The organism is Paenibacillus sp. P5_B5 (assembly GCF_056400365.1).
The window spans coordinates 114634-170500 of record NZ_JBFULK010000003.1 but is presented as its reverse complement, the minus strand read 5'-3'; the positions used below and the strand labels follow the sequence as shown (position 1 = coordinate 170500).

The following is a 55867-nucleotide window of genomic DNA, read 5'->3' as shown; positions in this document are numbered from 1 at the left end:
GTTAGTTTCTTTGTCTGATTCTCCAACTCTTTTACTCTTCTCTCTAACTTCTCAATATTTTCTAACACTAGTAAAACCTCCTCGTCATATTTCTTCAATCCATAATCATCGATAATTTTAATCAACTTAGCGGCATACTTTGGATCTGTTGCATATCCACTTGCCTGCAGCATCTCAGCTTGTTGATACGGTGACTGTGCCGACCGTACACGATCATAACGCTTGAACTTAAACAATATGTCCTGATCACGGAAGCAATCCTCAACACTGTCATACACCCTCCAGTTAGCAGACACGTTATCATGGCGTATGCCGTCATACACTTCCCAAGTTTTTGTGTATACACTGCGTCCATCCCAGTATGCTGTTGTTCCAAGGCTTCCTACTTTATATCCCACAATGTTATTCCATGGGTGTATTGTCCAGCCTGTTTCATGTGCAGCTTGAGCAATTCGAAGTGAAGGAAAGATGAATGATCCATCAAGCCGAAGGTTGACCGCAATGGGCGCGATCCGAGCAATGAAATCTGTTGGTTTCATTATGCAGTTCCCTCCCTATCCTTCGCTTCCTTTCTTTTAAGTGCGCGATCAAGCTTAGATTCAATTTCACTTTTTACCCAGTCTGCAATTTTAGTCATAATCCAATCTGGTATCCATCTTCCCCACCCAGCTCGAATTGCATTTGCAGTCGATGATTGAATGGTGTGGTATAGCAATCCTGCTGCTAACAGTCCAAATAGGACAGGTGGCAAATTAAATGCCATATCCAGTAAATGACCACCCGCTGGTAGGGCTAACATAAAGAACGAGCGAAATACTCCGTCAATGCCATACTCTGAAGCGTACGAATTATCTTTTTTCGATGCCCGGCTACCTGATATCCAATCCAATGCAATAAAAAATATCAGAGCAAGCATTAAATACAACACGATGTTACCTTGACCATACAAGAACTCAAACGACGGAACCAAGAAGGCCCCCAAAAATGCTGGTTGCATTACCTTTTCAACGTTCATTCCCATACCCCCTATAAATTAGTTAAATAAAATACAAAGAGCCGCCATCAAGGGCGACTCTCTTCAACACATGCATTTGTAATTTCATATTTCTTAAGCAATTCAATAAACGCCAGATCTGAGCAAGCTTCATCAGGAAAATCATAATCAGGATCATGCTCATAATATGAAGGATCGTCATAAACCGATTCCTCATAATCATAACTACGACCACTAGGACCACCTGACATTAATAATAAGTTTGCAATAATTAGTGCAAGTACAGTTAATACTATGCCTGTCCGCATGCTCATAAAACCACTCACTTTCGTAAGCCTCTAGCAGCCATTTCATTCATAGCCGCGTCAAGTTGATCTAATCTCTTGCGTTTTTCCTCAGGAGTCATAGTTGCACTGTCTCTAGCTCCTTTATATTGTTTCATCATCTCATCAATCTGTTTCTTTGCACTCTTAAGTGCGCCGTAGTCAGGATCGTTAAACTCCTCATCATTACGATCAGCTGAAGCTTTCTTTTTGCTGAGTTTGTCCCACTTATCATAGAAGTCTTCACGAACTTGACCTCCACCTGCAGTGTTAACAGTGAATGCTTTAACAAGAGGTTGCTCTGACCATTTCTTCTCCGGTAGAGGAATGTCACGCCCTCCCTTACCTGCATTAATAAGTGCGTCAATGCCACTTATAGCATATTGTCCAAGTCCAGCTGTATAACCTTTAAGTGTATTATCTATGATTCGAGGACTAGCCGCGTTTGTTTCTCCAAGACCCAATGCCGCGGCCGCTTGACCAAGACCTTTAGAGACTTCACTAGTATAAGTTCCATATTGGTCCTTTTTCTCAAATCTTTGTTCTGCTTGAGGTACTATAGGAGCTTTACGAAAAAAAGAATGGTTAGTGATTGCTTCCAATAATGGAGTTAGTGCTGTGAACAATACTGGTGGTGTAAGTGACTCAGCAACCGTACTTCCGTACCGTTTAAATGCTTCAGGATCGTTTTCATTCAACCAGCGCAATGATCGTTCTGTACCAGTTGAAAATAACATTCCTACTTCAAAAGGTTTAGGAATACGAAAGAATTCACCATCAGGACCAGGAACAATAAAAAAGCTGTCTTTCTGCCATTGAGGAATGTTGTCGTACACTTTCTTTTGGTCTTCTGGAAGGCTATTAACCCAATAGTACAATCCAATTGATGGAAGTACAAGTGATGTAAATGCACGTGTTACAAACGATGCTGGGTTGTCTTTAAACGATCGTACCATCTTGTCTGTTCCTTGCAGTGAAGCATTAAGAAAAGCAGTCGCTTTATTCCACTGTCTTGTTGCACTACCGGCTCGATTAAAATCCATTAAATCTCTAGATGTGTAAGCAGCTTCTTCTAGGCTACCTGTTTTCTTAAGTGTTTTATTAAAAGACCCAACCTTCGTTGCAAACTCTGATATCTCAGCACCCTTGCGAAGTACATTTACAGTTGATTTTAGCGGTGTATACAGACTGATTAGTTTAGCTAATTCCTTAGGGCTAGTAATGACATTCAACGTTTTATCTTTCAAACTATTCTTGAATACTTCTTTCAATGCTTCACGGTTAGCGTCGCGATCTAAAGACATCATAGTCCCCATTGCTCCACCGGAGTTAATAAACTTGTCAAAGGTATCTGTTTTTCCGATTACATGCCCCAGACCTTTAAAGAAATCAATTGGATTAAACCCGTACTTTGTACTGTTAATGGTAGCCCCTACAACATCACGAAAAGCGTTACGAATCATAAACTCAGGTGTAAGTGTTGCTCCTGCTCTCAAAACTCCTGCCATACCACCTAAGAACTTAATAAGTGAGTTTGTAGACTCATTATCAAGTGACAGCATTGCATTGTACAATTCAGGATCTCTGATCTTAAATTGATTCTTCTCACCATCTATAGATACTGAAATAATGTGGTCTTGAAGATCGCGGCCGCCTGTACCAAGATGCTCAACCCATGCACCTGCTCCTTCGATCTTTGCTAAATCAGCTAATTGTAAGCCTACTTTATTCTTAGCGGCAGCGTTCATAATCAAAAAAGTATTATTTATCATACCTTCAAAAGAGTTAATGATAGATTTTGTAGAACCTTCCTCTGACATTCGTTTTAAAGGATTGGTTAGATTAGCAAAACCACTTGATATACCATTGCTTCCTTTTTTATAACCAGCAACTCCATCATCATTTAAGGCTCTAAAAAATGGAACATAATTTGGATATTTCTTTTTCATTTCTTCAACACTTTTGGCAGTATAAATTTCTGCATCTACCAATAAATCAAGTAAGGAATTATTATATTTTATAATCTTCTGTTGAGCATGCAGTACTTCAGGGATTTTATCAAGCCTATTAAAAACTGAAACAATATGATTATCATCAAATGGAACTCGTTTCCCCATTTTTTTCAGGTCTACTGCATGTTTAACTGCCAAATAAGTTGCGAATTCCTTTTCAGTAATTCCTAACTCCTGTAGAGGTTTTACTATTTCAGTTAATCCATCAGAAACTTTATTACCATTGGAATCAATTATTCCTCGTGTAACAGCCATCTTTGCGCGTTCGTTAACTCCACGACTAAGACGAGCCATTTTATAAATTGAATCCTTACCGACACCTACAGATCCCTTAAGTGCTTTTTCAGCTATCAGAAGAGGATTCAATTCATCAAAAGATCTTGTATACCATTCATTTTTGTTAAACTTTTTCTTTGGAGCTCCACCATCGAAATCAATTAATCCTACAGCCTGGTTAAAATCACCTTGAGTAATCCACGTATCCATATCCTTTTGAGTAGCTTGTAAGCCTTTTTTTATCTTTGAAGGTAACGATTTTACTATGTGTCTACTAAACTCAGGAGCAAGCAACATAGCACGTTCTGGATCTGTAAAATACAACCTAAAATACTCAGCTATGCCTTCATCATGCAGTTGGCTTGGATGGTAGGCTGCAATATCGACCTCTCCAACCTCTTTAAGAAGATTATTAAGCTCTACTTGGTGTAATTGATCTTTAAGTTTGTATTTATTATCTAGAAAATGACCAACTTCATGAGATATTGTTTGTAGATCCTCTGCCATCTTTGTGCGGACAACTTTATTTTGAGTATGAAATTGACCAAGAACAGCTTTATCCTTTGTTGCCATGTGACCTGAATCAATAATAACACCAAGATTCTTTTTGATGTTTTCGACCACCTGAATGCGAGAAATAGTTCTTTCAGACTGATCAGCTGCATTTCTGAATGGAATATGATTACCAGAATAAGTTTGAACATTATCAGGGATAACAGTATCGGAACGTTTCTGCATAGCCTGTATTCCATCTGGAAGTAGCTTGCCTAATTTGTTCTTCTCTCCTTCTAAAGTCATAACAGCTGTCTCTAATTCAGCTTTGGTTACATTATCGACCTGAGACATGCTTTCACGTATCCCATTTAGTTCGTTTTCTATCTCTTGTAGTTCATTCGGTTTCCAAGCAGGCATTTTTCCTGTTTCCGTCTGGAATCCTTTCTTCACATGCTGATCAGCCAAAATACGCAAATCCTTATCAGTTGGCATTCGTCTATTTTGGGAATAGAACTCTTGAAGCCATGGTGGATTGTTAGAGACACTTCCATATCTGCCGACAACGTTTCCAGTTAAGTCATCCTTAATAATCCCTGCTTTATCTGCACTTCGACGATTAGTTACAGACTCTTTAAGATACTGATATTGATCTTCGATTGCTTGAGTTAGTTGCTGTTGGTATCCCTCACTACGCCGATAATTAGCAGCAAGATCATTACCCGATGAAGTAATTTCAGGCTGACTTGGCATTTGCATTTCTCTCGCAGGTGAACTTCCAGCCTTATATAAAGCTTCTTCGCCAACTAAATCTGGTTTCTTTAAAAACTCATCAATCGCATCTTTGAACGCTTTCTTATCTTGGATTTTCGTTGCCATATTTCCAATACCATGCCCAACTGCACCAACTAAAGGACCTGCAATAGCTCCCATAACTCCATCCATTGCCATGTTCTTAGCAATCTGCGCTGTGCTATCTTCACCCTGTAGCAATGAATAAGGCGCAGCATACGCCGCGCCAGTTATAGCTTCTTTAACGGATTCTTGAGCCATCTTCCCTGCAAGTTTTTCAGACATGTGAATACCCTGTGTATTAAGCAAAGGATTTAGTTTCTGAGCAACTTTCTGCCCTGCATTACTAATGGCCTGTTCTGCCCTTGATCCAGCCTTAGTAGCCAGTAATGATCCCATCCCCTTATACACCGCTGTAGGACCACCGCCGCCGCTAGGATTAAATAAATATCCACCCATATGACCTGTAACATCTGCTATTTTATTAATAGTTTCATTTTCAGAACCTCTCGGCTGCCATTCCTGCATTTTCACTTTCATACCAGGGTTACCTTTAAGATCAGTTGTAGGCATTACAGAAGATACAGCCGAATGTGCCGTTCTCCCGATAACCCCATCACTTAAACCTACCTTATCTTGTATCCATTCAATACCTCTTCCAACTGGAGCAAGTATTTTTTGAGCTATATTACCATCTTCCATACGATCCAATAAATCATCATTGTAATTACTTGATGTGTTAGAATTTACGGAAACATTTGAATCGGTAGCCATTGGCTTAAGATGCTCAGGCATTTTGCCATTTTTGATGTTCATCATAGTATCAAGTGGTGACTGAATGTTGGTCTTTGAAACAAAGTCAGATATTTCTTTCTTATGGTTATCAATTCGAAATTCACTGAAAGTAGGAAATGATTTAGATTGTGGTTTCTGCTGTTCTTTGCGGAAGTCCTCAAAATTCTTAATTCCAGCCAATTCTAATCACTCCTAATTTATAAATTTCTCATCAATCCACTTCATCAAGTCCCGATAATCTGAATCACTGAACTGATCTCTTACTGAATTTGCATAAGATTTAGCTTCTTGATTTGTTACATTTGAACTCTTTGACATTTCATTTTTTGTTGCCGATAGGTTTTCGTACGAATCTTTACTAGGTATTTGCGTTTCCTTCGGTTTGCTTGAGCTACCATAGTAAGAAGGATTACTAGGATCTTTAGACCAATCAAACTTGTTCTGATCCAGCTGCTGAGCCTTATTTTTAAATGCCATTTCAGATACAAATTGAGATTGTTGTTGATTAAGTTTCGACCAATCAAGTCCCATCTGTTGAGAGAACTGCTTAACGCTTTGATCAAAGGATTTATCTTTAAATGTGTTTTCCCATAACTGCTGTGCCTTAGTAAAATCAAACTGCTGAGTTTTAAACGTATTATCCCATTGACGCTGTGCTTCTTGGGTGGTAAATTGTTTTTCTCGGAATTGATTGTCTTGCTGTCTTTGATCTTGTTGAGCATTAAATTGCTTGCCTGCAAGAGTCTGAATCCCATTACGCATATATCCAGTTCGATCTGCCCAATCCATATTTTGGCCCCAGTCTTGCTGTTGCCCCGCTAGAGTTCTCTGGTTATTGTAATTCCCAGTCAACTGTCCTTGTTGTAATCCAAGATTCTGTTGTCCCATATACTCGCTGAATAATTGTTCTCGAATACGATCAGCGCGGTCTTGATCACGATTTACAAGAGCCTGTGCCATCTCTGCAATCTTTGCCTGCTTAGAAGCTTCCATATCAGCAGCTTGACCTTGTGAAGCTAATGCAATCTTATTAAGCTGATCCTGCTGCAATCCAGAGTGTGAGCCGCCTATCTTAGAAGCTCGTTCGCCTGCATTCATTTCATTCTGATACTGATTATTTTTAAGATTCTGGAGCGCTCTAGCGAATAATGGATCAAGCTGACCGCTAACCTGCTTTGATGCATCATCAAATGAGATTGTAGGTGTTTCAGGTGGAGACCATGATGACCCACCTCCACCTCCACCTCCACCTCCGCCATATGAGATAGGTGAAGGTGGCATAGGTTGCTGTTTTTCCATTCCCATTGTGTGTACACCTTTGATTGAATCATAAGAACCACCATTGCCAATAGAATTACGAATTGCATTTGCTTGTTGATTCAATTGACCTTGTAACTGTTTATTTCCAGATGCAGCCTGCCATTGCATTCCTAAATCGGCTATCTGTTTATGTTTATCATTAGTTGGATCGAAATTAGATATATTCGACCCATAAGCAGGCTTTTTTGTTGCTGAACCAACAACTGCCATAATGCACCTCCTGACAAATACAAATAACCCCCGAGGTTCGAGGGCATAAAAAATACACCTTAATAGGTGTTCTTGATGTTAAGCTTATTCATCCTTATCCGTTAAGCTACTACTCCGCTATTGATGATAATGTAATCCTCCACAGCTTGCTTGTACTCTGGATTCGTCACATCGTCCAATTCAAACGGTCTTTGCTTCAATGGATTCATACCACCATTCATAATACGCTCAGCCAAAATACGCACAACTACTTCATTTACCATTATAGTAACCCTCCTACTTTTTCATTTTCTTGTAATAGCAATTGATCTTCTAAAGCTTTAATCGTTTCCTCTGGTGTTGGAACACTTTCAATCCATTGAGTAATGACAATACGTTCAGAAACAGGTGCGGATTTAGGTTTACTAACATCAATATGATAAATTACAGCTCTCTTAAAATTGTTCTCATTGTATCCAAAGGGAAGATCCATAAAGTCAATTGATAAAGGTCTTAATCCTTCCTGTAGATCGCCATGCATTTCATTTAATGTACCATTTAGAGGTTCACCATTTCCTGAATCAAAAATTATTCTCATTCCATATTCCATATTTAAAAATCACCACTTTCTTTATTCATATGCCCACCATGTATACTGAGCTTCTCGTTGAGATGTTGCATACCCTGCTGGTAGAAAAAATTCTGTTTCATTAACCCTCAGTGGAGAGATTGATTTAAAGAACTCACTTCCAACGATTGTTGAAAAATCTGGATCAAAATTTTCTTTGTAAAGTATAAAACTATCATCAGATTCAAGATAGGCAATTATAACACTTGGTTTAAAAGCTAATCCCTTAACATTAATTGAGTAATTTGTTATTACAACACCACTTTTCCTTGTAAAATTAGATTCAAAATAGCTGCTCTTAACAGTACCTGTTGCAAACTTTTTCCCTGTAGATACATTTGCAATTTTACCCATTAGAACATCTAAGCTTTCAGATCCATTTGCTGCTGTACCTTTTGCAGTTAGGTTAGCTGCACCTTTATTTTTAGCATTTTGGATATGCGCGTTAACTTGAGCAAACGTATTTCCACTTGTAGCAGGTAAGCCAACAACGGAAATAGTCCCATTTTTACCGTCATTGGCAAACGTAAAAAGCTCAGATAATGCACCTTCAACATCAGTTGCTGTAAACTTATTAGCTGCATCAGTAATCGTCACTATATCGGCTGATGTTTTGATATACACTTGATCCCATTCATTATTAGCTGGGTTACGTTCATTGATCTCGATTTTTTTAAGAGTCATGTTCTCACCTCACAATGTTCTATACCAGAAATCACCTGGATTATTTACTATAGGCTCATTACCTACGCTTATATTTTTCTTGTTGTTCCAATTAATTTTGTCCGTTTGTGTGACATGTACATCTACATTAGATAGATGCCCATTTACCGTTGATGATTCAGCTTTATTTGTTAGTTGTTGATCAACATAGATTTTATCTGCTTTTCCAGATATAGCAGAAGTAGTAATGAAACCAATGTCATTCGATAACTGACTAACTTTACTTGGAATAGTTGGTTTACCTAGTAAATCACTGTACTGTCCACTAAAATCAGACTTGGCATCCCATCTTGCCTTTGATAATTCATCCACATGAATATTAGGATCAACTATATGGATATCTACCTCATCAACCACTTTTAAATCAACGCTCAAGGATGTACCCGTATAATCTAACTTTTCTAGAATGGATAAATTACTATGATAATGACCATCTGAGTATCCTGACTCAATAGAATTTATCCTTCTTTCGTGATCGGTTACTTGAGTAAATTCGACAGGATGTGAATGATCTTTATCAGCCTTTCCTGCAAATTGCGTGCTTGCATCCGTCTTTTTTAAATATGCTCCATCATGATTATGATCGAAAGGCGCATAAATCAAATTGTGAGAATGGTTTAATGCTGCATAATTACCATCATGATTGTGATCTAGATGGGCATAAGCCAAATCGTGATCATGAGTTATCGATGCATATATTGAGTTGTGATCGTGATCGAAGTCAATAATATCTGCTTTTTGATGTGAGTGATCAGCTGCAGGATACATAGTTGGTTTCCCAGTTACCTCGCCCCAATCAACACGTAGATCATTTGCTCCAATTAAGATATAACTCGATGTTTCATTATCCCAAAAATAAATTTCCCCTTTATGAGATCCTGTGAGTACTTGGTAATACTCTTTATCCTTAGTAGCTGGTAAATCCTCAAATGTAGCAATGGGAAATATCTTTGCAGACGCATTAACCATCTGTTTTAATTCTTCATCAAATAGACTGAAATCGATCCTTCTTCCACCTATCATAACAACACCTTACCCCAAAGCTTCCCTGCCTTTTTATTTACAGGCTCTTGAGAAGAAATATTTAGTAGACCATTTATTTCATCAGCTCCACCATTTTGATGCGTTATTGCGTGTTCCCCCGTAAGTCCAAGACGCTCAAAGTACTTGAATGTAATCTCAGCTCCATTACCTTCTGGTACTGTGAGGACTATGCTAGTTGTTGAGCTTTCAATAAGCCCTCCACTTTTCTGTGAACGGTGTAATGTATCATTTACGATAGCTTCAATTCTATTTTCCCCAATAACATAATTACCAGAAAATAATTCAAATCTCTGATATCCCTCTAAAGTCAAAGTGCCTTGATGCGTTTGTCCAGCTGCATCACGATAAGTGAATGTTCCATCACCATTATTGGAGCTAATAATAGTGAACACTTCGTATTTAATTATCGTATCTCCTGTACGCATATAAGCTGATATTTCTTCCTTGGTATGATAACGATTATCATGATTATGAACAGCTAAATTACTCAATTGTGTATTTGCTGAATTGAGCTGTTGGTATACCGTAGTTCCACTTAGTTGCGATAAAAATGCTGATCCAATTTTCTCAGCACCACTAGAACCAGGCAAAGAATTTGATAAACCACTAATCTCACCTTCTGTACTTAGTAAACGGTCATCATGAGCATTATGAGCACTAATAAGAAGATTCAATTCGGCATTTACGTCATCTGACTTAATTCTCGTTCTGGGTTTAAAATTAAATAATCTTTGAATTTTTCCCATGTCCGATCTCCTTACTTTGCCTTTTTGAGCTTGTATAAGATATTAATTTGATACAGAATCAATGGCTCTGCGATCAGATTATTTGTAATAACGAATTGAATGGTAAAACCTTTTTCTCTAATCTTCCTTCGGATCTGAACCACATCTTGGAAATCCCAATCCACATTGTCATAATCTCCTTCATCCCACTCACCAGATAAGTCTGTCGAAATATCTGTTAAATTAACTTCAATGGAATCAATGAGAGCTCGTACATTAAAACTTGAGCTTTCACCTTCATACTGTTTAGCAACAGCCCACAGTCGTTTGTATTTCTTAATCTGTACCGGATAACCAAAGTCAAAATTCTTTGTCTTAAGCAAATACAGAATCATCTCACCGTCATCAGTAAATACTTTTTCGTCGAATCGATAGATAAGTCCGTTATTAGATGTAAAATAAAGAACCCCATCCAATGTAAGAAAGGAGTTTGCTTTGATATTTGAGAACTTCGTCCAGCATCGAAGATCAACGTCATAAACAAGAGTTAGTCCACTTGGGAATGATAGCCAATACCGTCCATCATAAAACGTACCTACTGCCTTCTGTAAATCAGCCATTGGTATATTCCTAAGTGTTTTCTCTACGCTCGAACGAGTTACCTTATCAGTAGATACGACTTCTGCACTAATGTAATTCTGGTCAGTTGAGTAGAGCGAATATACCTTTCTGTCATCAGATAAGTAAAAAAGATTATTACCGACATAACACACCGATTCAGGCGCACAGCATCCACTAGGAACGTTTACACGATGCAGTTTATAGTCATTAATTGTTCGACCATCACCATACAGAATCCATATTGTGCGTCGATTAAATACAACTATTGCATCACGAAATGTTCGTAAGGTAATACTCTCATCGTTTTCTTCTGAAACTAGATCAAAGAAAAATGTTGCCGGCCAGTAATCAAATGCAGCATAACCAAGTTTAAAATCATGATGACAGAAGCTTAGTCGGTTCTTAACTGTCGGATGCGCTAGAGCAAAAATACGATCCTGCTTAACTGCAATTGCTCTAAAATTCGTTAGATTAGAAAGGTCGTTTAATCCAGGATCAGTTTGTTCTTGTGTAGTTGGTGCGTAAGGAACAACCTCTTTAACATTAGTACAATCGTAGACTTTAAGCTTACCACCATCCGCAATTAGAACAACATCTTTTAGATTACGGTCTTTATAGGTTAGCTGTGCTGTTTCGCTTGTAGTTAATGATGTTATTACGCTAAATGGAATAGCAGTTAAAGCACCATTATTATCCCTGTATACTGTCTTATTAGAGACAGCCAATATCTCTTTTAGGCCATTATTTTTGAAAAACTGATAAAGCCTAGTAATCGGTTGAGATAATGCCGTTGGAGTGTATTTAACATAACCATTACGCAGTGGAGCAGGACCTTTAGTTATAACTGCATTAAGTACATCAGCAGCCGCATTATCAGCTATGAGAGCAGGATCATCATTGTCATTAAGCCCAAGAGAAAAATCACGTATAGAGTAAGGTGGCATCTTCTGCGACATCTATCCCACCCCAATCGTGTCGTTTGTCTCTTGAAGCTTAGACCGATATAGCTCATATTGCCTCTTTCTTCTTTCGTAATCCTGCAGTGAATTAGGACGATCATCGTAATCTTCCTCAGCAAATTGCATTTTACCTATTGCGTACAAAATCAGTAAATCATGATATTCAGGCTCTAGATCAGGCTCATTATCAATGTCAAGTGGAGTCATATGCTTTAGCTTGCGATAATAATAAAGATCAATTGTGCCAGATATATTTTGCAAAGACAGTTTTCCTGCCCACATTTTATATCCAGGCCTATTCTTATCTCTTACCGAAATACGACTTAATACATTATCTCCAACCATTACGAAACCTACATCGTGCAAATCAACGGGAATGTCATAAGAATTCAATTGGTCATCAGGATATGACTTATACGCCTGCATCTTTGCAACAGATGTCAGATCATCTAATGCACGATTTACCCAATCAATAATATCTCCGTTGTCGTAATCCTCGTCAGTATCACGATTAACCTGTTTAATAATCTCGCTTAACTTCAATTCATCACCTACTCTCTAAATAAAAAAAGAGGGCAGGACACAAAGGACCTGCCATTCAAGTTATTCAGTCGCTGGTGGTTCAGAAGGATCAGTCGGTTCAGGAGTTTTATCAGCAGCAGTTCCTTTACCAACTTTTTCGACTTTTTCCACTTCAGTAATTTGAGATCCGAATAATCGGTGAGATTGAATGAATTTGATTTCTGCTTTTTCAGTTGTTTCATATTCACCTGCTGTAAAGCGAATATGCTCACCGGGTACCGGAACCACAATCCCATCAATAATTGAATTGCGGTTCGGTTTCATGCAAAGCACAAGATTATCACACTTAGAAATAAATTTAGCCATCGTTTAAGCCCTCCTTAGCTCGTTACACCAGTGATAACGGCATGTGTTTTTGGTAAGCGAACTTCTAGCCCTGCTTCAGTTACATATTGATCTTTTCGCTGGTCTTCATCATTCGCTTGAATGTTTGTTTCAAGCTTTGTATCGCGTCCTTTAAGTGGACGATATTTGATGTTTTCAGGGTCAATAACAACTCCATAACCACCATATACTGCACCTTCAAAAAGAGGTTCATGAACTAAGTTAAGAATACCGAAAGGTGTTACATATTTAACAACTGCTAAACCGAATGTAGTTTCACCTTGTTCAATTTGAAGTTTTCCATTTGCCCATCCATTAACAACCGAAAGCAGGCGTGCGGAAGAATACATTAACTTCTCTTTGCCTCCATAACGGAATATGACTTCAGCAACATTCTGATCAAATTCAGATTGTGTAAGTTGCCCACCAGCATCGTAATTGTTAGAAGATAAAAAGGACATAAGCCCTCCGGTAGAACGCTTAGCATGAGCACCAGTCGTATCTTTTTTCTTCTCACCAAAGTAGAATGATCGGGCCATATCGACAGTATGCTCGATACCTTTCTTCATTTGTTGATAAGATAGATCGCTACCGCCATACATTTTTGAAGCATTCTGGGTGTTTGTTACTCCAAACGGAGTTTTGAAGATTTGAGTGTAGTTAAACCGTTCAATCTCCTGTGTTGACTTGATGATACGTGTACCAGAGCCTTCCTCGTTCACATTACCGATGATAACAAGAGGATCATTATCAACCAAGGCAGCCGCACCGGTTACGCCGAACCCACGTGCAACAGTCAGAGTGTTTGCAGCAACAGATTTAACAAGAATTACTTCACCAGTTCGAGGAACTTTTACGATGTCGCCTGGAGAGAAGTAATCTCCATTATCCACTACAAGGCTTGTGACATCAGCAGCATGTCCAGCAGCACTATTAACTGCATCCCAACGAGCTCCCAAATCATCTTCTAACCACTTAAATTCAGGGTTACTTGCCCCTTCTGTCTTGCCCTTAGCTCGTTTCAAGAATGTCACTAACGGGGCCGCTGATGGCTCCAGTAGTGCAATGTCATTGGACATATCAATGACCATTTTACCTTGCATAATATTACCTGTACCTCTTACACCAGTTACTTGTGGCATATTTACACTTCCTTTGATTTAAATTTGATTTTAACCAAAAATACCTCCGCGCCGACCAGCATTAACTATCGATTCACGGATTAATTCTTCTTCTGATTTAGGTGTATCTGATTTTTGCTTTGTAACGCCTGTAGCATTAAGCCCTTGTTTTGACCTACGAGCTGTCTCGGCTTCTTGCCTTCCTGCATTCTTTGCTTTCTGATATAACTGCGCTTTGGTATCACCAAATAATTCTGATGCTGCCATACGCAACACACGAGGGCTAGGATTACTTGCAAGGTCAGGATTACCGAGTTCTGCTGCAATCTCTTTGACCTTTCCATGAAGTGCTGAGAATCCTTCCTCTGTTCTCATTTGAGGATATTCCTTTGCAACATCATCAAGGTTTCGTGTCAGAACTTCACTTTGTCGCTGTTCATGAATCGGAGATAATTCCTTATTGATCCGCATATCTAGCAAAGTTTGCATCGTACCTAAAGGATTTTCCCTAAACTGCTCCCAAAACATTTCGTTGTAGTCAACTTGATTGGTTGGAGTTTGAGGAGCAGCACTCTGGTTAGATTGAGCTTGTTGTCGTTGTTGATGGAATTGCTTTTCTAGCTCCTTATAACCTTTGACAAGATCGTCAGTTGATTTGTATTTGCCTGCTAACAGTTCTTCACCGCGTTCCTGCTCGGAGGGTGAATCATCTGCTTCCTCATCGTCCTGAATATCTTGTTCTTTTGTTGCAAAGTTTTGTTCAGACTCTTCAAACTCGTTTTCGTTTTCAACGGCTGATTCTTCCTCGTGTCCGAGATCCGGGGATTCAGTTTCAGGTATCGCTGGTTCGAAAATAGGCATGTGTAAAGCTCCTTTCGCGCTATTCGCGCATAAAAATAGGCCAATGGATTCTCACCAGTGGCCAGTTATAAATTTGATTCATTTTCCTGATAAATTATTTCCTGCATAAATATAAAAACACCATTCAAGGCGTTATACCTCGCACGGTGCTTCTCAACATCTTCAAGCGGACACGTTAACAGGCGGCTTGTATGCTCTGCCATTCGGTCATTTAGATACTGTTCGACCAAACGCCAGCCTTCATGTTCAAAAAGTGACAGAATAGCAATAGCTCGCTCTGATGGCTCACTCATTACATACCACCTACCATCTGCATGCCTTGCTCTGCTTGCATAGCTGTATTAGCTCCAGATGATTGCATCGGTTGTTCTAATGGCATTGGATCAGAAGGAGGTTGTTGTTGTCCTCCACCAAGGTACTGCATAACCACTTGTGCTAACTCTGGTGGAAGACTACTCATGATTGATTGCATTGCTTCTTCCTGTAACGATCCACTTAATTCCTCATCAGTTGGGAGAAGATCATCCGTATCCTGAATATCAAACGCTTCGAATATCTTTCTGAGAAAGTTCCTACGTTTATTAGGAAATTCTTGCATGAACGGATCTTGTGCAACGATATTGTAAAGCTCCACCATGCGCTGCTTGAATGCTTCTTTATTAGCCATTGGTTCAACTGATGAACCGGCAGCGATTAGATGAAACTCGCCTTGAATATCCTCTGGTGTAACCTCAGGCCATTCGTCTGCTGATTGATCAAACAAAGGCAGTAAACGAATGTCTTCCATGAACTGCTGATTAAGTTGGATCATCATACGGCTTATGCCAACTAGTAAACGCTTCTCAACACTTGAAATAACAAGCTTGAACCTCATTGATGCATTGTTATCACGTGACATGGTAGCTGTTGCAGTTTCACCACTTGAAGGTGTTCCCATAACAACGTCATGTGCACCAGTAGTATCACGCATATCCTGCTTGATAAGCTGTTCTTGATTAAATGATCCTGAGAGGTTGTTATCAGCGACTGACATTACCTCTATGTCGTCCATTTCATCGACATAAATCTTCTGCCCTTGCTTCCAAACCAATTGATTAGGGTCAATATTCGCGCCACGTCGCACCTTGAAAGGTCTACGCATCGAATACGATCGGTAATCAATACGCTGGTTACGCTCTGTGTTCAGCTCGTCCTGCAAGTCCTCAATCATTTCAATCATACCAATACCGTAAAACTCACCAGGTACTTTAGTGTAAACGTCCTTCACATAAGGTTTCTTCTTATGCCAGAACGGATTGTCATCTTCCTTCGCAACGTATGAACGATTCAAAATGACTACACACTTATCATTCTCCCAGTAATAATGAACCTCATATAAGTTATCGTCCTCATGCTGCGTATTCTCGTCCTGATTAGATGGAAGTCCCACAGCTGACATACGATAGTTTCGCGCTTCGTTCTGCTTACTATCCTTCGGCACGTCTTTCCAATTAATCTTGAGAAATCCTTGATCATGTAGTCGCTGTAACTCTTCTTTCGACTTATAACACACATGACCACAGTAACGAGCATCTGCAATATCCTCTGCATTTGGATCCACGTAAAAAAGACCCAAGTCAAGGAATTTGACTTCTGGATCATCGTAACTTACTTCTGTCATTTGCATTGGTTGATAATCTTGTATTGGTTGACCTGACTCATCGGTAAGTGGAATTTCATTACCTAAACCGTCATCTTCCATAACAGGTGTTAGCTGCTTACGAATTACATTTTGTTCTTCATAGAGCCATCCTACATAACCGACTGTTGTACCATAAAGCCCCATGATCTTTAGACCGACATGAAATATGTCCTGTAGGTCCATGACTTCATTGTGTTGATAATCAAGAAGCATCTCCATCTTCTTTGCATTCGATTCCCAAAGTTCCCTTTGCTGTAACTCTTCTTTGCTACGCGGTCTTGCCTTCACACTCACGTATGGCCTGCCAGCAAATAATGTCTCAACAAGCCTTGGAAGCACGGTTTCAAGCATTGTAAACGAATATGGTATAGAAATGTTGGAACGATCTTTAATCGGCTTGCCTTGCTGATCCTTAAGCTGATCAACATGGTTTCGCCATCGCTTATATAGCCTAGTCCACTTCTCACGGTATCCGCTATCCCGATGCTTCTCAGCTGATTCAATCTTCTTCATGTATCGTTCTAAATTAGCTTTACCATCATTTTCCTTTGCCAAATCATCACCACCTCAAATTAGTATCCAGTACGCCCAAATGCTGATTCATAACCATCAGCTTCATCATATTGCTCTTGCAATTTCATAGACTGTTGCCCACGTGCCTGATATGCGATCGCTAGAGACATGATAAGATCATCGTGTTTTCCTGCTAATGCTTCAGGCTTGCCATTCTTATTACGAACGAACACAAGCATTTCTTGTAGTGTAGCAATGTCATTAATGAGGTTAATTGTCTCACGTACGATCTGCACAAGCTCTGCGATGATAACCGGACGTGTGACGCTTGTAGTTTGAAAACCATATTTATGCTGTTTCTTACCGCTTATCTCGTCAATGACCTCGCGCTTGTACTGTCTGCGATAACCTAATCGCTCAAGTTCCTTGACTGGATGCAAGTCGAAGTTCATTTCAATGGACAATAAAGCGTAATTGTAATATTTACCGAAGCAATACATCTGTTTAGCATAAAGATCAGTATCAATGTGACCATGCCATACAGCAGCCTGCTTGCCTGTGATGTTATTCAACATCTGCCCTGCGCTATTGTCCACGCCGCCCTCTGCTGTATCTCCACCCATTACATATGGAGTTCGCGGTTGCGGATGCTCATAGATCGTTACAACGCCATTTGGATCGGGAACAAACTTAATAGTGTTATCGACTATCTTTTCATTCCTGTACTGATAAGTGAAGTTTCCACGTACAGGCTTCTGGGCCTTGTATATCTCGGTTAATAGTTCGATTCGCGCCATTACCTTCTTGCTATCGAATACAGGCAATCCAGACATCAAGAATGCTTCCATCTCATTAGCCGGGAACTCCTGACGGAATAAATCCTCTTTACTTCGATCTGGAGTCTGCGGCATCTCAGCAATCTTCCAACGCCGCCACTTAATCTGCTCAGGAGTTAGATTGTATTTATCAACTAATACCTGTTCTTCTTCATCAAATTCAATTACTTCATTTGGTGATAAAGGTAGCTGATATTCAGGATGTTGGAACCATGCATAGAAGTGTGCTGTCCAGTTATTGGTGCCTTTCTTCGAATCCTGGTATGTCTGATAGTAGTAATTACCTACACCATTTGCTGTAGACTCAATGACAATCTCACCATCATAAGGTACCGCCTGCAGCATACCAGTCATTAGTTCCTCAGGATTAGGCCAGAATGCAACCTCGGAACATAGTAGATAGTTGATTGTCTGAGATCTACCGAACTTATCTGATCCAGCTGTACCAACATAGATTCGTGAGTTGTTGCCAGCAAAGAAGAACTCTTTACGGTTACCATACTTCGGCTTACTCTTACCACCATTAAGCTGATCCTTTTTAGCATCAGTCAACCGATCATACATCAGCTGGACCATCTGGAACATCTTCTGTGTTGAATCAGAGTCATGCGCTACTATTACAGCCGTTACGTTGTCCTCATTGATAACACGTTCAAAAAACCTCGCAATGGTGAGCGTAGAAAAGCCCAATTGACGAGGTTTAAGGATAATGTCGCGCTTTGCTTTATCTCCCCAGTACATGACCTGAATTGGATTGAATAGCAAGTTAACGACTGTTTTATTTTTTGTTCTGATATATAGATTCTGCTCAATGTATTCTCGTGGATCACTGACAATAGTTAATTCATTCCTTAATCTGACTTGTTCTTTGATACCTTCATGTATCTTCGCAAGCACATTAACTGTCACCTCTTAACTATCTATATCTACTTCATTTTTTGATAGGCTCATATTCTTCCTATTCACATATTTACTACTCCCAATTATATTTCTCATGGAAACTAAAAATATCATAATGCCAATACTACCCAAAGTTGACCCGTTTCCTAATAAACTGAGATCCTCTTTGTTATTGACATATATTATTGGCAATATAATAAAACTAAAAGATGCAAAAATCATGCAAACATAGTACATAATCGCGTTTCTTATGTTGTAAATCTTACTACGATTATCATCCATCATTGCTTTGAATAAGTCAGCACCCGAAAAACACATACCTGATATTGAATATATTGATATCAAATTTGCATCAATATCGAAATATCCCCAAATATTAAAAATAGCTAGAATTACAAATGATATTCCCATGACCGCTAAGAAAATTTGTCCTTGATCCATTAATTCATACTTCGGCTTCTGTTCCAAATATATACACCCCGTTTTTAATAGCTATTATATTCTACAAGGTGATATATAGTCTAATTATTCCGCATTATCTGTTGTTGCTCGACAATTCTCTGCATCCTTGGATTAGCAGCTATCCGTTGAATAGCAGTATCATACGCAGACTGCGACTCTTTGCGGAACTCATCCATAAACACTGCTATATACTCTTGCACCAAACTAAACTCGAATGCCTTCTCCCGTAAATCAGCTAAGAACTTACTGTTTTCTCGAAGCTCTCGGTTAAGAGTTGTGAGTTCATATATCTTTCGCTTAAGTTCACCCTCAAACTTAAATTGCCAATCCATCAAACGTTCTGTATCGATCCCTTGCCGTTCTAATCCTTCTGCAAGTTCCTCGATTTGTTCAGCAAAGTATTCAGGCAGCGTATCCACTAATTCGAATCGTTTAAGCAATCGCTCTGTCGTCTGATACTGCAGCTGGATGATATCCAGTTCCTGATTGACTACTTTGAGCACTCTGCGCCTATCCTGAACGATTACTTCTTTCTTGGTTCGCTGTTCCTGGTCATTCTTAGCTTCAAGGTATCGCTTAACTGCCATGTTCGATATTTCTTCATTAGCTTTATTGGAACATAACCGTGCTATCTCTGTATGTGGCATTTCAGGAGTCTCGAATAGCAAGTCATCAATAAACGACTCGAGTCCAAACTGTTCAATTTTCGATTTTCTTGCCATTCAATCACCTGCCTTAGAGTAACATTAATTGTTTCGTTAACGATATAGTTTAACGTTAAGTAGTGTTAACGATATTTTCTCTTCAAATAGGTGTCTTGATATTGTTAGGATGTATTGATTTAAGGATTAACGATATAAGCAATAAAAAAAAGAGCTCGAAAGCTCTCTATTTCCGATCATTATTCAACTTAATAACATTCAAGTATTCTTTAAACTCATGCAAAAGTAGTTTAGAATTGGTTAAATCACTTAGATGATTCCGTTCAACCTCTTCTTTTAGCTTATTAAGAATCGTTAAATGCTTTCTTACACTTGTTAAGTATTTATTGTAATTGGTGAATATTTCACCTTCTCTTACTCCTTCTTTCTCTATGACTGAGTATATCTGCTCCAATGCATTGCATGCCTCTAGTTCATCCAGAATGTTTATTTTCTCTTTTGAACCGGCACCTTTCAATTCATCTGACGTTTCTACTGTGTAGATACTGGATATTTTTTCTTCTAAATCTTTTATGTGATTTTCATATGTTTTAGTCATATCTTTGCCCAAAGCTATCACCTCCCATCATATGCCATAATTCGACATCAGGAAGCTTTTTCCTCTTTCACACAGAGACCTTCAGGTTTAGGACAATAGTGCACTGTACCCTGCCATGTACCCCAAGGGCATCCTATGCACTTTGCTGGCTTCTGATATTCTATCTCCTGCCATGGCGCTTCTCTTTTCGATTCCTTGGCTCTGGCTTGTTCCACCCTCTTATCAAACGGATTAGTCTGCGTATCCATCTCATCTATTCCCCTCCGATCCATATAATAAAAAAAGAGCCGCACTAGGCGACTCGGTTCACGTATTTAACTCTTCATACTACAACTATATCACGGTATTTTTAGCATTGTCGGACATGTAGCGGACTTAAAGCGGACATGTATTTTCTATTTTTCGAAGATAACAGTAATACTTAAAGTTAAGTTGTGTTAACAGTATTTTCGATTCAAACAGATACCTTGAATTTACTGAATAATATGTACATATTAACGAAATGAGCAATAAAAAAAGCACCACATAAGTTTTATCCTTTCAAAGCAAAAGAAAAAGCCACTCTTAAACGAGTGACTATCACTATTATGAATTATTTCTTGAAGATCTACTCTATTTTTCTTGTATAGACTACACCAGCCATGTAATTTGGCTTCTCAAAAGTACCAGCATTAAACATTGTTGCTACGATAATAGTATCTTTGGTATTAAATTTAGCTCCAAGTGTCATATCATCACTTCTAATTGCCATTTCCCACATTCCCGTTACATCATCACCATAATCATTTTTATAAGCTTGGATTGTGATACTATCAGCCTTCCATATATGATTAGCTGGTATTTCACCATTATTATAGTAATCACTTAAACTAATTGTTTGTCCAACATATACACTAAACGGAATGTAAAATTCCGAGTTTTCATCAACCAGTAGCATAACTTCAGTCAGACCTTTTGAATCAAATATGTAAATAATTCTGCCTGTTTCACCTAAATCGAATTCGTGTTTATAAACTAACCTTTTATTCCCATTGTCCACTATATCATTAATATAAGGTTTATCTGTTCTTGATAATTTTATATCTGCTTCACTTGTGCCCCAAGTTACATTTAAGTTTATATCATTAATTGAACTATTTGTCGGGTTTTTTTTATTTGAAAGTTTAGAGACATCATATCCTAATAAAGATAAAATCGTGTTCAATTTGGCTTTCTGACTTTCTGTTGCAACCTTATAAGAATCCAAAGCAAAAATTAAAGCAGTATTGCCTTCATGATTTTTTATATTTATATCTGCCTTCGCATCAATAAGATATTTAACTGCTATAGGATCATAACCATGGGCGGCAAAATGAAGAGGAGTGTTATTTAGAGCATTTTTTGTGTTTGGATCTGCACCACTATCTAGTAGTGCCTTTAAAGCGTCATTATGACCCACAGACAATTCCAGAACCGTTCTACCAGTTATATTACCTTTCAGAAAACTAACATTTTGTTCGCTACTAATCGAACGAACAACATAATTTGGATTTGCTCCTTGTTTTATTAAACTTTTCACTCCTTCCGCATCATTTAATAGAACAGCACTTAACAACTTCTCATCCAAAATGGTAGAAATTAAAATCTCTTTCGTTTCTCCAAACCATAAAACCTCGCCATTTACACTCTCTCCAATAAACCTCAATGGTACATAAGTATAATCATTCATCATTGTAGGCGCTACATCAAGTGATGTAGCTTTACCATTAACAAGTGCATTCATATCTCCAATCTTAAGCTGAATATTTAAGCCATCCTTTATACCTGTAACTGTTTGTGTTCTTTCATCCCATGTAACTTTCAAGTCTAACTTTTCAAAGAATGCTCTAAAAGGTACTAAAGTCGTATCATTTTGCATTACAGGTGGAACTGGAAAATCGACCTCATAACTATCAATAAACACTTTAATAGGTTGTTCAGCAAAGACTTGTGCTGACAATGTTAATGAGGTTGCTAAAATTAAAGTTAGCAGTAATGACTTTACCAATTTCATGTTAGCTCTTCCTTCCTAGAATGTGGTTGAATTATCTTATTAAAATGAGCTTTCTTATACTCGTATACCTTATCCTCTTGTCCCAAATAATTACTTTCTCATCCGTTTAGCCAAGAGTCATTAACCATACTTCATGCATCTGTATAACCTCCCTGTGCCTACTTCAACATATGGTTTATATTTCCTTCTTTTCACAAACAAAATACAGTCCCAATTAATGAACAACTAGAGGATTAAGTCGAAAATAATCGAATAACTTAATAAATAATAATATGAAAGGGAAGATTGCATGAAATCCGAATATTTCCCCCCAACTTTTCATCAAACATCATTTCATTGTCCACACTGTAACGTGAAAGCTAAACAAGATTGGATGATAACTTATTATCCCTCTGGTACAGGCGGTTCCGCTGTTAACAATGACTTATTAATTTGCAAATGTACACATTGTTGTGAAATTGCTTACTGGTATAAAGAAAAGATGATTATTCCTTTATCCTCAAACGCTCCAATGCCACACAGTGACCTACCGGAATCCATAGGTAATGATTATCTTGAAGCTAGAAACATCGTAAATGCTTCTCCTAGAGGTGCTGCAGCCTTATTAAGATTATGTTTACAAAAACTTATGGCTGAATTAGGCGAAACCGGTAAAGATATAAATAAAGATATAGGCTCATTAGTTCAAAAAGGACTTCCACAAGAAGTTCAACAAGCACTAGATATAGTTCGTGTCATTGGAAATGAATCTGTACATCCAGGTGAATTTGATCTTCAAGATGACCAAGACACAGCGATACAAATGTTTGAATTAATTAATTTCATTGTTGAAGATCAAATTACGAGAAAGAAAAAAATTAGCACTTTATTTTCTCGATTGCCTAAGAGTAAACTTGATGGAATAGAAGCAAGAGATAAAAAGTAATGTACTTTTGAAATGATATGAGGGAGTACGATGATAATCGTAACTCCCTTTTCTACCCCAAATGATTAACTAACTAGCTTCCTCATCCATCAGTACAACTAATCCAAGGGCATCAGCTAATCGATATATTGCCAATGACTTGATGCGTCTATAGTGACGATCAGAATAACCTAATCTTAAAGCTACTTCCATGTCGCTAACGTTGTCGTCCTCTATATAACGCTCTTGTACCAATTGCTTTTGTGTAGTCCCTAGTCTGTTTATCGCTCTATTAGCACGTTCCAGATGCCGCCTGCGGCGTTCTGGTTCGTCTATATTATATATTGCTATATTTTGTACAGGTGAGCTTACAGCGTACTTATCTCTAAACTGAGGTTCATAAGCTGCTGTTACCTTTTGTTCGAGTGGTATGAATTCAGTTACCTTGTATTCCCTAGCTTGAAATAAGTATTTCTCAACTGCCCGTTTTGTCGCATCCTCATCGATCGGATAAATACTCATTGATAATTGTACTACTCTTTCCCCTTTGTTCTTCCCCATTCCCTGATCACCATCCCCATGGTATAATTAATAGGAATGTATGTTCTTTGCCCCTGCGCCCCGACCAAGTTTGCAGGGGTATTTCTTTGTGTATCTATCCCCATAAAGTCAGGGAGAATTTTAGTGCAATCAATTCACTCTCCCATCAGTAACTTTTTCCAGATTATTCCGTATATATCTTCAAAGGAGTTGATTTGATGTACTTGCTTGTAGGGATATTTGCGATAATTATTGGTTTGATTAACATAATAAAACCTGATTTTGCTTGGTACATGAAAGAAGGTTGGAAAGTTGATGGTGACTCCGAACCAAGTGATACCTACATATCGCTCGCAAAGCTTGGTGGCGTGTTTACTTTTATTGTTGGTTTATTAATGGTTATATATATCTTATTTACTTGATCGACCTTTATAGGGGAGAAGCTTCTCCGATCTTTTACGGCTCTTGCCTATTCGGTCGATACGATGGCCTTCGGCATTATACAAATGTTACCGCTTCCTCAGTTTCTTCATCGAATACAGCGATCCACGGTACTGTCTTTAATTGCTTTCCGCATCCATTGCATGTCAATATTTCAAAATGATCATCATTACCAGAAACCCAATTTTTAAATTCATAATCTGCGTATTCAAACCCAATTGCTGCACTGCATTTTGGGCAAGAGAATGTTAATACTGGCATATCCAGTCCTCCTTGTGTTTTGATCTTGCTATGAATCGATGCCCCTCGGCCAATTGTGTTACGCTATATCGTCGTAATGTGCATTAGCTTATTTTTCTCTACCAGATATAAAACACTAGATTTTGTTTTAATATACTGATAATATAGAAAACGGTATGGCGGAACTGGCAGACGCACTGGTCTTCTAAACTAGCGGAGAAATCCTTGCGGGTTCGAGTCCCGTTGCCCCGATAAAACCTCAAACTTAAATGTTTGGGGTTTTTCATTTTCACTTCCATTTCCTCTTCTCTCCATCGTATTTTTTGTCTATGGTGTTTTGATCTTGCTCTATGATTCGATGTCCTATTAAGCAAATGCTAATTCTTTACAAAGTTTTTGCCACGGTAAAACGTAAACCTCAAATGCCCCTCGTCCTTTTTCGCAAAATGTATATCCGCTTTCCAAATCCAGATGAGACATATCTTCAGGCATTTTAGGATAGTAACGGCAATACATCCCATCAATCACATGTTCATGCTTAATTTCGAAATCTATATCATCAAACTTCCAATCAAATTCCCCTCTGCATTCCCCTAAGAAGTGGCTAGCATCTTTAAACTCACTTTTCTTTCCAACGAATTCCGTTGTAGATGATCCATCTGTAAACTCGATTAGATGCACGTCTGTTCCTCCTTCGTCTTTGCTTCGATTCGACCGAATTACCCAAGCCGTATAAGAGATTTAGATTTATATCCCCCTATATAGGAGAGGACTAAGTCTCTTTCTTTCGTCAGGTATCAACTCTCCTATCTCCTTTCACTCACACAATTCACGCGATCCTTTCCTTCAATTCGCGCTTAAACCTAATTCCTTCTGGCGTCTCGTCCATCCAGATATGGCACCTTACACAAACATGTAATAGGTCAAATGCAGTTGTTTTATGATCAATTTGCTTTCTCCCTGTTATGTGAGCTCTTTGTGATGCCCTAGCCCCTCTACATAGCTCACATACTCCGTTTGATCGTTCTTTTAATTCCTTATCTACCTTTGCAGATATGTCGCCCTTTTGCTTTTGTGTAAGCTTTACACGCTTGTGGTGCTTAAGAATATCAACTCTCCAAGGTGCTTTATCCTTCTTCTGTTTCTTAGGCCACGCCATCACTAACCACATCCAGCCGCTTTATCTCAACTTCGATTCTTGGTTCTCTACTGTAAAACTTACGAGTGCGCCCATCACAGACTTGTCCATCATCTTTCCAAATGATTTTATTGAATGCATCACATACGCCTTTTTCTAAGTTGTCTCTATCGGGCTTGCTCGTATGCGGCTTACCTTCCATCATTACTTTCTTTTTAATACTCCACGTTACTGGCATTGGCATGTAGAAAATTAAGTCTAGATATATGGGACCAGTAAGTAATTCATCTTTGACATGTTGCTTTGCAATAGTAGATAAGTATTGCTTGTATCCAAGGTAACGCTGCACTCGTTCAACCCTTTTATCACCTGGTTCATACAGATTCCATTTAAGACGTTTCACCATGCCAGCAGTCATGCGCACCGTACCCATTGGATCAACTTTAATAATCAATTTCATGTTTACACCACCTTACGTAGTTGTTGGAGCTCCCTAGCTGCTTCGTACCTTAAATCAAGACTCTTGGTATTGTCAGTAGCGATTAAATATAATTGCTCTTTATCTGGTTTCATTAGCTGACTACCTCAGCTTCAACATCTATATAGTTTCTCGGATTCTTTGGTTTATGTTGTGGCACTCCATCGAATACATTCCCTGAAGGAGGTTCCGTTGACTCTGGAGAACGACTTAAGCTGACGAACTTGTTATAATTTTTAAGGAAAGCAAGTTCTACTGTTCCAACAGGACCATTTCGTTGTTTGGCTAAGATAATCTCTATGGTATTTTTCTTCTCCGACTCTTTGTCATAGTAGTCATCCCGATATAGGAAAGCTACGATATCCGCATCCTGCTCAATTGATCCTGATTCCCGTAGGTCCGATAACATTGGACGCTTGTCTTGGCGTTGCTCAACACCTCTGCTTAGCTGTGAGAGTGCGATTACTGGCACTTCCAGTTCTCTTGCCATCTGTTTTAGCATCCTAGATATTTCGGATACTTCCTGCTGCCGGTTCTCTTTGCCACGTCCAGCAATGAGTTGTAAATAGTCGATGATCACTATTCCTAAGCCTTTCTCTTTCTTAAGCCTGCGACACTTTGATCTGATTTCGTGTACTGTTAACGATGGGCTGTCGTCGATGTAAATATTTGATTCAGATAAGATGCCCATTGCTGTAGAAACCTTTTCCCAATCATCACCTTCAAAATAACCGGTTCGAACGCGACTGGCATCAATATTGCCTTCTGCGCATAACATCCGTTGTGCAAGCTGGCTTGCTGACATTTCAAGGCTAAATATTGCGACTGCTTCATCTATTTTTTGGGCTACGTTTTGCCCTATATTAAGCGCGAATGCGGTCTTACCAACCGAAGGGCGAGCAGCCACGATGATTAAGTCAAACTTCTGAAATCCTGATGTCATTTTATCCAGATCAACAAATCCACTTGGTATTCCAGTGACACCACCATTAAGACCGCGATTGTTGTACCTATGTTCTAAGTTTTCGTACACGTCCATCAGAACGACCTTCATAGCCTTAAACTCTCTTGTAGGTGCCGCCTGATCCGCTATGGTCATCACAGAGGTTTGCATGTTAGCTAAAACTGAGTTAATGTCCCTTGACTCTAACGCCTGCTCGATATGTAACCTGCTCTCTTCGATGATCTTGCGCCGTGTGTACTTGTCTAACACCCTTGCAATATAGTGCTCAATGTTAGCTGTTGTGGGAACGCTGGAAGCTAATCCAGAGACATATGAAACGCCGCCAATAATATCTATTTCCTCTGTATCCTTAAACCTGCTGGATAGTGTAAGCAGGTCTATTGCTACAGGCTGTTCAGCTTCATTCATCAAGACCATAGCCCGAAAAATCCGTTTGTGAGAGTCAACAATAAATTCATTACCCTGCATTAACTCCCTAACACGTTCAATCAAATCACCCTGTTTGATGATTGCCCCTAATACAGCTTGCTCTGCTTCAAAGTCCTGTGGCATTTCGAAGCCTAATTGCTCATCGTAGTAAGTCATATATTTTCTCCCTTAACCCCGGTGGTGGTGGAGCTGATTTTGCTTCCCATTCATCCAATTGATCAAAGTGCGCTTGTGATGCATCCTTTGATCGTTGCCGATCTATCTGTTCACCAAGTTGTCCTCTAATCTCAGAAATTTTTGGAGGGAATCCTTTAGTCTTAATGTGTTGATCGATATTAGCCAGAGCATCCTCAAATTTAAAGTCCTTAAGATATTTAAAGTGACGGTCAATTTCTTTGTCGCTCGTATCAAACTGTGGGTATTCTTCAAGGATTTCAAGTAACAAACTAACTACTTCTGATCTGTTCATGACTTCTGCCCTCCTCTGCAAGTCGTTTAAGTCTTTCGAGTTCTTGTTGCTGCTTAGATTTACGAGAATTACCCGGGACTAAATGACTTGATTTATTTGTTTCAAAGGCATTATCAAAAGCAATTGCTTGTCCCAAAGTCCGTACATTTGATTTAAAATAGTCGTCCAGAATCTTTGTTATTAAACCAAATTTATAACCTGTACCATTAAGGGCTGCACGTTCTATAGCTCGTATTATGACTGGCTCTTCGATCCCATCTTGGTCTATGTAAGTACCAAGTGTTGAAGCTTGAAATGGATTACATGAAAATCCGAAGACTCGTTCATGTGCTTTATAGAATGATTCATATCCATCATCACGCGTAGCAGTAGTATTATTTAGTTTAGTTTTATTTAGTTTAATAATGGACGCAGTTTGTGTAGTGGTTTGTGTTGCACTTTGTGCACGGTTTGTGATGCAGTTTGTGTCGTTTAAAACGACACAACCATCATTTTTATCTGACTCAAATGGTATTAGAGTATAGATAGCTGATTGCTGTCCCGTTCTACTCCTGAAATCAATTCGACCAGTTTGTTGCAGTTTAAGACGAGCTCTTACTATGGCATCCTTCTTCAAGCCTGTTTTGACTTGTATAGTTGATACAGCTACTGCAAACTCCGTGATCCATCCAGCCCGATTGTTTATGTGCATCAATGAGTGCCATAGCACAATAGCCGAATCAGAAAGAGAATTTGTTTCGAGCCAATCATAGAAGGCGTTTATCTCTTTTATGTAATTCACTACTTCACCCCACATTCCGAGTGGTGTTTATATTCGAACTTAAGTTTCCATCTGCAAAGTCAATTCGCATTCTCAATTTAAGAGCGTGTATTTCCTCTTGTGTGCTTTCAAATGCATTACGCCATCGATGCATCATTTCATAAGACTTAGCCTCTTCTAACCGTAATGGAGCGACTGCAATCTCTGCATTTGCTTTCTTAGGTGGCTTTGAATGAACCTCTGCAATCGCTTGATCATGCTTACGTCTTGCGTAGATTCTTTTGTATTCTCCGTCAAGGAAACTTGATAACCTACCTATGAACACAAGACACTTTGCAAGTAGATCGATCTTTTCCATAACTGCATGGGGAACATCTTCGGGCAGCTGATCAGCCGCCCTCCGAAGCCTCGTTATTTCCGTTATGTGTTTATCAATATTCATGATTTATCCTCCCCGAAGATTCGTTCTACATTGCATTTCCTGCTCTCATTAAAAGGGAAGATCGTCGTCGTTTATGTCTATTGGCTTTCTGTCATCATGGAATGGATCTTGCTTTTGATTATTACTATTGTCTCGATTGCTATTATTTGAGGATTCTAGGAACCTTACATTGTCTGCGATTACCTCAGTGACATATACTTTTTTTCCTTCGTTGTTATCGTAGTTACGGACCTGTATGCGTCCTTCGACTGCACATAATCGACCTTTCTTCAAGAAGTTTGCGCAGTTCTCTGCAAGTTGCCTCCAAGTTACTACGGGAATAAAATCGGCTTCTTTTTCTTTCGTTTGCTGATTCGTAAAAGGTCTATCGCAAGCTAATGTAAATTGCGTTACTGCCACGCCTGCAGGTGTATATCTAAGTTCAGGATCTTTAGTAAGGCGACCAATTAATATGGCTCTATTAAGCACTTTGCTTTTCCCCCTTCTTATCTAGCAAGCCTTTAGCTAAAATCTCTTCCATCTGTTTAAACGATCGTCCCTTGCCTTGTTGATCAGTAACCCACTCTTCAAATCCATCTAAGCTACCTTTAAACAATTGATATTTTGCTTTGAGTGTCGCAGGAGGAATGTCAGCCTTTACCGTGGTGTTAGGTGCTCTTGATTCTAGTTGTGAGTTGCGATTTTTGTCTTTATCGTCCAACTCAGCACTGCTTATTTTGTCAGGATCTTCACCAGTTGGAATTGCGAATGTCCGAAGTAGCATGTATTTGTACGCGTATGTCATAGCCTTACCGACACCCTTATCCTGTGTATCTGCTCCTTCACCGCTGGATGCGAGAATTTCGAATTGTCCAGTGTCGATATCAATTATTTTGTACTTGGTATTTACCGCGCTTATGTTTCCTACCTTTGAAGCTTCTTGTTCAATTGGAATGATAACCAATCCGTTATTTATTAAGCTTGTCCGAAGAGTAGAAGTAACTTTCTCTTCTGAAATTGCCTTGTATTTCGTAGTGCCAAAAGCGATACTATCGTCCTTTGATAGATACGACACATCTTGCATGACCTGGCTTATCTTCTGGAATAGATTTTTTACATTACTCATACCATTGCTTCCTCCTTAACTTGTCCATCCTCAATCTGGATACCGAGCTTACCGCTGTTATCAACTACCTCAATCCATACTTGGTAGTCCTTTTCTATGGCCATATCATGAATCAAGGTGAGGTTATCTGAATCAAGCAAGCTACCATCTAAGATGCGGATCACTCGTAATTTCGGATTTAATGACATTGCCATTGCCATTGATATTTTCAATCGTTCGGCTGCTGAACACTGTTTAAAAGGTATGTCATTGAATATCACGCCATCTTCATTGAAGCTAAGTCCAGCTATCGGGAATGCTGCTGATTGAAGTGTATCTAGCTTAAGTTGATCAATTTCCTCAATCTTCTTAGTCAAAAATGCTGATGCTTCTTTGTAACTATCGATTTCAGTAGTAATCCGAATATGTTCTTTCTTCTGCTTCACCTTGAAATTAATAGCTTCTACGTTCTGAAGCTTCTCATTAAGTTCTGTTGTGTCTGGATCAACTAGAGATTCTACAATTTCAGCTAATGCGTCTGCTTCTGTAGATAATGCTTCATGTGCATTAAGTTTGTTCTCTAACCTCTTCTGTAAAGCTTCTAACTCAGCTGATAGAGATTCAATGTCGTCATTGAATTTGGCTACATCCGATCGTTTGCGCTCAAGCTCACTTCTTTTGGCTGAGTTTTGATTAGTTACATCTTGTGCAACCTTTAATTCAGTTAGAATATCGCTTGCGCTTAGTTCCTCATCTGGAAGGCCATCTTTAGGATATGGCAGTTCTTCAAGAGCTCCTTCAAGCTTCTTAGCTGATACGTTGTTGAAAGTTCGTTCTTCGTACCATCCCTTGCGTTCAACATCTAGTTTTGTGAAATTGATTCCAACTAGTTCCTGCAGCGTAACCTTTTGCTTCTTCTCATCCATGTTCGCAAATGATAGAGGGTCGAATGAAAGCTTTCCGATCAGATCATCAAGCATGCCCTGTGGACTTGGAAACTTAGCACCCTGCTTAGAAGTGACATCTAAGCTTGTCTTATCTCCCTTCCACTTACGAGTGACAATTATGTCACCTAGATCGACTTGAGCGAAGGCAGTTTGTTCCCCATCACGTATGGGCTTGTCCACTCCTTTAGCGGCATCCTTACCACCAACAGCCAACCAAATTGAATCAAGTACCGAAGTCTTACCTTGTCCGTTCTTACCGCTTATCAATTGAAAATGCTCGTCCGGCACTATTTCAACAGCTTTTAAACCCTTAACATTTTCAGAAATCAGCTTAATAATTTTCATGCCGCTTCCTCCTCAATTAATTGATTGTGTTCTTCGTTCAAAATAGTTTGCTGATCAGGTGTTTCGTAATATCTTTCACGCTCCAGGTGTTGCCTGATTGCATATTCAAGTTCGGCTAACTGCTCATTTTCTGCTAGAATTTCAAACTTTACTGTCTCACCGCGAATCTCAAGAATCGCTGGTGTATATGCCATTTGAGGATGAAGCTTAATTTCTGTATTCTCGCGCCTTACATCAATGTTGATCTCAGTGCTCATGTTATCCTCCCTCTTGCCCACCACACACCTAGATGGTATGATGGACCTAATAAGATATTTGTAAGTCCGTAACCCTTTGCCGAGGGTTATTTTTATTTCCGGTTTCTCTTTGCTGATTCAGACGCTGCATGCTCCAACACCGCTAATCTTTCACCTTTACTAAGTGACAACCACTCTCCGACTTTTACGTTCATCCAACTTGCCTCCATTCACTCGCTTTAAGAGCATGATCAAAGTCCACACAATAATCTCCATCGCTATTCTCGTAGTACACATGATTCTCAGTTACTAACTCCCCACATCCACAAGCACACTTTCCTAAAATCGTTACATTTGGTCTAGGCTTGTCTGTAAAGCGATCAATACTAACTGTTTGCATTTACCTTCCTCCGTTTCATAAAGTTAACGAGTTCCTTGATCTTGTTGAATTTGGACTCCAATTCCAGATGCTTTTTCCAACTGTCTCGATTGCCTGTTGAGTGAATTGTTAGCAAATCAAGTGATTCAGTGATTCTTGCCCACTCTTTAACGATTACATAGCTAGGCGCTTTTATATCCCCTGACTCAATCTTGACTACTGTTGTACGATCAAGATAAATCCGATCTGCTACCTGTTGTTGCGTCATCCCGGCACGTAGTCGCATACTCTTAAGTAACTCTGCAACCTCATTGCGCTCCATTGTTGTTACACCCCCTTTCTGTGAGTGATGTTCACTTTTGTTATCTTTCAACGTGAGCAGCATACAAGTTATAATTAAATCAGATAGAAAGCCCATTCCCCTTATCCGCTGACTCGGTACCGTTTCGGTGGATATTCCCCATTAAACTGCTTTCCCAACTTTTCCTTCACACGCTTTTTTATCCTTTGAATCGTTTCCTCTGACACTAATTCAGGATTGTTACAGTGGTATCCAGTTAGTAGAGTTTCTTTAATAGCGGTATCCAAACTAATTTGCTTAAGCTTTATACGAGCGACCATTAAGCATACAACCGCTGATGATGACGTTCTTTTCTTCCATAAAAACATTGGATCTCCAACCCCTCTCTTATTAGGCAGGAACTTGCTGAACTTGCTGACCTTCTTTCTTTATCAGATAATCAAAGAATTTATCTCTATGTACCCTTACTGATCCACCAATCTTAACTGTCGGACATTCTGGGTCTTTCAAAATTTCGTAAGCTTTTGTCTTTGATACTTGGAGCGCATCCATGATGTCAGTAGCTTTGAGATATAACGGGTATGCCGCGAAGTAACTTTCCATAGTCCTATTCTCCTTTCATATTGGTGTTATGCTGTTGCTGATCTTTTACTGTCACACTCGTGAGACATTTTTTCTAAAAAAAATATATCTTCAAATGATAGTTTAGGGAATTTCTTTAGGATTTTAGCTATAAAATCTTGACCTAAAGAGAATCGCTTATCACTTGGAGGTAGTTTTACACGCCATAATTGACTACGTGATACACCTATATATATTGCAAACTCCTGTTCTGACATGTTTGCTTGTTTCTTTAAATCATTTAATATTCCAGGCTTCAGTAATACTTTCATTTTATTTAGCCTCCTTCCATTTGTCTCACGCTTGTTACAAATACAACATAACATATGTGTAACACGTGTGCAACAAAAATATTTCACGCTTGATACAAAATTTTGTTTCACGCTTGAAACAGAGGGTGATACAATAAAAATAGGTGATGATATTATGAATATAAAAGAATTTGGAATTTACTTTATCAAGCTTCGTGAACGGAGTGGTTATGAAAGCCAGCGACAATTAGCAGAAGCATCAGGAGTAAGTCATTCAACTATTAATAGACTTGAGTCAGGCACGAATAAAACAAGTAGTGAAAATTTAAAGATATTAGCAAAGTATCTACGTGACATTACTCCAAATGAGCTGTTAGAAAAGGCCGGGTACATCGATTTACCAACAAACAATACAAATCAAGAAATAGATACAAGTAGCCGTGGTTATTATGGTGGCGGCGATGATTGGACTGAAGAAGAAATAGAAATGGCTGATGCTTTCATTAAGACAATACGCGAGAGAAAGAAAGCCGAGAAATTAAAGAAACAGGGCGACTAAAGCAAGTACCCAGCCGATGGGGATGATACTAATGGTGTCTTATGGGTAGATATTTATTTTCTTTTTTAGATGGTACTCCTTTTGAACTAGTAATTTATTTATTCGCCCTTATGTTTTTGGGATTCATTGCTTATATCGTAGTTAAGGTTCTTATTGAACATCTTAAAGAAAAGAAATGTAATCATGGAAACAGGGGTATATGTTATTTTTGTGACTTAGAAATGAATCAACCTTTGCAAAATGAAAAAAATGCAGAAAATTCAGAGTTAATTCATCCAAAAGAAATTATTGAAGGTTTAATATTATTCGGACTACCAATAGCCACTACTGATATACAATTGATAAGAATGAGATATGAGGAAATAAACAATAAGTATCATGCTAATCGTGAATTTACTCGTATAATGAAATCAAATTATAGTTTACTGAATGCATATTTTACAGATATTTATAACGCCTGTAATATAGCAAATCCCTCAACCAATGAGGCTTCATAAGGTGATGCAATGATTTATTTAATGATTCCAATCGTTTTTTTGATGATCTATATGCTAAAAAAAATTAATGTCAAATATGCGCATCTACAAACACCTATGTTTGATAAAAGCATTGAACCAATATGGTTGCAAACCTTAACAATATCAATGTTTATATTTATATTGGCTGTTCCTATTATGATAATAAGAGATCTATATATTAGATTTGATCTTGATCTAACGTGGACTGGTTTTATTTCTTTTTGGCTAATGGGAGCTTACTTGGTCGGAGTTTTAAATTTGACACATGCTAAGAAGGGAAAACGATTTAATTCAAGAATGGATCAACTACAACCAATACTTGATGAGGTAACAGATTTGGCTAATAATGCTGAAAATCATTCAATTAAGAGGAAGCCTGTTGATCCGATGGATTACAGAAACATATCTTTACATAAGAATGATTAGTTATTACCTCACAAAAATATATTTTCTAAGCAAATCCCTCAACCGATGAGGAATGTAATGGAATTGAAATTTTGGATAATAAGAATATTGATACTGAGGTATCTACAACGGATAAATTAAGTTCAAACCAACTTACTGGTTTTGGTGGATGGATGTATTTTTTATCTATTGCACTCATACTGTCATTTGGACAAAGTGCTTATTATTTTGTTGACATTGTTTATCCTGTAATAGTTAACAATACATTCGGATCATTTTATGACCCAACCTCACAATATTATGATCCTACACTACTAGCAATCTTTATTGTAGAAATCTATACAAACATAATAATTCTTTGTGTAATAGTAGCAGCAGGTTTTTTATGCTATAAACAAAAACGAATTTTTGTTAATGTACTAAAGTCCTATTTTATATTAATCATTGCTTTTGATATTTTGACTTTCCTTGCGTATCAGATTCCAATTGATCTTGATTACGAAACAATTGGTAGTGCTGCCTATATACTACACACATGTATTCACTCAAGCCTTTGGACTCTATATTTATTAAGATCCAAAAGAATCAAAAACACATTTGTTTTATAAAACTATTAGTTTCAATCAATTAAAAAAGCTAGGTGATCCAATGCTGAAACCTGGACAACTTCTCTCCCACCCTGTCGACTTCGATAATGCCATGCTCTTCGCGGTGCCGATTACTGTCTGGCTTAACGGAGAAATCCTTGAGGATGGTAAACCAATCGAAAAGCGCACAGATGATACAGTATACGTAAATGGATATTACTATTTGATTAATAACTGCCAATTCAAAGTTTGCTAATTTCGGATTGGTATTTCTTTTACACTAAAATACGAACATACATTCGTCATAATATCGGAGGCACTATATGCAGCTCTCATTGTACAAGCAAACCGACCTAGAAAAAATGATCAATAAGAAGTACTTAGATAATGGATTACTGAAACCATTTGATCTAATGGACATTGATTTTATTGCTAGTATATTTAATGCCGAGATCTATTATCATGGTGGGAAACCAACTGTTGACTACGATGATAATATTGTTTCGATAATTCTTATCGACTCTTATAGTCCGATATATAAGCAGCGCGAACAATTTTTTCATGAATTGGCTCACCCACTTTTACACGGAGATCAACGCAAAGTTTATGAATCATTAAAAAACCTCATGGAAAGCCAGGCTAATAATTTTCAAATGTACGCAGCTATGCCCATTTACATGCTTGAAGAATATATGAAGATTCCACTTCATTCAACACTTGTCAAAATCCTCAGTGTCGATTTTTGTTTATCACCAACCTTAGTTGAAAGGAGAATAAGACAGGTCAAAGGTCGAATTAACCAAGCTCGTATGGATCACGAAGCAATGGTACCTGATCTTAGGCTAGATCCAGAATACTCTTCTGAAACAAAAAGAATACTTGCCCAGCTACAACGACAGCTCGCTCAGAAAGGAGCTGTGTAATATATGGCTAAGTTATCAGTATATTATGATCGTGATTTAGAAGGTATTTTAACCCCTGTTTGGATGATTCTAGAGGTAAATGATAATGATAGAATTTGGGAGAGGTCCATTCTCTGGATGTCACTAGAAGCCCCATTTAAGCGGCACAGAGCCGAAGACTTTAACAATGAAGAAATGGTAGCTTCAGTATTACTAAGTGAACTCACAGTGAATCTGGAAGCTCCCAATAAGTTTGGAATAAACATAGTTGCATTGAATAAGCGAATACTCTCTCTTGGTGCTGATCCATCTGAGATAAATAAGCTGGTAATCAGAATTTGTGACATAGCAGAAGTCTTAGAAGTGGATGTACGAAGATATTATGATTGGAGGTAATTACTTTGGCATACTTTCGGCAACGTGGTGATACCTGGTCTTTTACGGTAGATGTGGGCCGCGATCAAAAGACTGGAAAGAGAAAACAGAAAACGGTATCTGGCTTTACTTCGGAGAAAGAAGCAATTAAAGCATGCAACAGGCTTCAACTTGATCTAGAAGATGGAAAGAGAATTGAGAGTATTACATTAGTGGATTTTATTAAAATGTACTTCGAGACAAAAGTAGTAAATAATGTCGAAGAGACAACGTATATTTCGCAATGGATTATAGTGGAGAAGTATATTATTCCTCGTTTAGGCTGGAAGAAGATAGACAAAATAACTTCAGAGGATCTTGATATTTTCTACAGTGATTTATTAAAGAATGGAGTATCGAGAGGTTATATTAAAAACATTTCCCTTGTGTTATCTAAGACATTTAGGCAAGCTACGATCTGGAACTACATAATTAAGAATGTTGCACGCGAAGTATCTCCACCTCAGTACAAGCCAGACGAGAGACAGGTATGGACTGAGGAACAGTTATCTTTCTTCTTAGAAGAATCCAGAGGGTTTGCCCGTCATGCTCTATACGTTTTAGCTTCAACTTCAGGTATGAGAAACGGTGAGATGCTAGCACTCCATTGGACTGACATTGATTTCAATAAATGCACCGTATCAATTACTAAAACATTAAAGTTCACAAAAGAAAAAGGTTTGCATATTAAGCTATCTCCAAAAACAGACAACTCAAGAAGAACCATTAAACTGCCGCAATCAACCATAGATACTTTATTAGATCATAAAGCAAGGCAGCTTCCAGATGTCCCAATTATTTTTGATCAAAAATGTAAATACACATACCCTACTGAAGCATTGCGAAAATTTGTAGATGATTCATCAAAACTAAACATGCCGAGAATCACATTACATGATCTGCGGCACACGCACGCTACTCTGTTGCTTCAATGGGGATATAATGCTAAAGTTGTATCAGAGCGATTAGGTGATTCAGTAGAGATGGTAATGAGAACATACGCTCACGTTTTACCGAGTATGCAGGACGACGTCGCTGTTAGTTTGAATCGAATATATACCAATAAATCTGTGGATAACTTTGAAAATGTGGTCAAATCCGTGAACGAGGATCTTCAAAGTTAATAAAAACCCTTATAAATCAACGATTTATAGGGGTTTGTTTTATTTCATAAGCAAGGATAACAGAACTGAATGCAAAAGTCCAAAATTATAATGACTTAAGTTTAATAGAACATCAAACGATTTCGCTTCACCAATGAGAAGTTCATAAATTCGTCTTTCTTCTTCATTCATTTCTGAATCGAAAGTCGGATGCTTAGATAGTTCTTTTTGTTTCAATTGTGAGACAAAAGACAGATGCTTATACTCTTCTATTATATCTTCAGCACTACTAATAACTTTAGCTCCTTGTTTAAGCAATTCATTACAACCTCTACTCTTAGGTGAGTTGATCGGTCCAGGAACGGCAAAGACATCACGTGAAGCCTCTAAAGCTAAGTCAGCCGTTATGAGAGACCCGCTTCTTTCAGCTGCTTCAACAACAACCGTACCAAGCGATAAACCTGCAATAATACGATTTCGCTGTGGAAACATCCCCGGATGTTGCTTGGTCCCTATTGAATATTCTGACACAACGAGACCCCTTTGTGCAATTTCTTGGTAACACCCTGTGTTTTCTGGCGGGTAAACCTGATCTATTGCATTGCCTAAAACAGCAATTGTCTTCCCTTGTTCAGCACGAAGAGCACCACGATGTGCACAGGTATCGATTCCCCTAGCTAATCCGCTAACAACACCAAATCCTCGGCTTGCAAGCTCATAAGCTAGCTCATCAGCAACCTTCTTTCCATAAACCGTTGGTGTACGTGTTCCTACAATACCAATATTCGGCAATTGAAACAAGGACAAATCTCCTTTTGAATACAAAACCATAGGAGGCTCTGCAATTGTCCGCAGTAGTTCCGGGTATGTTTCATCCAAGATAGTTGTAATTGTTATCGTTGCTTGTTCATATATACGAAGTTTTTGCAGGATACGTTCCGAATTTCGGTTTGCAAGAATCGCATCCACTTGCTTATAGCCTATTCCGAGAGCAGCAAATTCGGCTTTATTCATTCTATTTACATCATTCAATTGATTTAAACCCATGAGTAAACGATTAATCGTCGTCCAACCAATACCTTCTGTCTCATGTAGGGTTATCAACAGCTCACGATCTTCCATTACATTCACCATCCTCTAGCATAATAAAAAAACCTTTCAAATCCCACGCATGGGAAATGAAAGGTTGCTTACCTTTATATAATCGTATGAAACTATTATTTAACCGTTTTGCACTGCTCTAACATACCTTTTTCTTCAAGAACAGCTACAAGAGTTGAACCCATTTCTGAAGGAGTTGGAGCTACACGGATACCGCAACGCTCCATAACTGCTACTTTCTCAGCAGCTGTTCCTTTACCACCTGAAATGATCGCTCCTGCATGTCCCATACGCTTTCCTGGAGGCGCAGTTTGACCACCGATAAAGCCAACAACCGGCTTCGTCATATTCGCTGCAATCCACTCAGCTGCTTCTTCTTCTGCTGTACCACCAATTTCACCAATCATGATAACAGCATAGGTATCTGGATCATCATTGAACATCCGAAGAATATCAATAAATTCAGAACCCTTAACTGGATCTCCACCGATACCAACTGCGGAGGACTGGCCAATTCCACGAGCTGTAAGCTGGTGAACCGCTTCATAGGTCAATGTACCGGAGCGAGAAATAACACCAACATGTCCTGGTGTATGAATGTATCCTGGCATAATACCAATCTTGCATTCGCCTGGTGTGATAACGCCTGGGCAGTTCGGTCCGATTAGAACCGTCTTCTTGCCTTCCATATAACGTTTCACTTTAACCATATCAAGTGTTGGAATACCTTCAGTAATACAGATTACTAGATCAAGATCAGCATCAACAGCTTCCATAATGGAATCTGCTGCAAAAGCCGGTGGAACATAAATAACAGATGCTGTTGCCCCTGTTGCTTCTTTGGCTTGAACTACCGTATTGTAAACAGGAAGTTGCACTGTAGAGCCATTCTCTAATGTGAAATCAACAACTGTTCCGCCTTTACCTGGTGTAACGCCAGCTACCATCTGAGTCCCATAATCAAGACCGCCTTTAGTGTGGAACATGCCTGTTTTACCAGTCATGTTTTGTGTGATAACTTTAGTATGTTTGTTCACTAAAATACTCATGATTTTATTGTCACCCTCCTTAGACCTATAGAATTAGCTAACAAGCGCTACGATTTTTTGTGCACCATCGGCCATTGAATCCGCGGAAACAATGTTCAAGCCAGACTCATTAAGAATTTTCTTACCTAGATCAACGTTCGTACCTTCTAGACGTACGACAAGTGGACGATCTAAGCTAACTTGCTTAGCTGCTTCAACAACACCATCCGCAATAACGTCACAACGCATGATACCACCGAAAATGTTAACGAAGATTCCTTTTACATTCTTATCAGACAGAATGATTTTGAATGCTTCTGTTACTTTCTCAGCTGTAGCACCGCCCCCTACGTCAAGGAAGTTAGCGGGGTCGCCGCCATAATATTTAATAATATCCATTGTTGCCATCGCAAGACCTGCACCGTTAACCATACAGCCGATGTTGCCATCTAATGCGACATAGCTAAGGTCGAACTTGGAAGCTTCAATTTCCTTCTCATCTTCTTCAGTAAAGTCACGAAGTTCAAGAATATCTTCATGACGATATAGTGCACCAGAATCGAAGTTAAGCTTCGCATCAAGTGCCATAATATCACCATCACCTGTAACAACAAGTGGGTTAATTTCAGCGATAGAGCAATCTTTATCCACAAATGCTGTATATAGAGCAGTCATAAATTGAACAGCTTTACCTACAAGTGCATCCGGAATATTAATAGCAAAAGCTAATTTGCGGGCTTGGAAAGGTTGCAAACCAATTGCAGGATCGACCACTTCCTTGAAAATTTTCTCAGGAGAGTGTTCAGCTACTTCTTCAATTTCAGTACCGCCTTCTTCAGATGCCATCATTACGACACATCCAGTTGCGCGATCAACTACTACACCAACATAATACTCTTTCTTGATGTCACAGCCTTGTTCGATTAGTAAACGCTTAACCTCTTTACCTTCTGGACCTGTCTGATGAGTGACAAGCACTTTACCTAAAATTTCGCCTGCGTAAGTACGAACTTCGTCTAAGTTTTTGGCGATTTTAACGCCACCAGCTTTACCGCGACCACCCGCGTGAATTTGAGCTTTTACGACAACAACTGCTGTCCCTAGCTCTTTTGCCGCTTCAACAGCTTCATCCACTGTGAACGCAACTTTACCCTGCGGTACTTTAACGCCGTACTGACGCAGAACTTCCTTGCCTTGGTACTCATGGATATTCATCTGCTTCCAATCCTCCTACATGTTTTGTATATCTTGCAACTTATCATAGCTTATAAGTTATTAACTTATAAACCCTTTATTACCAAAGAATAGCGGTTTTGACATTCTACTCTTCTAAAAAATAGTAGTAAGGTTAACCTAGCTACAAACCTAAATTATTGTATCATTTTTCACAGTAATTTACCTCATTTTTTTTAAAAATTCTTATTTTATAAAATTATTAATTATATTAAATGAATATAGACTTCATACCTTTTAGCAAATCTGTATAATGTTGAAACTTGTGGAATTTTATATAATTAAATTTTAATCTTTTTGGAAGGAAATTCAAGTTGAATGACGAAATAGAATAACTAGATGATCATAACATATACAATAAATATTCGGTCGATAAGGAAGCACCTTTCACCTATGAACAAATCATATGGAGGAAGGTGTTTTTGCATTATGTACGGTAAGGTTCGAAGCGCTTGTTTAAGTGGAATTGATGGCAAAGAAATCGAAGTTGAGATTGATATTTCAAATGGTCTACCTCAAATCAATTTAGTCGGCCTTGGAGATTTGGCTATTAAAGAGTCTATTGAAAGAGTGAGAGCTGCTATGAAAAATTGCGGATTCACCTTTCCACTAGAACGCATCACGATCAATCTTGCACCTGCTGATTTACGTAAGGAAGGAACCTCGTTTGATTTGGCTATTGCTACAGGAATTCTCATTACGAGCGGTCAAATAAAGCTTGAAGACATCGAGCATACACTACTTGTTGGTGAGCTTGCACTAGATGGAACAGTAAGAAGTGTACCTGGTGTCCTATCCATGGTGCATACAGCTAAACAAAATGGGATAACGCGTATCGTTGTACCTATCGGTAATATTCGCGAAGCTATACTCATTCATGGAATTGATGTGTTAGGAATCACTAGTTTGCATGACTTGAGGCAATTAGATCAAACAAGAATAGGGCCAGAGCAATTAACTCGATTGACTTCTAATGGAGACTTGGATTCTACATCGATCACAACTGATGTTCACGAGGATTTTGTAGATGTAAGTGGACAACAGCAAGCCAAACGAGCCTTAATGATTGCAGCTGCTGGCATGCATAATATTATCTTAATAGGACCTCCTGGAACTGGAAAAACGATGTTAATTCGTAGACTGCCCACTATCATGTCTTGCATGGCTGAAGATGAAGCATTAGAGGTTACCAAAATATATTCTGCTGCAGGTATGCTTAGCGATCAATCTCGATTAATTGAGCAGCGTCCCTTTAGATCACCGCACCATACCGTAACTTCAGGCGGCCTCGTTGGAGGAGGTTCCATACCTAAGCCCGGTGAGGTCAGTCTAGCCCACAGAGGTGTTCTATTCCTAGATGAATTACCTGAATTTGCTCGCAGTGTACTTGAAGTGCTGCGTCAACCACTCGAAGATCGAATGGTAACAATCGGTCGTGCTAGAGCTGTATATACGTATCCAGCCAACTTCATTCTTGCAGCTTCAATGAACCCCTGTCCTTGTGGTTATCTCGGTGCGGATAGTGCGGCTCATCCTTGTATCTGTTCACCATTAAAGGTTCATCATTATCGGTCGAAGCTATCTGGGCCTCTACTTGACCGAATTGATCTTCATGTCGAGGTGACTAAACCTGATTTTGCTACATTAACTAGTAATGAGAAGCCTCTATCTTCAAATGATATGCGGGAAGCTGTGAATCGAGCAATTTATGCCCAGCAAGAGCGGTATCAGAAATTAAACATTCGGTTTAACGGTGAGCTTAATGGTAAACATCTTCGCTCATATTGTAAGCTTGAAGCATCAGCTCGCAAAGTACTCGAGTCTGCGTTTGATGCACTTGGATTAAGCGCACGCGCGCATGATCGCGTATTACGTATAGCTCGTACAATTGCGGATCTAGAAGGAAGCCCTGATATTCAGCTATCTCAGCTTGCAGAAGCTTTGCAATATCGGAGTTTAGATAAACAAATTGCATAGCTTGTTAGATAAGTGAAGTGCTTAGCTTACTTACTAAGAAAAGTGCTTAGCCTGCAAGATAAGAAAAGTGCTTAGCTGGTAGCTAAGCACTACTTTAGAGTTAAAGAATTCATATTTCTTCAGTTTATAAGTAGAATTCTTTAGCTTTTTAACCAAAGTTCCAAACTATCTTTAAATACCTTCTGTATAGTTCGTCAAGTCTTTCTGTAGGATCTTCTAAGTCACTCGCACATGAACTTGCAAACTCTATAAGATGTTGAATTTCTTTATCGATAAAATCATTAATAACAACAACTTGTCTTTCAAGATTTAATTCATCTCCAGAGATTTTCCTACGTAATAGTTCATCAATCTCTTTTTTCAACTGAACATCTGTTATTAGATCTGACACTAAATCTTGAAAAAGAATCGGAGGATTTGTATTGTATTTCTCTATCCATTTACACGCTAGAATTGGGCGTAGCACATAAAAATATTTCTTGATCTTAACTTGTTCACCCTGTAAGTATTCTCGGAAATTACCTTTAGCCATACTTAAGTAATGATGAAGTGATGCTCTAGGTGAGAACACCTCTTGTCTTAATTTCAACATTTCATCTTTAAATCCATATGATTCGTAATACACTATTTCAGATACCAACCACTCAAGTAACGGTGGATTAGATTTCCGGAAAAGTTTTAATGCTTTTCGAATATCCCAACCATTAATATCAAGCAGGTCATTTATAGGTACTTCAATCACATCCCTCTTGTCATCAATAGAGAGATACCAATCAGGATGTCTGATATATACAAATCTCACATCGTAGTCACTATCTTGGGACGGGAATCCCCATGCACGACTGCCTGATTCAACCGCAAATAAAACCTTTACATTATGTATTTGTTCAATCTCTTTAAGTTTTTCGATTATGATTTCTTTCATTGCGTTCTCCCTCCTTTTATAACTCGAAGTGAACCTTCATTGCCTTTTTCTTGTTTCAACTAATTTACTACCAGTATTATGGCTCAACACCAAAATCAGTGCTTGATATAGATGACCGCTGCGAGGACGGATTGTCCTTACGATCGCTGCCCACCCCCAGATTTCTTGATCATATACCGCTTATAGCGGTAGAAATCCGGTGTCAAAGCATACGCTTACGAAGTAGTTTTCCTTCGGAAAACTTGTAGGCGAACGCTTCGCTTCTCCAGGACAATTCCGCCCCCTATAGCTTGCTGAAACGTTGCAATATCTAAGCTTAGATAAAAGAAGTGCTTTGCTGACTAGCTAAGCACTTCTCTAGTATCAAATTTTTCATATCTCTTCGCTCATAAATTCAGTTAGAAAGCTGCAATCATATGTTCTAGATGCATCAGTTCCAGATTGTATTTCAGCTCAACCGTAATAACATCAAATCGAATTGCCCTAGCATGTTGATGGTGCTGATGTAAGTATACTTGCGCGGTATCTCGCACCTGCTTTTGTTTACGATAGTCTATCGATTCCTTAGCCGTCCCAAATCGCCCTGACGTCTTGCGTGTGCGGACCTCTATAAAAATTAGTTTCCCGTCCTGCTCGGCAACAATGTCAATTTCACCAGTTCTACATCGCCAATTCCGGACGATTATTTGGTACCCGTTATTCATAAGTGCCGAAGCCGCAAGCTCTTCTCCCAGCCTACCTGTCGCTTTTCTATGATCATTTTTAGGTCCACTGTTCATCGGTCTGGATGATCCTTTAGTCGTGCATCGGAACGATAAATAAAACTGAGCACTTCAGCAACTAACTGATATAGTTCTGACGGAATTTCCTGATTTAAGTCAAGCTTAGAAAGCACTTCAACAAGCGACTTATCCTCTTGAATCGGAACACCATGCTCGCGCGCTTTCTCCAATATAGCATCCGCAATAGCACCGTTACCCTTAGCTATAATAGTCGGTGCTGCATTCGGTTGCTCTGGTGCGTATCGAAGTGCTACCGCTTTCTTGATTGTAGACTTAGACTGCTTCATGCCCGCAGGTCAACCCCCTTGTACGGCTTCGGTTGATAAAATGATTGCGGGTCCTTACTCCCATCAAGTAAATTGGAGGACTTCATTTCCTTCTGCTTGGAATGATCCGGGAATGGCTTGCACTGCATTGACATAAATTGATAGCCCATGGCTTGCAGCCCAGTGGCAATTTCCTCACGAGATGCTTCTAGTAGTTGTGGAATAATAGGATGGTCATTATGTACTTGCAAGGAAACAATAGAATTAATCACTTGCACGTCAACTAAGGTATCACCCATAGCTTGTAATTGTAAATCAAACAACAATCTACAGTTACTTGGGTCTAATGATTCACGGCCCTTCTTTCGAGATTGGATATGTACAGATGCTGTCTGCTGTCCATCTCCATTCGTGAATGGTATAAATAGCGTTAAATGGGTTAACGGTGAATTCCGTTCTGCACTTAAAAGCAATTGTTGTCCTGTAATTTGCTGAGCCGTATTCGCCATAGCATCTTTGAGTACTGGTGGTAAATCATCCGATTTGGATAAGGCGAGCAGTAAGCTCTTAAGGGAGTCACCTGGTAACTGTTGTGCTACTTCTACTGGATTCGGATTTTGTAGAAACTCTCTACCTTGACGAACAAAATCAATCGCAGCTGCATCGGCTTTCATAAGCGTATTAGCTATAGCTTGCATATTGGGATTAGTATGCGTGCTCTTAGCCAGCAGTTGCTCGTGATCAACACCGAGCAGCTTAAACGCACTGCCAATCCAGCCGCCATTAGACTCAGAAATGGCGGCTGGATTGGCAGAAGCGACCGCCTGCGCAGCGGATTGCCCCGCAGGCGCAGGCGGTGTAGCAGCAGCGTTAGCTTGCGCTGCTGCTTGCGCAGCGGTCCCGCTTGGCGGACCGCTTGCAGTGCTTGCGCCGCCCGGCGTAGCGGAGGCGGCAGAGCTCGCGACTGGCGTAGCCACAGTCGCGGCTTGCGCGGGCGCGCTGCTTGCAGCGCCCGCAGGAGCTGCAGCGACCTGCGGTGAGCGGCCGCTGTTTCCACCAGCGGCTGCATCTGCCGCTGATAATGATGCTTGCGCAGCGATCTGCGAAGCTGGCGTTCCATTCCCTGCAGCAGAAGACGCAGAGGATACAGCTGCTTGTGTTGTCGTACCCGCAGATTGTGATGCCGTTGATCCTGCCGTTGTACCTGATATTGTTACTGTTCCAGCACCACTTGTTATACCCGTAGGTTGTGATCCTGTGGCACCTCCTGTTGTCCCAGCAGACATTCCAGCCACTCCAGTTGTTGTTCCTGCAGTTCCCCCTACTGTCGTCCCATTTGGTGTCCCCACTGTTCCCGCAGGCTGTGTACTTGTTCCTGCAGATTGAGCAGTTAGTTGCCCTTGTGCTCCGAGAAAACCTGATCCTGCTACCGTCGTTGCAGGCTTCCCTACAGTCGCTTGTGTTGAACCATCCACTGTAACAGATCCCGCACTCCCATTTCCTGCTAGTGGTCGTTTACCGTCATTAGCTGACTGATTACCTTGATCAGGACCAAGCTGACTTAGTTGCTGCAAAATTTGTAATACCTTACCAAGTCCAGCACGTGTCTGTTCAGTAAGATTAGTCCCTTGTGACTGCAACACAGCTTTAATTTCCTTCTCTAATCCTGCTAACCGATCCGTTAATGGATTCCCATCCACCATCACCTCAGTTAAAGCTTGAAGCACGCCGGGACTCATAGGTAATCCTCTTGCATTGGCCACAGCCATGGCTTGAATCCAAGGCTTAACCTCTATATTCGCTGGTTTAGCAGCTAACATTTCGGCGAATTTATCTACGTTCTCTTTGGTTAAAGGAACACCAGCACTTTGCATCTGAAGAATTAACTCTCGATTAACAGATGAGTCCTTTAACCCGAATGATTTGAGCATATCTGCAAACGCCACATCAGAGGAGCCACCCCCACTTATAGCGACTGGCTTAAGAATAATTTGTCCTGAGGTCGATTCACCTTGTACCTGAAGCATCGTACCTTCTCCTTGTTGAAGTGGAGCTTCTAGTTTAGCTCTAACCTGTACGCCATTAATAGAAATAATAGCTTCTTGGTTCCCAAGGTCCTGTTGCACAACTCCACGTACGACTTGGCCTGGCTTAAGTTCCATGACTTTCGCCTCTGAAACTTGAGGCTCACCAATTACAGAACGAAACATCGAATTAATATTCAATACGATCACCCCGGTTCATTAGCCTTCTGATTGTGATAATCACAAGGAAGGTCTATGTATGTTATATCGGTATTTTTCGTTCGATAATCAAGAAGGAACGTTGCATCCTCTTTTATAAAAAACAATCCATAATGATCGAAAACATTTCATTGATCTAGAACATTCATTGTTCTAAAATAATTCACCTTGCTGAACCAAAATCTTGGATAGAAATGATGTCCGATGCAGTTCAGTAGACCCATTCTCGATTATTTTTTCACGATGTAGCTTAGTTCCATATCCTTTGTGCGAAGCAATCCCGTATTCGGGAAATTGCATATCCCATTGTACACACATGCGATCACGCGTAACTTTTGCAATTATGGAAGCAGCAGCTATAGATTGGCTTAACGCATCTCCATGTATGATTCCTAACTGAGGTATAGGTAGATCAATTTTCTCTGCATCTACTAACATATAGTCTGGCTGCGGATCTAGCTGTTCGACCGCTTCTTTCATTGCTAATCTAGAAGCAGCTTTAATATTAATTCGCTCAATCGTTACTACATCGACGATCCCTATACCAATTGAAATCGCATTATCCATAATGATTTTATAGAGCGACTCTCTCTTTTTCTCACTCAGTTTCTTAGAATCATTTACACCATCTATTATTAATCCTTGAGGTAGAATGACAGCCGCAGCGACGACATCACCGAATAAACATCCTCGCCCGACTTCATCAACCCCTGCAATATAAGATAAACCTTGCGCCCATAGTTCTGATTCATGTTCTAGCAACTTGAAACCGCTCCTCTGTTCTCCAGTTCAATATTCCTTGTCCCATTATACCGAAATCATGCGATTAGAACCATAAAAACGGTTAAGTTGTATAGAATTCAGCGATTAACTCATATCTGTTTATCACCTATTCCAGTATCATATATAATTTAATATCCCGAATAAAAAGAGCCAATCGAAGTAATCGATTGACCCCTTAAACTCATTTAATCTTCCCAAACATCATCTATTAACTTAGAGATTGACTTGGTTCTTTCCTGCGTCATGGCTTGATTCTTGATCCACTTTCCATTTTTAAGTTCAACTACGTCGCCCTCTTGTACGCCGCTAGCAACTTGTTCCTTCGGTATATCTGTCGTACTGCCATTCATTTCAATAACGTAATAATCTCCTTCTTTACGGTCCACGATTCCTACCATGGAAATGACCTACCTTTCGGTAATAAATTCGATTTTCTTTCCATCCGTAACACTACTAACGGTACCATTTAAATCGTTGCGATAGATCTGAATTCCTTTTTTGCTTAAGCGATTCAATGCTCCTTCTGTTGGATGACCATATTTATTGTCCTTACCTACTTGAATGACTGCATATGTAGGTTTAACTTTATTCAGAAATGAACTTGTAGACGATGAATTTGAACCATGGTGTCCAACAGACAGAACGGTAGAACTCAAATCTGCATTAGAATTCAACATATCCTTTTCACTTTCTCGTTCCGCATCTCCAGTGAATATGTAGCTATGTTGTCCATAGGTCACTTTAACCACCGCGCTTGTGTCGTTCAAATCTTCGTAAGCTGCTTTAACTGGAGCAAGCATCTTTACTTGTATTTGTTCGTCCCAATCAAGTGTAATTCCTGCTTTGGCTGTCGTTACCTTAAGCCCTTTATTTTTAATTGTCTTCAGCAGAGTCTCATATGTTTTCGTCGTATTAGAGGCTTTGGGCATATATATTTTACCAACATCGACTTTATTAATAATGGTACTTGCTGTACCAATATGGTCTGCATGCGCATGTGATAATACCAAGATATCAATTTTATTGATCCCATAATCCTCTAAGTGTCCTAGCATGATTGATTCTTTATCGATATCACCAGTATCAATGAGCATCACTTTGCCAGTTGGTGATATTAATAGTTGGGAGCTCCCTTGTCCAATATCCAGATAATGTACGGCCAATTTTCCTGTGGTATCGATTTTATTGGTGTCTGACCCATTCGAGGCATTATCATCGCCGATTAAAACAGAGCAACCAACAAGACCAAGCATAAGAATAACAATAAATAACAATCTGTAGATGTGTTTAAATTTCATTTCGCTGATATCTCCTTATGACTTTTTTACACGATAAATATGCAGCTGACACTACATATATTAAAAAACGATTTTGCAAATGTACCACAATTCACTTAAATCTGTCCAGTTGAAAGTAGAATACACGTTCTCTTTTTAATGAGAGTTTTTAAAATTTGTTTGCCCCATTTTTCCCGCCCATTTATTGATATACAATGATTCCTATGACTCTAGGCAATTATGGAGTCTTCGGCTATACAGTCCACATATCATGGTCTAAGGAGTGGATGAATATGCCAAAATACCGCATAATCGTGGACTTGTCTGATCGCAAACTATATTTACTTGATGGTAATATTGTCGTAAGGGAATTTCCGATTGGTGTTGGTAAAATGCTTACTCAGACCCCAAGAGGTGAATATACTATAATCAATAAGGAACTTAATCCGGGCGGCCCATTCGGTGTACTCTGGATGGGATTATCTAAGCCACATTATGGGATTCATGGTACGAATGACCCCTCTTCTATTGGAAGACAAGTTTCACACGGCTGTATTCGTATGTATAACGAAGATGTCCTACAGCTTAGCTCACTTGTTCCCATTAACACGCGCGTGACAATACGCCTTTAACCCCATCTATCATGTAATGATAGTACTACTATTCCTGTTATCTAGCAGACGTGACCGTTACATATTACTCCAGCAGTTAGTTGCCTACAACAGATTGGATTTGAACTTGTATGAGAATGATCGAATCTTCTTGTTCTTAGACGAACCATTGTAAGTGAAGTTTAGTTAGCACAAAGAAGAGGCATCCGCTCTATGAAAGACGGATGCCTCTTCTCTTTGGTCATTCTATACACGAAGCAACGATTTTAAGCGGGTGAAGGGAATCGAACCCTCGCCTGAAGCTTGGGAAGCTGCTATTCTGCCATTAAACTACACCCGCATGCCCAAATGAAACATAAATAATGATACCACAACATGAAAGTCATAGCAATCCAAGTTATTCCATATACCAAAAGTGGCGTCCCTGTTAGTTAATCCACATTAGGGCAGCCACTATTAGTATTATTTAGGTTGTTCTAATGAAATCCTACCAAGCTTACCACTTCTAAATTCACGTAGTATTAACGAGGAGGTTTTGTCGAGATCTACTCGGCCACCACTTACGAGTGCACCACGTTTACGACCGATTGCTTCCATAACACTTACCACTACTGTATTATCCTCAAGTTCCGCAGCTTCTGGTAAGTCATCAATGTCAAATCGTTCACGAAGAGCATTCGGATAACAAGCAGCTAAATATCGGATCAAATGAAAAGCAACCTCATCCAGATGTAGAATCTGTTCATTAATAGAGCCAATTGCAGCTAATTGGTAGCCTACTGCTTGGTCTTCGAACTTAGGCCACAGAATTCCTGGGGTGTCAAGAAGTTCCATCTCTGTACCTACTTTAATCCACTGTTGACCTTTCGTTACACCAGGCTTGTCGCCAGTTGCCGCAATTTTACGACCCGCCATATGATTAATAAGGGTTGATTTACCGACGTTCGGAATACCAACAATTAATGCACGTATCGGACGAGGCTTAATGCCTTTACGAATTTGAGCTTCAATTTTAGCACTATTCAACTTCTTGACTCGAGGGATAATTTCTTTGACCCCTTGTCCTGTAGAAGCGTCAAGTGGAAGTGCATCAAGGCCTTTAGTCTCAGCAAAAAAACGAATCCAATCTGCTGTAACCTGCGGATCAGCTAAATCGTTCTTATTCAATACAACGAGCCGCGGTTTGCCTTTTAGAATCTCATCGATCATTGGATTGCGACTGCCCACAGGAATACGCGCATCTAGCAATTCAATTACAACATCGATCAACTTCAATTTTTCTTGTATTTCTCTTCTCGCTCTGGTCATATGACCAGGGAACCACTGTATGGTCATATTACTACCTGCCTAATCAACTAATTTAATTTCGGATAATGGCCAGAATATAAGATCTGCCCGCCCAATAACGCTTTTCTCATCAATAAAACCAACGTCTGGATCACGACTATCTTTGGACACCGGACGGTGATCACCTAATACGAATAACTTACCCTCAGGAACTTTGGACTCTGGGTAGCTTGTTAGGTTATAAGGTCTCCCCTTCTGCTTAGCTTCATCCAACGCTTCCTTCAAGTACACTTCATCAATTTGCTTGCCATTGACATACACGTTATCTAACTCTACCTTCACAGTATCGCCCGGTAGGCCAATTACACGCTTAATATAATCTTCTCTCTCATTAGCATGGAAGACAACAACATCTCCATAGCCTGGTTCACCGAATCTATAAGCAAGTTTATTAACAATCAATCGTTCTGCATCATAAAAATTTGGCTCCATGGATGGACCTTTTACTTCAAAAGGCTGGAATAAAAAGCTGCGAACAACAAAAACGATCGCAACGGCAATTAGTAATGCCTTAATCCATTCCCACGCTTCATTCTTTTTTTGGGGAGCACCGGGTTTAGTTATTTCCTTGTCCGATGTCTCTTCGTTTATCAACTGATCACGTCCAGTAGATTCCATAAGCCAACCCTCTCTTCTTGCTTCACATCGAAAGCTTTTTTAAGGTTATATAGAATTGTGTTACCAAAACTTGTCCATTCTATACAACTAAAAAGGGGCTTGATAAACAAGCCCCCATCTGTCTTATCGAATTTCTTTAATTCTCGCTGCTTTACCACGAAGGTTACGCAGGTAATAAAGTTTCGCACGACGAACTTTACCACGACGAGCCACTTCGATTTTCTCGATCTTCGGTGTATTTAATGGGAAAGTTCTTTCCACACCAACACCATAAGAAATCTTACGAACTGTAAACGTTTCGGAAATACCACCGCCGCGACGTTTGATTACAACGCCTTCAAACAGCTGAATACGCTCACGGGATCCCTCGATAACTTTTACGTGTACCTTAAGGGTATCGCCTGGACGGAAATTAGGAAGATCCGTACGAAGTTGTTCTTTTGTAAGTTCTTGAATTAGATTCATTTCATGACTCCTCCTTCCACTCAGGTGTTCATTCCGCCATTGCTTTGAATCATAGATCCAAAAGATACGTAGAGGACCACCGAACTAAAACCAATACAACATTTGATAGTATACCATATGCAGAGAGTGAATACAAGACAAAAGCTGATGAATCTCATTAAATAAGCTAGTAGATGGCAATTTGGTACACCTTCACATCGGAATTCCGAGGATTGCACACACCTTCTCCATTCGTGTCTGTGTTAGGAATAAGCATTTAAACACACAAAAAAGAGTGACGCTTTATTTTCTCTTCGTCACCCTGTTTCTTACCAATTCACAGTTATTCTTTTTTCTGAGAGCGCTTGTCTTGCAACCATTCTTGCTTCCACTTTAATTGTTCCTTGGTTAATTCAAGACCTTCCAGCATGTCTGGGCGACGTTCAAGTGTGCGGAGAAATGATTGCTTACGGCGCCAAGTCTCGATATTTAAGTGATGACCTGACAGTAGAATATCGGGAACATGCATATCGCGAAAGCTTACCGGACGCGTATATTGAGGATATTCGAGTAAACCCGTTGAGAAGGAATCGGTGACAGCAGAATTCTCATTACCAAGCACACCTGGTAGCAAGCGAGCAACAGAATCAATGACTACCATTGCAGGTAACTCACCGCCTGTTAGTACATAATCACCTATCGAAAGCTCGTCCGTTACAAGATACTCACGGATCCGTTCGTCGTAGCCTTCATAGTGACCACATACAAATATCAAATGGCTTTCCTGTGAGAGTTCTTCTGCTTTCTTCTGAGTAAACGTCTCACCTTGCGGGCACATAAGGATAACACGAGGCTTTGATGTGGACTGATTCTGAACTTCTACACCTGTCAGAGATTCCACGGCTTCAAATAAAGGTTCTGGTTTAAGCACCATTCCCCCTCCGCCGCCATAAGGGTAATCATCAACTGAATTATGCTTATCTTTCGTAAAATCACGAAAGTTGATCGTATTTAATTCTACAAGTCCTCGATCTTTGGCTTTACCAAGAATAGAGGATGAGAACACACCTTCGAACATTGCGGGAAATAACGTTAATACATCTATTCTCATTCGTCGAGTAAACCCTCCATTAAGGACACGATGACTTTCTTATTCTCAACGTCAACCTCTAATACAACATCATCAATTACAGGAATCAGCAATTGTTTACCTTTGGGACGCTTAATTACCCATACGTCATTTGCACCAGGAGCTAGAATCTCAATGATTTCACCAAGCTCTTCACCCTCATCAGTTACTGCCATGCAGCCAATGATTTCATGGTAATAAAATTCTTCTTCATCTAGCTCATTTTGATATCGTTCTTCAATTTTGAGCAAGCTACCCTTAAATTTCTCTACTTCATTAATATTGTGAAAATCTTTGAGGGAGATAATATACACTTTTTTATGTAAACGTGACGTTTGTACGGTTACCGTAGTTTTCACTCCATTAGCAGCCTCAATGACAAGTATACTTCCTGGTGCAAAACGCTGCTCTGCAAAATCAGTGTGCGGTACAACTTTGAGCTCACCGCGAATACCATGTGTGTTTACAATCTCTCCAACTGTATGTAAGGGTTCATTCATATGCTAATTACTTACCTCCTAATGGATAATTACGCTTCTGCCATCTACTTATATACATGAAGAAACGACGAGATATACAGTAATTTTCGCAAAAACTGCGAACAAGATGCATTTCTTAAGTTATTTTTAGAATTTATGAGCAACGTGATATAGATTCTGTAACACAGAAAAAGGTTAGGAGTATTCCTAACCCTTCTCTTAAGAGACAATCTCTACAGTCACACGTTTGCTTTGCTTAACTGCTGCGGATGTTACGACGGTACGGATCGATTTAGCGATACGACCACCTTTGCCAATAACTTTACCAACATCACTAGGATGAACAGAAAGTTCATAGGTAAGGCTCTTGTCGCTTTCGACCACATTCACGCGCACATCCTCGGGATGATCAACGAGCGCCTTCGCGATAACGATGATTACATCTTTCATAATACCCTCCAAGGGTGCAGATTATAGCCGCTAACCTTATTTCTGTTGTTTTAGCTCATGAAACTTAGTCATAATACCAGCTTTGCTGAAAAGATTGCGAACAGTATCAGATGGTTGTGCACCTGTTTGTAACCACTGCAATGCTTTTTCTGCATCGATGTTAACCGCTGCTGGTTGAGTAACCGGGTTATAAGTACCGATTTCCTCGATGAAACGACCGTCACGTGGTGAACGGGAATCAGAAACGACTACGCGATAGAAAGGAGCTTTGTGAGCACCAATACGTTTTAAACGAATACGAACTGCCATGTAATTTCACCTCCTCCAAAAAATTAAACCTTATATGTTCACACCGGTAACCGGTATAACAGGATTGCTATATGCTAGAAAGGGAATTTAAAGCCTTTGCCCATTTTCCCTTTAAGGCCTTTCATACCTTTGCCCTTAGGGCCCATCATACCAGAGAATTGCTTCATCATCTTCTTCATATCTTCGAACTGCTTGATGAATCGATTTACTTCTGTGATGGTATTACCTGAACCTGCTGCAAGACGCTTGCGTCTGCTATGGTTAAGCAGCTCAGGATGAAGTTTCTCTTCTTTGGTCATGGATTTGACGATCGACTCAACTCGTGCAAGCTGCTTATCGTCTACCTTAATGTCCTTAAGTCCCTTCATCTTGTTAGCACCAGGAAGCATATCGAGAATCTGGTCGAGCGGCCCCATCTTGCGAACCTGCTCCATCTGCTCAAGGAAATCTTCGAACGTAAATTCAGCTGTACGCATTTTACGTTCCATTTCTTTGGCCTTCTCGGCATCGATGCCAGATTGAGCTTTCTCGATCAGCGTAAGCACATCGCCCATGCCGAGGATCCGTGACGCCATGCGTTCCGGATGGAACGGCTCCAAGGCGTCAAGCTTCTCACCCATTGCGGCGAATTTGATCGGACAGCCGGTTACGGCTTTGACCGATAATGCTGCACCGCCGCGTGTATCCCCGTCGAGCTTCGTGAGCACGACGCCTGTTAACGAGAGCTGCTGATGGAAGTTCTCCGCGACATTGACGGCATCTTGCCCCGTCATAGCGTCGACTACGAGCAGCACCTCGTCGGGCTCTACAGTTGCGTGAATATCACGCAACTCTTGCATGAGCGTCTCATCGATATGAAGACGCCCCGCAGTATCGATGATCACGTAGTCATGACCGTGATCTTCTGCATGCTTCAGTCCGGCTTTAGCAATCTCAACCGGAC

General features: G+C 39.6%; 70 protein-coding genes and 2 tRNA genes (2 of these 72 running past the window's edge). 12 read left to right on the top strand and 60 right to left on the bottom strand.

The features are described 5' to 3' along the window. The 23 genes from AC1DOK_RS05775 to AC1DOK_RS05665 form a co-directional block, all read right to left on the bottom strand. On the bottom strand, positions 1-539 hold the 5' portion of the coding sequence (locus tag AC1DOK_RS05775; RefSeq protein WP_477553292.1) for a glycoside hydrolase family 73 protein. It extends 124 nt beyond the left edge of the window; 539 of the gene's 663 nt are visible here — the first part of the coding sequence; it begins with the start codon at positions 537-539; its stop codon lies beyond the left edge, outside the window. Continuing rightward, positions 539-1015: a phage holin family protein gene (locus AC1DOK_RS05770; RefSeq protein WP_477553291.1), complete on the bottom strand. Its 477-nt coding sequence runs from the start codon at positions 1013-1015 to the stop codon at positions 539-541. Before AC1DOK_RS05770 ends, AC1DOK_RS05775 begins: the two co-directional genes overlap by 1 nt. Before the next feature lie 47 nt (positions 1016-1062). Continuing rightward, on the bottom strand, positions 1063-1302 hold the full coding sequence (locus AC1DOK_RS05765; protein WP_477553290.1) for a hypothetical protein: 240 nt from the start codon (positions 1300-1302) through the stop codon (positions 1063-1065). 14 nt (positions 1303-1316) lie between these two features. After that, positions 1317-5864, bottom strand: coding sequence for an LPD38 domain-containing protein (locus AC1DOK_RS05760; protein WP_477553289.1), 4548 nt, complete (start codon positions 5862-5864; stop codon positions 1317-1319). A gap of 12 nt (positions 5865-5876) precedes the next feature. Further along, on the bottom strand, positions 5877-7214 hold the full coding sequence (locus AC1DOK_RS05755; protein WP_477553288.1) for a hypothetical protein: 1338 nt from the start codon (positions 7212-7214) through the stop codon (positions 5877-5879). Positions 7215-7315: 101 nt separating this feature from the next. Further along, a complete protein-coding gene (locus AC1DOK_RS05750; RefSeq protein ID WP_477553287.1) occupies positions 7316-7477 on the bottom strand; it encodes a hypothetical protein in 162 nt (53 codons plus the stop codon). Then, positions 7477-7803: a hypothetical protein gene (locus AC1DOK_RS05745; protein WP_477553286.1), complete on the bottom strand. Its 327-nt coding sequence runs from the start codon at positions 7801-7803 to the stop codon at positions 7477-7479. The genes AC1DOK_RS05750 and AC1DOK_RS05745 overlap by 1 nt, the downstream gene beginning before the upstream one ends. Before the next feature lie 21 nt (positions 7804-7824). Beyond that, positions 7825-8505 (bottom strand): hypothetical protein, encoded by a 681-nt coding sequence (locus AC1DOK_RS05740; RefSeq protein WP_477553285.1) that lies wholly within the window; start codon positions 8503-8505, stop codon positions 7825-7827. Positions 8506-8514: 9 nt separating this feature from the next. Continuing rightward, a complete protein-coding gene (locus AC1DOK_RS05735) occupies positions 8515-9567 on the bottom strand; it encodes a hypothetical protein (RefSeq protein ID WP_477553284.1) in 1053 nt (350 codons plus the stop codon). Further along, entirely contained in the window at positions 9564-10334 is a 771-nt protein-coding gene (locus AC1DOK_RS05730) for a hypothetical protein (protein WP_477553283.1), read from the bottom strand. The genes AC1DOK_RS05735 and AC1DOK_RS05730 overlap by 4 nt, the downstream gene beginning before the upstream one ends. A gap of 11 nt (positions 10335-10345) precedes the next feature. Then, positions 10346-11890, bottom strand: a complete 1545-nt coding sequence (locus tag AC1DOK_RS05725; protein WP_477553282.1) for a hypothetical protein — start codon at positions 11888-11890, stop codon at positions 10346-10348. Next, the gene (locus AC1DOK_RS05720; RefSeq protein WP_477553281.1) at positions 11891-12436 is read right to left on the bottom strand and encodes a phage adaptor protein; all 546 of its coding nucleotides are present in this window, start codon (positions 12434-12436) and stop codon (positions 11891-11893) included. It lies immediately after the preceding gene. 60 nt (positions 12437-12496) lie between these two features. Continuing rightward, positions 12497-12781 carry a hypothetical protein gene (locus AC1DOK_RS05715; RefSeq protein ID WP_477553280.1) on the bottom strand — a complete coding sequence of 95 codons (285 nt, stop codon included), beginning with the start codon at positions 12779-12781 and terminating at the stop codon, positions 12497-12499. A gap of 14 nt (positions 12782-12795) precedes the next feature. Beyond that, positions 12796-13941, bottom strand: coding sequence for an SU10 major capsid protein (locus AC1DOK_RS05710; protein ID WP_477553279.1), 1146 nt, complete (start codon positions 13939-13941; stop codon positions 12796-12798). Between the two features lie 30 nt (positions 13942-13971). After that, positions 13972-14781, bottom strand: a complete 810-nt coding sequence (locus AC1DOK_RS05705) for a hypothetical protein (protein ID WP_477553278.1) — start codon at positions 14779-14781, stop codon at positions 13972-13974. Positions 14782-14846: 65 nt separating this feature from the next. Further along, entirely contained in the window at positions 14847-15074 is a 228-nt protein-coding gene (locus AC1DOK_RS05700; RefSeq protein WP_477553277.1) for a hypothetical protein, read from the bottom strand. Next, positions 15074-17017 carry a portal protein gene (locus AC1DOK_RS05695; protein ID WP_477553276.1) on the bottom strand — a complete coding sequence of 648 codons (1944 nt, stop codon included), beginning with the start codon at positions 17015-17017 and terminating at the stop codon, positions 15074-15076. The genes AC1DOK_RS05700 and AC1DOK_RS05695 overlap by 1 nt, the downstream gene beginning before the upstream one ends. Before the next feature lie 17 nt (positions 17018-17034). After that, a complete protein-coding gene (locus tag AC1DOK_RS05690) occupies positions 17035-18708 on the bottom strand; it encodes a terminase large subunit (protein ID WP_477553275.1) in 1674 nt (557 codons plus the stop codon). 15 nt (positions 18709-18723) lie between these two features. Continuing rightward, positions 18724-19152 (bottom strand): hypothetical protein, encoded by a 429-nt coding sequence (locus AC1DOK_RS05685; RefSeq protein ID WP_477553274.1) that lies wholly within the window; start codon positions 19150-19152, stop codon positions 18724-18726. An 80-nt stretch (positions 19153-19232) separates the two neighbouring features. Further along, complete coding sequence (locus tag AC1DOK_RS05680) at positions 19233-19895, bottom strand: hypothetical protein (RefSeq protein ID WP_477553273.1); 663 nt, start codon at positions 19893-19895, stop codon at positions 19233-19235. Between the two features lie 166 nt (positions 19896-20061). Beyond that, positions 20062-20445, bottom strand: a complete 384-nt coding sequence (locus AC1DOK_RS05675) for a hypothetical protein (RefSeq protein WP_477553272.1) — start codon at positions 20443-20445, stop codon at positions 20062-20064. Between the two features lie 35 nt (positions 20446-20480). Continuing rightward, complete coding sequence (locus AC1DOK_RS05670) at positions 20481-20681, bottom strand: hypothetical protein (protein ID WP_477553271.1); 201 nt, start codon at positions 20679-20681, stop codon at positions 20481-20483. A 359-nt stretch (positions 20682-21040) separates the two neighbouring features. Next, positions 21041-22465, bottom strand: coding sequence for a stalk domain-containing protein (locus tag AC1DOK_RS05665; RefSeq protein ID WP_477553270.1), 1425 nt, complete (start codon positions 22463-22465; stop codon positions 21041-21043). A 352-nt stretch (positions 22466-22817) separates the two neighbouring features. On the opposite strand from AC1DOK_RS05665, the gene AC1DOK_RS05660 reads away from it, so the two are divergent. Continuing rightward, on the top strand, positions 22818-23390 hold the full coding sequence (locus AC1DOK_RS05660; protein WP_477553269.1) for a DUF4145 domain-containing protein: 573 nt from the start codon (positions 22818-22820) through the stop codon (positions 23388-23390). Between the two features lie 69 nt (positions 23391-23459). On the opposite strand, the gene AC1DOK_RS05655 is transcribed toward AC1DOK_RS05660, so the two are convergent. Then, on the bottom strand, positions 23460-23930 hold the full coding sequence (locus AC1DOK_RS05655; protein WP_477553268.1) for an ArpU family phage packaging/lysis transcriptional regulator: 471 nt from the start codon (positions 23928-23930) through the stop codon (positions 23460-23462). A 197-nt stretch (positions 23931-24127) separates the two neighbouring features. On the opposite strand from AC1DOK_RS05655, the gene AC1DOK_RS05650 reads away from it, so the two are divergent. Beyond that, positions 24128-24331, top strand: coding sequence for a DUF6199 family natural product biosynthesis protein (locus tag AC1DOK_RS05650; protein ID WP_477553267.1), 204 nt, complete (start codon positions 24128-24130; stop codon positions 24329-24331). Between the two features lie 76 nt (positions 24332-24407). On the opposite strand, the gene AC1DOK_RS05645 is transcribed toward AC1DOK_RS05650, so the two are convergent. Next, a complete protein-coding gene (locus AC1DOK_RS05645; protein ID WP_477553266.1) occupies positions 24408-24611 on the bottom strand; it encodes a hypothetical protein in 204 nt (67 codons plus the stop codon). 151 nt (positions 24612-24762) lie between these two features. Here AC1DOK_RS05645 and AC1DOK_RS05640 point away from each other — a divergent pair. Continuing rightward, positions 24763-24842: transfer RNA gene (locus AC1DOK_RS05640), tRNA-Arg, on the top strand. A 114-nt stretch (positions 24843-24956) separates the two neighbouring features. Here the strand turns inward: AC1DOK_RS05640 and AC1DOK_RS05635 are convergent. From AC1DOK_RS05635 to AC1DOK_RS05560, 16 genes are all read right to left on the bottom strand, one after another. Then, entirely contained in the window at positions 24957-25271 is a 315-nt protein-coding gene (locus AC1DOK_RS05635) for a hypothetical protein (protein ID WP_477553265.1), read from the bottom strand. A 148-nt stretch (positions 25272-25419) separates the two neighbouring features. Next, positions 25420-25749, bottom strand: coding sequence for a hypothetical protein (locus AC1DOK_RS05630; RefSeq protein WP_477553264.1), 330 nt, complete (start codon positions 25747-25749; stop codon positions 25420-25422). Continuing rightward, positions 25736-26188, bottom strand: a complete 453-nt coding sequence (locus tag AC1DOK_RS05625; protein WP_477553263.1) for a RusA family crossover junction endodeoxyribonuclease — start codon at positions 26186-26188, stop codon at positions 25736-25738. Before AC1DOK_RS05625 ends, AC1DOK_RS05630 begins: the two co-directional genes overlap by 14 nt. Positions 26189-26300: 112 nt before the next feature. Beyond that, complete coding sequence (dnaB, locus tag AC1DOK_RS05620; protein WP_477553262.1) at positions 26301-27755, bottom strand: replicative DNA helicase; 1455 nt, start codon at positions 27753-27755, stop codon at positions 26301-26303. Next, positions 27739-28068, bottom strand: coding sequence for a hypothetical protein (locus AC1DOK_RS05615; RefSeq protein ID WP_477553261.1), 330 nt, complete (start codon positions 28066-28068; stop codon positions 27739-27741). Before AC1DOK_RS05615 ends, dnaB begins: the two co-directional genes overlap by 17 nt. Next, positions 28046-28864: a DnaD domain protein gene (locus AC1DOK_RS05610; RefSeq protein ID WP_477553260.1), complete on the bottom strand. Its 819-nt coding sequence runs from the start codon at positions 28862-28864 to the stop codon at positions 28046-28048. The genes AC1DOK_RS05615 and AC1DOK_RS05610 overlap by 23 nt, the downstream gene beginning before the upstream one ends. Next, complete coding sequence (locus AC1DOK_RS05605) at positions 28854-29270, bottom strand: hypothetical protein (protein ID WP_477553259.1); 417 nt, start codon at positions 29268-29270, stop codon at positions 28854-28856. The genes AC1DOK_RS05610 and AC1DOK_RS05605 overlap by 11 nt, the downstream gene beginning before the upstream one ends. Before the next feature lie 48 nt (positions 29271-29318). Further along, the gene (gene ssb / locus AC1DOK_RS05600) at positions 29319-29738 is read right to left on the bottom strand and encodes a single-stranded DNA-binding protein (RefSeq protein WP_477553258.1); all 420 of its coding nucleotides are present in this window, start codon (positions 29736-29738) and stop codon (positions 29319-29321) included. Next, entirely contained in the window at positions 29731-30375 is a 645-nt protein-coding gene (locus AC1DOK_RS05595; protein ID WP_477553257.1) for an ERF family protein, read from the bottom strand. The genes ssb and AC1DOK_RS05595 overlap by 8 nt, the downstream gene beginning before the upstream one ends. After that, a complete protein-coding gene (locus tag AC1DOK_RS05590) occupies positions 30372-31646 on the bottom strand; it encodes an AAA family ATPase (RefSeq protein ID WP_477553256.1) in 1275 nt (424 codons plus the stop codon). Before AC1DOK_RS05590 ends, AC1DOK_RS05595 begins: the two co-directional genes overlap by 4 nt. Continuing rightward, a complete protein-coding gene (locus AC1DOK_RS05585; RefSeq protein WP_477553255.1) occupies positions 31643-31903 on the bottom strand; it encodes a hypothetical protein in 261 nt (86 codons plus the stop codon). Before AC1DOK_RS05585 ends, AC1DOK_RS05590 begins: the two co-directional genes overlap by 4 nt. Positions 31904-32093: 190 nt before the next feature. After that, the gene (locus AC1DOK_RS05580; RefSeq protein ID WP_477553254.1) at positions 32094-32282 is read right to left on the bottom strand and encodes a hypothetical protein; all 189 of its coding nucleotides are present in this window, start codon (positions 32280-32282) and stop codon (positions 32094-32096) included. Next, the gene (locus tag AC1DOK_RS05575) at positions 32269-32583 is read right to left on the bottom strand and encodes a helix-turn-helix transcriptional regulator (protein WP_477553253.1); all 315 of its coding nucleotides are present in this window, start codon (positions 32581-32583) and stop codon (positions 32269-32271) included. Before AC1DOK_RS05575 ends, AC1DOK_RS05580 begins: the two co-directional genes overlap by 14 nt. Positions 32584-32684: 101 nt before the next feature. Beyond that, a complete protein-coding gene (locus AC1DOK_RS05570; RefSeq protein ID WP_477553252.1) occupies positions 32685-32930 on the bottom strand; it encodes a hypothetical protein in 246 nt (81 codons plus the stop codon). A 22-nt stretch (positions 32931-32952) separates the two neighbouring features. Further along, positions 32953-33165, bottom strand: a complete 213-nt coding sequence (locus AC1DOK_RS05565) for a helix-turn-helix domain-containing protein (protein WP_477553251.1) — start codon at positions 33163-33165, stop codon at positions 32953-32955. A 26-nt stretch (positions 33166-33191) separates the two neighbouring features. Then, complete coding sequence (locus AC1DOK_RS05560) at positions 33192-33455, bottom strand: hypothetical protein (RefSeq protein ID WP_477553250.1); 264 nt, start codon at positions 33453-33455, stop codon at positions 33192-33194. A gap of 67 nt (positions 33456-33522) precedes the next feature. Between AC1DOK_RS05560 and AC1DOK_RS05555 the strand changes: the two genes are divergently transcribed. The 7 genes from AC1DOK_RS05555 to AC1DOK_RS05525 all read left to right on the top strand — a co-directional run bounded on the left by AC1DOK_RS05555 (position 33523) and on the right by AC1DOK_RS05525 (position 37943). Then, positions 33523-33993 (top strand): helix-turn-helix domain-containing protein, encoded by a 471-nt coding sequence (locus AC1DOK_RS05555; protein WP_477553249.1) that lies wholly within the window; start codon positions 33523-33525, stop codon positions 33991-33993. A 41-nt stretch (positions 33994-34034) separates the two neighbouring features. After that, entirely contained in the window at positions 34035-34490 is a 456-nt protein-coding gene (locus tag AC1DOK_RS05550; RefSeq protein ID WP_477553248.1) for a hypothetical protein, read from the top strand. A 51-nt stretch (positions 34491-34541) separates the two neighbouring features. After that, positions 34542-34937, top strand: coding sequence for a hypothetical protein (locus tag AC1DOK_RS05545; protein ID WP_477553247.1), 396 nt, complete (start codon positions 34542-34544; stop codon positions 34935-34937). A gap of 71 nt (positions 34938-35008) precedes the next feature. Further along, entirely contained in the window at positions 35009-35524 is a 516-nt protein-coding gene (locus tag AC1DOK_RS05540) for a DUF2569 family protein (RefSeq protein ID WP_477553246.1), read from the top strand. Between the two features lie 302 nt (positions 35525-35826). Further along, a complete protein-coding gene (locus AC1DOK_RS05535) occupies positions 35827-36426 on the top strand; it encodes an ImmA/IrrE family metallo-endopeptidase (RefSeq protein WP_477553245.1) in 600 nt (199 codons plus the stop codon). Positions 36427-36429: 3 nt separating this feature from the next. Continuing rightward, positions 36430-36801, top strand: coding sequence for a hypothetical protein (locus AC1DOK_RS05530; protein WP_477553244.1), 372 nt, complete (start codon positions 36430-36432; stop codon positions 36799-36801). Between the two features lie 5 nt (positions 36802-36806). Beyond that, positions 36807-37943 carry a tyrosine-type recombinase/integrase gene (locus tag AC1DOK_RS05525; RefSeq protein ID WP_477553243.1) on the top strand — a complete coding sequence of 379 codons (1137 nt, stop codon included), beginning with the start codon at positions 36807-36809 and terminating at the stop codon, positions 37941-37943. Positions 37944-37982: 39 nt separating this feature from the next. On the opposite strand, the gene dprA is transcribed toward AC1DOK_RS05525, so the two are convergent. The 3 genes from dprA to sucC form a co-directional block, all read right to left on the bottom strand. After that, positions 37983-39056, bottom strand: coding sequence for a DNA-processing protein DprA (dprA, locus tag AC1DOK_RS05520; RefSeq protein WP_477553242.1), 1074 nt, complete (start codon positions 39054-39056; stop codon positions 37983-37985). A gap of 83 nt (positions 39057-39139) precedes the next feature. Continuing rightward, complete coding sequence (sucD, locus tag AC1DOK_RS05515; protein WP_477553241.1) at positions 39140-40072, bottom strand: succinate--CoA ligase subunit alpha; 933 nt, start codon at positions 40070-40072, stop codon at positions 39140-39142. Between the two features lie 33 nt (positions 40073-40105). Beyond that, positions 40106-41266, bottom strand: a complete 1161-nt coding sequence (gene sucC / locus AC1DOK_RS05510; RefSeq protein ID WP_477553240.1) for an ADP-forming succinate--CoA ligase subunit beta — start codon at positions 41264-41266, stop codon at positions 40106-40108. Positions 41267-41713: 447 nt separating this feature from the next. Between sucC and AC1DOK_RS05505 the strand changes: the two genes are divergently transcribed. After that, positions 41714-43261, top strand: coding sequence for a YifB family Mg chelatase-like AAA ATPase (locus AC1DOK_RS05505; protein WP_477553239.1), 1548 nt, complete (start codon positions 41714-41716; stop codon positions 43259-43261). Between the two features lie 148 nt (positions 43262-43409). On the opposite strand, the gene AC1DOK_RS05500 is transcribed toward AC1DOK_RS05505, so the two are convergent. The 7 genes from AC1DOK_RS05500 to AC1DOK_RS05470 form a co-directional block, all read right to left on the bottom strand. Then, entirely contained in the window at positions 43410-44186 is a 777-nt protein-coding gene (locus AC1DOK_RS05500) for a nucleotidyltransferase domain-containing protein (RefSeq protein WP_477553238.1), read from the bottom strand. A gap of 398 nt (positions 44187-44584) precedes the next feature. Beyond that, positions 44585-44965, bottom strand: coding sequence for a YraN family protein (locus tag AC1DOK_RS05495; protein ID WP_477553237.1), 381 nt, complete (start codon positions 44963-44965; stop codon positions 44585-44587). Beyond that, entirely contained in the window at positions 44962-45255 is a 294-nt protein-coding gene (locus AC1DOK_RS05490; RefSeq protein ID WP_477553236.1) for an EscU/YscU/HrcU family type III secretion system export apparatus switch protein, read from the bottom strand. Before AC1DOK_RS05490 ends, AC1DOK_RS05495 begins: the two co-directional genes overlap by 4 nt. Then, on the bottom strand, positions 45252-47459 hold the full coding sequence (locus AC1DOK_RS05485) for a hypothetical protein (protein WP_477553235.1): 2208 nt from the start codon (positions 47457-47459) through the stop codon (positions 45252-45254). Before AC1DOK_RS05485 ends, AC1DOK_RS05490 begins: the two co-directional genes overlap by 4 nt. Positions 47460-47630: 171 nt before the next feature. Further along, the gene (locus AC1DOK_RS05480) at positions 47631-48239 is read right to left on the bottom strand and encodes a ribonuclease HII (protein WP_477553234.1); all 609 of its coding nucleotides are present in this window, start codon (positions 48237-48239) and stop codon (positions 47631-47633) included. 206 nt (positions 48240-48445) lie between these two features. Further along, positions 48446-48658, bottom strand: a complete 213-nt coding sequence (locus tag AC1DOK_RS05475) for a DUF3006 domain-containing protein (protein WP_477553233.1) — start codon at positions 48656-48658, stop codon at positions 48446-48448. 9 nt (positions 48659-48667) lie between these two features. Next, positions 48668-49558 carry a ComEC/Rec2 family competence protein gene (locus AC1DOK_RS05470; RefSeq protein WP_477553232.1) on the bottom strand — a complete coding sequence of 297 codons (891 nt, stop codon included), beginning with the start codon at positions 49556-49558 and terminating at the stop codon, positions 48668-48670. A gap of 272 nt (positions 49559-49830) precedes the next feature. On the opposite strand from AC1DOK_RS05470, the gene AC1DOK_RS05465 reads away from it, so the two are divergent. Then, positions 49831-50169 carry a L,D-transpeptidase gene (locus AC1DOK_RS05465; RefSeq protein ID WP_477553231.1) on the top strand — a complete coding sequence of 113 codons (339 nt, stop codon included), beginning with the start codon at positions 49831-49833 and terminating at the stop codon, positions 50167-50169. Between the two features lie 248 nt (positions 50170-50417). Here AC1DOK_RS05465 and AC1DOK_RS05460 read toward each other — a convergent pair. From AC1DOK_RS05460 to ffh, 9 genes are all read right to left on the bottom strand, one after another. Further along, positions 50418-50488 (bottom strand) — tRNA-Gly (locus tag AC1DOK_RS05460). A gap of 122 nt (positions 50489-50610) precedes the next feature. Further along, a complete protein-coding gene (gene ylqF / locus AC1DOK_RS05455) occupies positions 50611-51483 on the bottom strand; it encodes a ribosome biogenesis GTPase YlqF (protein WP_477553230.1) in 873 nt (290 codons plus the stop codon). Between the two features lie 12 nt (positions 51484-51495). Further along, positions 51496-52113 (bottom strand): signal peptidase I, encoded by a 618-nt coding sequence (gene lepB / locus AC1DOK_RS05450; protein ID WP_477553229.1) that lies wholly within the window; start codon positions 52111-52113, stop codon positions 51496-51498. A 123-nt stretch (positions 52114-52236) separates the two neighbouring features. After that, entirely contained in the window at positions 52237-52578 is a 342-nt protein-coding gene (rplS, locus tag AC1DOK_RS05445) for a 50S ribosomal protein L19 (RefSeq protein ID WP_477553228.1), read from the bottom strand. Between the two features lie 322 nt (positions 52579-52900). Continuing rightward, positions 52901-53668: a tRNA (guanosine(37)-N1)-methyltransferase TrmD gene (trmD, locus tag AC1DOK_RS05440; RefSeq protein ID WP_477553227.1), complete on the bottom strand. Its 768-nt coding sequence runs from the start codon at positions 53666-53668 to the stop codon at positions 52901-52903. Continuing rightward, the gene (gene rimM, locus AC1DOK_RS05435; RefSeq protein WP_477553226.1) at positions 53665-54186 is read right to left on the bottom strand and encodes a ribosome maturation factor RimM; all 522 of its coding nucleotides are present in this window, start codon (positions 54184-54186) and stop codon (positions 53665-53667) included. The genes trmD and rimM overlap by 4 nt, the downstream gene beginning before the upstream one ends. Positions 54187-54384: 198 nt before the next feature. Continuing rightward, positions 54385-54615, bottom strand: coding sequence for a KH domain-containing protein (locus tag AC1DOK_RS05430; protein WP_477553225.1), 231 nt, complete (start codon positions 54613-54615; stop codon positions 54385-54387). Positions 54616-54651: 36 nt separating this feature from the next. Then, the gene (rpsP, locus tag AC1DOK_RS05425) at positions 54652-54924 is read right to left on the bottom strand and encodes a 30S ribosomal protein S16 (protein WP_477553224.1); all 273 of its coding nucleotides are present in this window, start codon (positions 54922-54924) and stop codon (positions 54652-54654) included. Between the two features lie 74 nt (positions 54925-54998). Next, a protein-coding gene (ffh, locus tag AC1DOK_RS05420) for a signal recognition particle protein (protein WP_477553223.1) crosses the window boundary here: on the bottom strand, positions 54999-55867 show its 3' portion. It continues 499 nt past the right edge of the window; the window shows 869 of its 1368 coding nt (coding positions 500-1368); the start codon falls outside the window, past its right edge; it ends in the stop codon at positions 54999-55001.

What these genes read in the sequence shown, in the direction of transcription:
- AC1DOK_RS05605 (WP_477553259.1), bottom strand. Translation starts at nt 29,270, where the DNA reads ATGAATATTGATAAACACATAACGGAAATAACGAGGCTTCGGAGGGCG.
- lepB (WP_477553229.1), bottom strand. Translation starts at nt 52,113, where the DNA reads ATGGAATCTACTGGACGTGATCAGTTGATAAACGAAGAGACATCGGAC.
- AC1DOK_RS05470 (WP_477553232.1), bottom strand. Translation starts at nt 49,558, where the DNA reads ATGAAATTTAAACACATCTACAGATTGTTATTTATTGTTATTCTTATG.
- AC1DOK_RS05670 (WP_477553271.1), bottom strand. Translation starts at nt 20,681, where the DNA reads ATGGATACGCAGACTAATCCGTTTGATAAGAGGGTGGAACAAGCCAGA.
- AC1DOK_RS05765 (WP_477553290.1), bottom strand. Translation starts at nt 1,302, where the DNA reads ATGCGGACAGGCATAGTATTAACTGTACTTGCACTAATTATTGCAAAC.
- sucC (WP_477553240.1), bottom strand. Translation starts at nt 41,266, where the DNA reads ATGAATATCCATGAGTACCAAGGCAAGGAAGTTCTGCGTCAGTACGGC.
- trmD (WP_477553227.1), bottom strand. Translation starts at nt 53,668, where the DNA reads ATGAGAATAGATGTATTAACGTTATTTCCCGCAATGTTCGAAGGTGTG.
- AC1DOK_RS05565 (WP_477553251.1), bottom strand. Translation starts at nt 33,165, where the DNA reads ATGGAAAGTTACTTCGCGGCATACCCGTTATATCTCAAAGCTACTGAC.
- AC1DOK_RS05575 (WP_477553253.1), bottom strand. Translation starts at nt 32,583, where the DNA reads ATGGAGCGCAATGAGGTTGCAGAGTTACTTAAGAGTATGCGACTACGT.
- AC1DOK_RS05685 (WP_477553274.1), bottom strand. Translation starts at nt 19,152, where the DNA reads ATGGATCAAGGACAAATTTTCTTAGCGGTCATGGGAATATCATTTGTA.
- AC1DOK_RS05530 (WP_477553244.1), top strand. Translation starts at nt 36,430, where the DNA reads ATGGCTAAGTTATCAGTATATTATGATCGTGATTTAGAAGGTATTTTA.
- AC1DOK_RS05505 (WP_477553239.1), top strand. Translation starts at nt 41,714, where the DNA reads ATGTACGGTAAGGTTCGAAGCGCTTGTTTAAGTGGAATTGATGGCAAA.
- AC1DOK_RS05770 (WP_477553291.1), bottom strand. Translation starts at nt 1,015, where the DNA reads ATGAACGTTGAAAAGGTAATGCAACCAGCATTTTTGGGGGCCTTCTTG.
- AC1DOK_RS05655 (WP_477553268.1), bottom strand. Translation starts at nt 23,930, where the DNA reads ATGGGGAAGAACAAAGGGGAAAGAGTAGTACAATTATCAATGAGTATT.
- AC1DOK_RS05615 (WP_477553261.1), bottom strand. Translation starts at nt 28,068, where the DNA reads ATGAACAGATCAGAAGTAGTTAGTTTGTTACTTGAAATCCTTGAAGAA.
- AC1DOK_RS05570 (WP_477553252.1), bottom strand. Translation starts at nt 32,930, where the DNA reads ATGTTTTTATGGAAGAAAAGAACGTCATCATCAGCGGTTGTATGCTTA.
- AC1DOK_RS05700 (WP_477553277.1), bottom strand. Translation starts at nt 15,074, where the DNA reads ATGAGTGAGCCATCAGAGCGAGCTATTGCTATTCTGTCACTTTTTGAA.
- rimM (WP_477553226.1), bottom strand. Translation starts at nt 54,186, where the DNA reads ATGAATGAACCCTTACATACAGTTGGAGAGATTGTAAACACACATGGT.
- AC1DOK_RS05580 (WP_477553254.1), bottom strand. Translation starts at nt 32,282, where the DNA reads ATGCAAACAGTTAGTATTGATCGCTTTACAGACAAGCCTAGACCAAAT.
- AC1DOK_RS05730 (WP_477553283.1), bottom strand. Translation starts at nt 10,334, where the DNA reads ATGGGAAAAATTCAAAGATTATTTAATTTTAAACCCAGAACGAGAATT.
- AC1DOK_RS05500 (WP_477553238.1), bottom strand. Translation starts at nt 44,186, where the DNA reads ATGAAAGAAATCATAATCGAAAAACTTAAAGAGATTGAACAAATACAT.
- AC1DOK_RS05535 (WP_477553245.1), top strand. Translation starts at nt 35,827, where the DNA reads ATGCAGCTCTCATTGTACAAGCAAACCGACCTAGAAAAAATGATCAAT.
- AC1DOK_RS05645 (WP_477553266.1), bottom strand. Translation starts at nt 24,611, where the DNA reads ATGCCAGTATTAACATTCTCTTGCCCAAAATGCAGTGCAGCAATTGGG.
- AC1DOK_RS05610 (WP_477553260.1), bottom strand. Translation starts at nt 28,864, where the DNA reads ATGTGGGGTGAAGTAGTGAATTACATAAAAGAGATAAACGCCTTCTAT.
- AC1DOK_RS05715 (WP_477553280.1), bottom strand. Translation starts at nt 12,781, where the DNA reads ATGGCTAAATTTATTTCTAAGTGTGATAATCTTGTGCTTTGCATGAAA.
- AC1DOK_RS05465 (WP_477553231.1), top strand. Translation starts at nt 49,831, where the DNA reads ATGCCAAAATACCGCATAATCGTGGACTTGTCTGATCGCAAACTATAT.
- AC1DOK_RS05650 (WP_477553267.1), top strand. Translation starts at nt 24,128, where the DNA reads ATGTACTTGCTTGTAGGGATATTTGCGATAATTATTGGTTTGATTAAC.
- AC1DOK_RS05630 (WP_477553264.1), bottom strand. Translation starts at nt 25,749, where the DNA reads ATGGCGTGGCCTAAGAAACAGAAGAAGGATAAAGCACCTTGGAGAGTT.
- AC1DOK_RS05705 (WP_477553278.1), bottom strand. Translation starts at nt 14,781, where the DNA reads ATGCCTATTTTCGAACCAGCGATACCTGAAACTGAATCCCCGGATCTC.
- AC1DOK_RS05430 (WP_477553225.1), bottom strand. Translation starts at nt 54,615, where the DNA reads ATGAAAGATGTAATCATCGTTATCGCGAAGGCGCTCGTTGATCATCCC.
- AC1DOK_RS05665 (WP_477553270.1), bottom strand. Translation starts at nt 22,465, where the DNA reads ATGAAATTGGTAAAGTCATTACTGCTAACTTTAATTTTAGCAACCTCA.
- AC1DOK_RS05735 (WP_477553284.1), bottom strand. Translation starts at nt 9,567, where the DNA reads ATGATAGGTGGAAGAAGGATCGATTTCAGTCTATTTGATGAAGAATTA.
- AC1DOK_RS05745 (WP_477553286.1), bottom strand. Translation starts at nt 7,803, where the DNA reads ATGGAATATGGAATGAGAATAATTTTTGATTCAGGAAATGGTGAACCT.
- AC1DOK_RS05595 (WP_477553257.1), bottom strand. Translation starts at nt 30,375, where the DNA reads ATGAGTAATGTAAAAAATCTATTCCAGAAGATAAGCCAGGTCATGCAA.
- rplS (WP_477553228.1), bottom strand. Translation starts at nt 52,578, where the DNA reads ATGAATCTAATTCAAGAACTTACAAAAGAACAACTTCGTACGGATCTT.
- sucD (WP_477553241.1), bottom strand. Translation starts at nt 40,072, where the DNA reads ATGAGTATTTTAGTGAACAAACATACTAAAGTTATCACACAAAACATG.
- dnaB (WP_477553262.1), bottom strand. Translation starts at nt 27,755, where the DNA reads ATGACTTACTACGATGAGCAATTAGGCTTCGAAATGCCACAGGACTTT.
- dprA (WP_477553242.1), bottom strand. Translation starts at nt 39,056, where the DNA reads ATGGTGAATGTAATGGAAGATCGTGAGCTGTTGATAACCCTACATGAG.
- AC1DOK_RS05550 (WP_477553248.1), top strand. Translation starts at nt 34,035, where the DNA reads ATGGGTAGATATTTATTTTCTTTTTTAGATGGTACTCCTTTTGAACTA.
- AC1DOK_RS05725 (WP_477553282.1), bottom strand. Translation starts at nt 11,890, where the DNA reads ATGTCGCAGAAGATGCCACCTTACTCTATACGTGATTTTTCTCTTGGG.
- AC1DOK_RS05495 (WP_477553237.1), bottom strand. Translation starts at nt 44,965, where the DNA reads ATGAACAGTGGACCTAAAAATGATCATAGAAAAGCGACAGGTAGGCTG.
- AC1DOK_RS05590 (WP_477553256.1), bottom strand. Translation starts at nt 31,646, where the DNA reads ATGAAAATTATTAAGCTGATTTCTGAAAATGTTAAGGGTTTAAAAGCT.
- AC1DOK_RS05585 (WP_477553255.1), bottom strand. Translation starts at nt 31,903, where the DNA reads ATGAGCACTGAGATCAACATTGATGTAAGGCGCGAGAATACAGAAATT.
- AC1DOK_RS05475 (WP_477553233.1), bottom strand. Translation starts at nt 48,658, where the DNA reads ATGGTAGGAATCGTGGACCGTAAAGAAGGAGATTATTACGTTATTGAA.
- AC1DOK_RS05750 (WP_477553287.1), bottom strand. Translation starts at nt 7,477, where the DNA reads ATGGTAAATGAAGTAGTTGTGCGTATTTTGGCTGAGCGTATTATGAAT.
- AC1DOK_RS05545 (WP_477553247.1), top strand. Translation starts at nt 34,542, where the DNA reads ATGCTAAAAAAAATTAATGTCAAATATGCGCATCTACAAACACCTATG.
- AC1DOK_RS05560 (WP_477553250.1), bottom strand. Translation starts at nt 33,455, where the DNA reads ATGAAAGTATTACTGAAGCCTGGAATATTAAATGATTTAAAGAAACAA.
- AC1DOK_RS05710 (WP_477553279.1), bottom strand. Translation starts at nt 13,941, where the DNA reads ATGCCACAAGTAACTGGTGTAAGAGGTACAGGTAATATTATGCAAGGT.
- AC1DOK_RS05740 (WP_477553285.1), bottom strand. Translation starts at nt 8,505, where the DNA reads ATGACTCTTAAAAAAATCGAGATCAATGAACGTAACCCAGCTAATAAT.
- AC1DOK_RS05755 (WP_477553288.1), bottom strand. Translation starts at nt 7,214, where the DNA reads ATGGCAGTTGTTGGTTCAGCAACAAAAAAGCCTGCTTATGGGTCGAAT.
- AC1DOK_RS05625 (WP_477553263.1), bottom strand. Translation starts at nt 26,188, where the DNA reads ATGAAATTGATTATTAAAGTTGATCCAATGGGTACGGTGCGCATGACT.
- AC1DOK_RS05490 (WP_477553236.1), bottom strand. Translation starts at nt 45,255, where the DNA reads ATGAAGCAGTCTAAGTCTACAATCAAGAAAGCGGTAGCACTTCGATAC.
- ylqF (WP_477553230.1), bottom strand. Translation starts at nt 51,483, where the DNA reads ATGACCATACAGTGGTTCCCTGGTCATATGACCAGAGCGAGAAGAGAA.
- AC1DOK_RS05680 (WP_477553273.1), bottom strand. Translation starts at nt 19,895, where the DNA reads ATGGCAAGAAAATCGAAAATTGAACAGTTTGGACTCGAGTCGTTTATT.
- rpsP (WP_477553224.1), bottom strand. Translation starts at nt 54,924, where the DNA reads ATGGCAGTTCGTATTCGTTTAAAACGTATTGGTGCTCACAAAGCTCCT.